Raw genomic sequence first — 57,671 nt, 5'->3', positions numbered from 1 at the left:
TTCATTGCCTTTGCGCCCAAAGACGACCCACAGATTGCCATGGCGGTGTATGTAGAAAATGCCGGCTGGGGCGGAAGGGCCGCAGCGAGTACGGCCAGTTTGATGATTGAAAAGTACCTCAGAGGGCACATCACCAGGCCCGCCTTGGAACAGTACGTGCTGGAAGGAAACTTTATTTACTGAATTGAGAGAAAACGAGCAGTTATTACGGAAACTTGATTGGCCCACTATGGGGCTATTTGGCCTGTTGGTTATGCTTGGCTGGATAAATATCTATGCGGCCGTCTACGACGAGCAGCAGGTGAAGAGTATTTTTGACTTTTCCATCAATTCCGGCAAGCAATTGGTATGGATCGGAACCGCCGTTTTGCTTATTACCCTGATCCTAGTGGCAGATTATCGATTATTTGAGAACCTGAGCCTGATTCTCTACGGCGTCTTTGTGGTTATTCTGTTTTTGACGCCTTTTATAGGAAAGGAAATCAATGGACAGCGGGCTTGGTTCGAAATAGGCTCCTTTCGGCTACAGCCTGCGGAGTTTGCGAAATTTGCCACTGCCCTCGCATTGGCCAAGTTTATGGAGTCCCCCAATTTTGACCTGACACAGGTGAAGTACCAACTTCGAGCGTTGGCGATTATCGGTTTGCCGGTAGCCCTGATTATGCTTCAGCCGGACACCGGTACTGCAATGGTTTACAGCTCGTTTTTGATCATGCTTTATCGGGAGGGAATGCCTCAGCGGTATTATGTATTGGCCATCAGTTTGGTAGTGGTCACACTGGCAGCCATCGCGGTAGAAAACAACCTCTACCTAGTCGCAGGGATCGTAGGGATGTTTGTGATGTTTTTTTTGTTGGGAAAAAGAAATTGGCAGCGGCTGGTTTCTTTTTTGTTTTTGTCCGTAGCCTTTGTAGCATATACCTATAGCATTGATTACGTGGTAGGTAAATTGCCGGAACACCAGCAGAATCGGATCATGGTGCTATTCGACCCGGATATTGACCCTTTGGGGGTAGGGTGGAACGTGACACAGTCAAAAATAGCCATCGGTTCCGGAGGATTTCTCGGTAAGGGCTACTTGGAAGGCACCCAGACTAAATTTGACTTTGTGCCAGAGCAGCATACCGATTTTATTTTTTGTACGCTGGGCGAAGAGTTTGGATGGATGGGCAGTTTGATGGTAATTGGCTTATTTGTTGCGTTGCTGATACGGCTAGTGATTTTGGCAGAGCGGCAAAAGACGCGCTTTTCGCGGGTATATGGGTATTGTGTAGTGTCCATTTTATTCTTTCATTTTGCGATCAATATTGCCATGACAGTGGGGTTGTTTCCTGTGGTAGGTATTCCTTTGCCCTTCTTTAGTTATGGAGGTTCCTCGCTTTGGTCATTTACGATCTTGCTATTTATTTTTCTAAAGCTCGATTCTCATCGTATACAGATTCTGGGTAGACTTTCTTAAAGTTTCTAAAATTGAATAAAGTTTGGTAACTTTTCTGTGCAAAGGGAGTATAACCTAGCATTTAAGAAACTGAAATTTCATACGATATGATAAAAAGGATTTTTGGATTAGGTGTTCTGATGATGTTTTTCGCAGCCGCCTGTCAACAGAAAGCTATCACCGTGCAACAGAAGCTTCCCGTCGGAGACACCAGTAGAAATGCCCTGGATTGGAACGGAACCTATTCGGGCGTGGTGCCCTGTGCGGATTGTGAGGGTATTCTGACGGTTTTGGAGTTGAAAAAAGATGAAACTTATGTGCTGAAATCGACTTATGTTGGCAAAAGCAGTGAAGGCTTCCTGTCAGAAGGTACCTTCACGTGGAACGAACTTGGAAACGTCATCACCTTGGAGGGTATGGCGCAGGGGCCAAACCAGTATTTGGTGGGGGAAAATCAACTATTCCAGTTGGATATGCAGGGCAATCGCATAACAGGGGATTTGGCAGCCAAGTATATTCTTAGAAAGCAAGATGTTTTTTCAGTAGATCCGTTGCTCGGAAAGAAATGGGTATTGAAGCAGGTGATGGGCAAGGACTTGCCGGAAAATCAAACGATTTATATTCAGTTTGACCCGGAAAATAGCCGCGTGAATGGTTTTGGAGGGTGTAATCAGTTTTTTGGCAGCTACGAGTTAAAAGAGGGGTGGCGAATTCAGTTGTCCCGTATCGGACGTACCCAAAAACTTTGTCAGGAAGTTCAGGAGATAGAAGACCTCTTTTTTGAAGCATTGGAAACTGCAGATAATTATTCGCTCAATGAAGAAGGCGACGAGCTTTCCTTGAATAAGGCCAGAATGGCTCCGTTGCTACGGTTTGAAATAGGCAACTAAGCAGGTCTTTGATCTATGTGGTACATGGGTAGAAGGTATTTCCAATCGAGGGGTCGATTGCCTGTACGGTATAAGGACAATCTTAAGATTGCGAATAATTGGTGGCCTGCTTGCGGGCTTTTAGGGTTAAACAAAGTTAAATTTTTCATTTTTTAACCTGTATTGGTTTTTATATTCGGTAAAAATTCCTAAATTTTTAGTCTCAATAAATCGTATACCTTATGAAACATGTAGTTTTTCTGTTAACCTTAGTTGTTTTTATTGGATGTGGAGGTAAGCAGGGAGTTGGAGACGAGGAGCTCCGATTTGAGGTCGAGATCGATACGGTAATGATAAATCCGGGACAGGAGATTTTGTTTTTAAATTCAGGGCTGTACGGAGCAGTCCTAAGCAACGACAAGCATTACCTTTACAATTTTAACCACACTGAGTTTTCCATCGAAAAAATTGACTTAGAAAGCCTAGCCTTTGTGCGGAAAATCGAGGTTTCCAAGGAGGGGCCAAATGGCGTAGGACAGTATTTTATGGGTATACTCCCCCTTGATGAAGAAAAACTCCTCTTTAGGTGCTACCGGCAGGACAACCTATTGGACTGGGAAGCAAAGAAGCTTCGGCAATTTGATTTCACTAAGATAGGGGACGATAAAAACAAGGTTACTGAAGAAGAGAACTTTTATTCTCTGGTCTGCATGGATGATGGTCTGGAATCCTTTTTGGGATTAGCCCACCAGTATAGGGAAAAAATTACCACTGCGGTTCAGGTTAATTTGACTTCTAATTCAGCCAAGCGCTATGAAATACCCCTGTTTGAAAAGGCAAAGAAGTTTCAAATAGAGATTGGTGACGGGGGGATATTCGGAGTGCAGTCATATTTGGTTATGGAAGGTGGCAAAGCTATCGTATGTTCGGAAATAGCTAGCGACATGTATGTCTACAGTCCAGAATCAGATTCTTTTAAAGCCCATACCTACCTCAGCGAGCTTACGGCGGAGGAAAAGACGGGGACCAATCCGACTACGGTTGGGGACATAGAAGACTTTGCTCCCATATATAGAAGGATGCAGGAGGAGATTGCGTTTATGCCGCCCCGTTGGGATGAGGCTAATGAGGTTTATTATCGGTTTTCCTTCCTATCCATCTTTGATGATTCGGTTGAGCAGCCCGAGAATAGTCCTATTCCCCGAGCTAGCGGCGCCAAGGTTTACCTTACTGTATATGATAAAGATTTGAACATGATTGCGGAGTCTTTTTTGCCGATGTTAAATGCCCGACCAGCGTTTCATTTTGTAAAGGAGGGCAAACTTTGGGTGTTTGAAAACATAGAGGATGAAATGGGTTTTGTGCGGTTGGCGATTTCGGGCATATAACCCTGGATCTATGTCCTCTAATTTCAAAACCATAGATTAGAATGAGATTCATGAAGGGGTTTATAGTCATTTGTTTTTGTGGATTGCTAATAGGCTGTTCAGAAACAGAAAAAGGAAGCAGCCAGCTTCCAACCAGTCTATCCTACACGCTGGATACCGTAACGATCGATCCGGGGAATGAATTCCTGCACTTAAATGCAGCACTTCGGATGGCTGCGCTGGATTCGGAAAGGGACTACCTCTACAATTTCAATCCTTCCGATCATACCATTGAGAAAATCAACCTGAACAGTAGGAAGCTGGAAGCTAAACTGGCTTTCGAAAAGGAGGGACCCGACGGGGTGGGCGATATGGTCTTTAGAATGGACCTGCTTCCTGACGAATCAGTGGCATTTATGGGATACATAAAAGCCGCTGTTTTCAACCTTAAAGGGAAAAAGTTGGTCGAATTTCCCATCGCGGAGGTGAACTTTGAAGGGGATCCGTTAGGTGATGGAGAGCGTTTTGAGTTTTTGAACACCTACCTGTTTGATTCGTCGAAGATGGTGGGCCTGATCAGAAATTCGAGAGAGGGAAGTTTTTCTATGGGTATGCTAAGCTCCAATTTTCGGCACTTAAAGAAAGTTCCAGTTCCCCTGGACGCATTGGAGAATTTTCGGTTTGTGCTAAGTAGTCCTTCCATGGTCAAAATGTCTTTTCCATCGGCGAGTATTTCCGAGCACAAAGGCAATTACCTTATTTCCAATGAGGTGTTCAATACCATCCTGCTTTACGATACCGATCTAGATTCTTTAAAAGAGATCAACTATCAACCAATGCTTACCGAGGATAGGAAAAAAGGCAGATACACTCAAGTAACAGAAACCGAGGAGGAATTTAACCAAGAAACGCTAAACGTACGAAAAGAAATCAGTTTCATGGCTCCGGTTTGGGATGAAAACAATCGTCGATTCTACCGGTTTTCCCATAAACCTGCCTACATTGGAAGCAACTTATCTAAAGAAGAAGAGTTTAAATCATCCGTATACCTAACCATATTTGATGCTGATTTTAACGTGATCGCAGAATCTCTGGTGGAAGATATAACCAGCCCACCCGGCTTCCACTTTGTCAAGGACGGGAAAATCTGGATGTATGTGAATGTGGAGGATGAGATGGGTTTTGTCCGGCTATCGGTTTTAGATTTATGATCCTTGGAGTTTTCCTACAGCTAAGACCATATAAACCATACTGAAGTGAAAAACAACATCTTTTACACGGCTTGCTTGGCGCTGCTAATTTGTGCATGTGAAACCGCAAGTACAGACAAGAAGGGTTTGACGTCCGATACCGTATTGTCCATGGACACGGTATTGATCGATCCAGGCAGCCAACTTGTCTTCCCGTACATTATACCGGAAAGGAGTTTTTTTACGGAAGACACCCGTTATCTCTTTAACTTTAATGATTTCGACCACACCCTTGAGAAAATTGACCTGGATAAGCTTGAATTGACGGAAAAATACCCTTTTGAAAAGGAAGGTCCACACGGGACGGGCAATTACGTTGATTACTTGGTGCCTCTCGATTCAGATAGATTGCTGATACAAACCAGTAGTCAGGCAGGGATCTTTGATTGGGCGGGGAGTAAACTCGGAGAATTTGACCCATTGCTAGCCGGAGCGTCCATGATGAGTTTTGACCGGAAGATTTTTGTTCCTGTAAAGTCATCTGGTGATCGTATATATGGTCTCGTAAATGACAATGCGACAAATACCAGTGAAGTGGGATACTTCAGCCCCACTATGGATGAAGTATTAGCCGTTCCCCTAGCGGAGGAATTTCGACATGCCGACTTTACCTTAGCGCAAACCGAGGGGAATTCACGTCGGCGATCAGCGCCAGGGTTTACCATACAGACGTATTACAAGGGAAACAACGTGGTGGTAGGGAGTACAGTTTCCAGTAGCTTGTTTGTTTTCGATCCCGAAACAAATCAATTGTCGAAAAGGGAATACAACCTTAGGCTCACTAAAAATGAGAAAAAGGGTGTCTACACGTTGGAAACGGAGGATGAGGCTTTGTTTCAAAAAGCTTTTGTGTCACTACACGAGGAAGTCACGTTCGGTCCATTACTTTGGGATGCTGGTAGTGAGCGGTATTTCCGATTTTACTACGAGTTGACTTTCCCCAAGGAGCATGCTTCGGGTACTTTCCCGAAAGCAAATGCAACGTACATGTACCTGATGGTAATGGATAGGGAACTTAATTTGCTGGCAGAAATGCCAATCCCTCAATTGGATTATACCCCTTATTTCTCGTTTGTTAGAGACAGCACCATCTGGATTGCCACCAATCTGGAGGATGAGTTGGGGTTTGTTAGATTGTCGATTATGGGTTTGTGATTTCAAAAAAATGGTTGGTAGATCGATTGGTTTATAGCCTTCGGTACACATGGATAAAATAATTTTTGGATTTAATTATGTGCCTAGGGAGTGAAGTCAGTAGGATTTCAAGTCCTGGTTTTTTAAATGAGTTTTTGACAAGTCATCAGGATAATACAATTATTCTCGATGAAATTCGGTTAATGCCAGAGTTTTGTCTTATGTCTTACGTCTTACATCTCGAAAATATGCCCTACTCAAGACCTAGCCGGATAAAGGCCAGTTCGTCCTCGATGTTTTCGAAGATCCAGATCTTGTTGTCTTTTAGGAAGTGCTTTTTCGGCGTAGCCTTCAGTTCGGGGATAAGGACCTCTGCGAGGAGGTTCAGGCTTTCGTCAAATACACTTAAGTATACATCTGCCCTTGTTGGTTCATGTCTTCCGTATTGGTCTTTTTCCTCCGCAAAGTGCTCGCTGGAGGCGAAACGATAGAAGCGACGCCGCGATAAATCCCAAAAAAAGTTTTCGAAAACGATGTCTTCTTTGATTTTTCGGATGATATCTTCTATCTGACCGGAGGAGTTTTCGACCTCCTTAGGGGGAAGGTAGCTTTTGCCCTTGCCAAAAAAGTCGCTGTCCCAAGCCTTGGTAAAGGTACTATCGGCCTCCAAGTCGTATACAAGCACCTCGTTCAGTGAATTGTTGGTGATAAACAGGTGCTTTCCGGTAGTTAGTGCCCGGACTGCGACGCCGTAGGCGCCTGCGAAGTTGCCGTCATGTAGAATGTTTACCGAAAACTTCTGGAGTTGGTTCAGTTCCGGAAGCTCCTTTTTCGTAAAGGTTTGGGTCGCTAGGTCAAAGTCCAGGATGAAATAGCTTCTTTCTGCCCATTTTATAAACACCCCGATCAAACGATCTTTATTTTTTTGATCTTCAAAAAGTCCGATTGGATAGCAGTCGGAACCAGACAGGAACTAAGCAGCAATCTTTTCCAGGTCCAAATCCCTTACCAGTTGGGTGTTTTGATCGAACACCTTATAGAACCGGTAGTTCCACACCAGCAGCTGCTCATCGGGCGTGATGTTGAAGCCTCCGAAGTAGACGGGAAGGGCATTTGGCCCATCTTTCTCAAAGTGCATTTTTCTTTCCAGTGAGAGATTATCCAGGTTGATGCGTTCGGCCACTAGGTTCGCCCGGTCAAAATTGATCAGGTATTTTCTGTCTGGGGATAGGTCGGATAGAAAGAGCTTGTCCTGTAGAAAGATGATCTCCCCGCCAGGATCTACCCATACGGTATCCACGGTAATGGTCAGGTTGGTGGAGGACCCTGTAGTACTTCGGTTGCTGTCTTTGCCGCAAGAAAACAATATAGAAATTGCTAACGCAAGAAAAAAAGAAAGGCGCATCGTGTAGTTTTTTAGGATGTGGTATAAAAATAATAAAAATTTTTGATTTGGAAAGTTAGTCATACATTCTAAGCTTGACGTATAAATTCGTCCATGTTAGAAAGGAAAAATAATAGAGGGATTATGATTGATGGTTTAACCAGTTGGGATCACGGCAGTAGGGTTGCAAACCCTATTTATCTGGGTGCGGCATGGGAAATGCAGAACAGCTAATTAGAAATTTACCATGAAAAACGAAAATATTATTTTCGTTTTTCATGGTAAATTATTTTTGAAAGTTTGATTTTTAGTTTATTTTTACATGGAATCCAAGTCAATCCATGGTTAAGAAAAGGTATATACAGTCGCTGATTGAAGAATATATGGAGATATTTCCTGCTGTTGGCATTCTTGGACCCCGGCAGGTTGGCAAAACTACCTTGGTCAAGAATCTTTCATGGGGAAAAAATAAAGTATACTTGGACCTTGAAAAGGCCAGCAGCAGGGCCAAACTGAGTGACGTAGAACTGTTTTTAACAAACCATCGGAATAGCAGGGTTATTCTGGACGAAATTCAATTGATGCCTGAGCTCTTTGCGGAACTTCGCAGTTCCATTGATGAAGATAGAAGACCGGGAAGGTTTATACTCTTGGGCTCGGCATCACCTGACCTTATACGCAGTAGTGCGGATTCTTTGGCAGGTAGGATAGGATATATCGAGCTTACACCCTTTACGCTAGAAGAAGTAGTGGAGGATGAAACGGAGCAGCTATGGATGCGGGGAGGTTTTCCGCTCTCATTCTTGGCATCTACGGAGCGAGTCAGCAATTTGTGGCGGGAGAATTTCATCAAAACGTATATTGAAAGGGACCTTGGGTTATTGGGGCTAAATTCAGATCCAAAGCTGGTAGAGCGGTTTTGGATTATGCTGGCCCATGCGCAGGGGAGTTTATGGAATGGGGAAAATTTCGCACGGGCATTGGGGATTACCCGACCTACGGTGACCCGTTATCTTGAATTTCTGGAAGGGTCATTTATGGTCCGAATCCTTCAGCCCTATCACCGAAATGTCAAAAAGCGCTTGGTCAAATCGCCCAAGGTATATATTCGGGACACAGGCCTGCTGCATGCGTTGGTAGGTGTAAAGTCCTACGATGAATTAATCAATCAGTTGCTGATAGGCGCTTCCTGGGAGACCTTTGTCATCGAGCAGATAATCAATCTGCTTGGTTCGGATTACCAGTATTATTTCTATAGGACCCATCAGGGTGCGGAGTGTGATTTGCTGGTGGTAAGGTCCGGGATAGTGGAATGGGCCATCGAAATGAAAAACACCCTTTCGCCAAAAATCAGTAAGGGATTTCTGATAAGCATGGAGGATACGAAAGCAGCTAGGGGAGCAGTTATTTCCCGGGTTAAAGAAGGTTATCCGCTAAAAGACGGAGTGAAGAATTATTCTTTGACGGAATTTTGTGAGGCCATTAGAAAAGAGAAACGCTAAAGCGTTTTATTTCGGATCCGATCGATTTGGGCTTTTTCTTCGGATCTTTGCTTTCGGTGAAGGGGATCGGTGGGAGTAAATAGTTGCCGAAGTGGTCGAATAATCCAGATTAGTCGATACGCCCAAAGGGATTTGGGTCTAAAAATGCGGTAATCATCTACGTTGGGTTGAAAGAAATGGGCAAGGTTTTGAATGTAGAACTGCATTTTCCGGCTTAATTCTGGGTAGAACTGTGCCCGCTTATGAATAAGGCCGGTATGATGGCGAAAGTAGGACGCAAAGTCGCTCCCCATTTTTCCGGGTTGTCGGGATTTTTCCAAAAGCGTAGTTTCTACCAAGCGGGCTGCGAGTTTTTGCTGACGCCTGTGTGCCGGTAAGGCCAGGTCGGTCCCAAACAACGAATTGGATGCTTCTACTGCCGCAGCCAGCGAAAAAGTGCCCGTGAGTTCTCGGAGTATCGGGTGCTGGGTATAATCCTCGGCAGTGGGGTTCAGTTTTTTCAACCCCATGGCAATATCGAGGGCGGTTTTAAGGTATCCGTGCCCATCGTGCATGCTGTGGTGTACGTACAGGTACTTGAATTGCTCGAACTTATTCTGTAGTGGGAGGCGTTGCTGGTACACGGTGAGCAGCTCATCCGTTTCGTAAGAAAACGCATTGTTAAACTTTCCCACGCCAAAATAATTGTAGGTCACCCGCCAGTGGAGTTCCAAGTGGACGGGAAGGCCCGTTCGGTCTAGTTTTTTCAGGTTGTATCCGCGGCGGGTTTTGGTAAACTTGTCCCAGCCGAGGAACCGGACGAAGTCTTCCTCTTCTGGCAGGTAACCGTCTTCCTTTAGGAGGTCGTTGACCAAGGGAAGCTCTTCCGGTTTAATGATTAAGTCGATGTCTCCGGATTCCCGCATTCCTATGTCTCCATAAAAGAGCAACGAAAAGGCAAGGCCTTTATAGGGGAACACCGATAGACCAGCCGAACGAAGTAGCGAAATCAGTCTAGCGGTTTCCTTTCCTTTGTCCATGCTGTTAATTAACCTGCGCTTTAGCTCGTTTCTGAGCGTTTTATCCCAAGGTGCGGGAGGGTTCGATTCCAGCAAGATCCTATAGGCTACCGGGGTGATTCGGTGTGCCAGGCACAGTCTCCGCACCTCTTTCCAATCTACGGGGGCCAGATCGAGGAAATTACGGAGACTATCCTGCGTGTCAGTACCTAGGTACACCCGGCAGGCACGGAGGACGATGGCCGTGGAGCGTCCAAAGGTAGTTTCTACGTCGGTTGGTTCTATGATTGTGCCGGTATTTTGGTGGTTACTAAACAAGGGGATAGGCGTTGGAAGGCATCGCCTGTCATTCGGCTTTGACGGCAGCCTTACACGGGCTTTCGATAATCCTTAGAATTGACCGATTTTTTTCAAAATCAGGTATTTTGCAAAAGAATAGGCTGTGATCAATCCGATGATTACTACCAAAAAGGGAACAAGGAGATTACCATCACCTGAGGAAGCAACATATAGGGTTAGGAGGTTTAAAAGTATCTGTAGACCGAAATAGAGAAAGGAAACGGGAAGGTGCTTCCACCCCATTTCATTGGCCAGGTATTGGTAGAGGTGGGTACGGTGGGGCTGAAAGATGTTTTCCAGTTTGATAAGCCGGTGGAGAATGGTCAGAACCCCGTCCAGGCCGTAGATTCCGAAGATCAGCAAGTAGAAAAATTCCTCGGTTCGTACCAAGAGGTTCACCATTATGTAGCCCAGTATCAGGGCCATGCTGATAGAGCCCACATCCCCTGCGAAGGTTTTTGCCCTGCGTCGGACATTGAAAAACCCGAAAACCAACAGCGACAGGCCGGTCACTTCCATCAAACCACGTAAGTCATGCAGTTCGGGGATAAAATAAAATCCAACTAGCACTGCTAGGGCATATAGGGAGGTAATGCCGTTGATGCCATCCATAAAATTGAAGATATTCACCCACCCAAGAAAAACAAAAAGGGCTAATGGAATCCACCAGAATGCCAATTCCATGACGCCGGCTTCATAGAGTACTAGGAGGGATGCCAGTACGTGTACAGTAAAACGTGGTAGCTGACTTAATGGACGGATATCGTCCACCATGCTGACTGATGCCACCATGAGTACGGCAAGGGCGAGTTCCCAAGTGGCCAATTCCATAAAGAAGGCCATAACCGCGGCTACCGCAAACACAATGCCCCCTCCCCGGATGGTGATACGGGTGTGCGAAGACCGCTCATTGGGTTTGTCGATGATATTAAACCGGTCGGCGATCCGAAAATACAGCAAGATACTGGCGATTAGAATTAGGGTCGCTAGGAGGTACATGGGGGATGAGGGTTGGTTTTTTTGTTTTGGTGAGGGGTTGGGTGGAGGTGTTATTTTTGGTCGAATTGTTTGACCGTCGAATCGATGGCATTCCATGGCGAAACTAGGTAGTGGCGCCATACGCTGGTACAACCGTGCGATGAGACATCAATCGAAATCGAGGCAAAAATTAATTTCATATCCATATTTTCCGATCAAAGAGTTCGATAGTTTGACTATTCGGCAGAAGAATTCCTAAGATTCGGGAAAAAAGTCTCTCAAAATTTGCGGGTTGTTATTTAGGCAATAGCCTTACCTTTTAGACAAATCTTAGGTTAATTTCAGTTTGCGGAGCAAGTATTCATCAATCCAACCCGGCACCTCATCTTTGTGTATAATAATATCATTTTGCTGTTTCTCCATTATTACCTCATTCGTTTTATGGGAGCTGTCGATAATAAATGCCCGGTCAACAACCAGGAAAGCCTTACAGAGAAGATCTAAAGACCGGAAATACCTTGAAGTGATTTTATTTTCTTCCACATGGTGTCCGCCCTCAAGCACTCTGTTTTTGACTCGTTGAATATTGATCTTTGGGTCGCGGGTACAAATAAAATAGAGGTATGTTGTAAAACCGAGATCTTTTGCTTTTTCTAAAAACATAACTTTCGACTCATGTGACATTACGGTTTCAAACGAAAACGTCATGTCGCTATGAATCAGTTTTTCTCTAAAAAACTCCGCAATGACTGATGCTTGGTAGCTGTCAATGACGTGGGTAGCGGTGAAAAAATTTTCACGTATTTGTAGTCCCATGAAAGACTTTTCTGTTATCCTTTTATCAGAAGATTTTTCCAATAAAAAATCACGCCATTCTTCGGGAGAGATTGGTTGGGGGAATAATAGAGAACAATCGAAGTGCTTCTTTGTGTTGAGTTCGGATTCGATCCGATCGGCATTGATAAAATAGCCTATATTAAATTTTTTGCTGATTTCTTCGATCAAAGTGGATTTTCCGGAGCCATTCGGGCCGGCAAACATTCTAAATTTCTTTTTGCTCATTCAGCTTGAATCGCTTGTGCCCAATTTTTTTTATTCCAAACCGTGCTTTCCCCAACAGGGACACTTCTCCGGTGGAATCCACCTGCACAAGATTAGAATCCTGAACTTCTATATAAGACAACCCCAGCGCCTTATTTCTTCTAATAGCTTTTTCCGCAGCGTCTTTTTGAGCGTTTTCAATGTCTTTTCGTGTGATTTCCATATTCGCTGGTTTCGTTGTTTCTAATTAACACGTCAAGGTAAGAAATTGGTTGCTTATTGCGTAAAAGTCCAAGGGCAAATTCAGGGTAGAATTGTTTTCGAATCGTGTGATCGTCGAATCGAATGCATTTGATGGCGATCCTAGGTAGTGGATCCATTCGCTAGTACTATCGTACTATGAAGTTTAAATCAAATCAAAAATCAATAGCAAATCCATATTCCCGATCAAACGGTTCGACGGTTTGACAACCAAACGACACTCTCTAGGCATGCCCGCCCAGGCCTTTTCGGGTTTTGGCGATAATGGGTGGGCACGATTGATTCCAACGCTGGCCAAAACGGGGAGGATTTTTGATCTCTTTTCCCCGGGTTTGCACCCGGGGTTATTGATTTTCGACCGCCTTCGGGGTCTTTTTTGGAGATTATGAGAAATTAGAAATGAGATAGTAGACATTGTCATTCCCTAAATAGGGATGGCCATACAGCATCGAACCGATTGCCGCAACCCCGAAGGGGTGCCATGTTTATAGCTATGGTCGATTATAGATAATTTTTGTTTTGGCCGCATCAAATGCCCGATGTACCATCCCCGCCCCGCCAAAACCCGGTGATGCCTGAATTGGCCATAATCCCCTACCCAAACCCGACCGATCAAACGATTCGACAAAAGACTAGCTGCAAGAATGCCCGCCCTTGCCTTTTCGGGTTTTGGCGATAATGGGTGGGCACGATTGACTCCAACGCTGCCAAAACGGGGAGGATTTGGTATCTCTATTTCCCCGGGTTGGCACCCGGGGTTATTGATGTTCGACCGCCTTCGGGGTCGTTTTTGGAGGTTAAGGGAAATTAGACGTGAGATAGTAGACATTGTCATTTCCTAAATAGGGATGGCAATACAACATCGAACCGATTGCCACAACCCCGAAGGGGTGCCATGTTTATAGCTAAGGTCGATTATGGATAATTTTTGTTTTGGCCGCATCAAATGCCCGATGTGCCATCCCCGTTCCGCCAAAACCCGGGAATGGTTGAATGGGCGATAACTCCGTACCGAATATCTTCCATATCGAATCGTTTGACCATCGATTCGATGGCATTCCATGGCGAAACTAGGTAGTGGCTCCATTCGCTAATACTATCGTACTATGATGTTTAAATCGAAATAAAAATTATTAGCGAATCCCTATTTCCCGATTCAACAGTTCGACAATCAAACGACAGTCCGTAGGCATGTTCCCTCTGGTTTTTTCGGGTTTTGGTGATGTCTGCGGGGCTGTGCCAAATCCGGGAAGACTTTCACTGATTCATTACCGTCCCACTATCTGGCCGATTGGAGACGGTTGCCGATCCAGGTACTGTGATCGGGCACATCCTGATGAACAATGGACCCGGCACCGATGGTACACCATGCACCGATCTTTATTCCCGGTAATATAATGGCATTGGCACCGATCAGGGAATCTACCCCCAACTCTATACCTCCGCACAGCGTAGCCTGAGGTGCCACGTGCACATAGTCCCCGATATGGCAATCGTGGTCTATCGAGGCACCGGTGTTGACGATAACCTGCTCGCCCAGCATACACCCCACCTTCACGATCGCCCCTTCCATCACCACAGTCCCGGGCTCTAAATGGGCCCTCTTGGAAAGAATCGCCGATTCATGGAGGATTGTGGCGAAGGTCGCGCGGGTATGCAAGCGCTCACGGATCCCCTTACGTACCCGATTATCGCCGATGGCAATAAAGAGTTCGCTGCTGAACTCAAAATCGGGAGGTACGGGACCGAGCACGGGGTAACCCAATACCTCCTTTTTCGCAGGGTCATCGTCAAAAACGCCGTCGATTTGGGCGTAGGAATCGATCATGTCAATAATAACCCGTCCATGTCCGGACGCTCCGTATACATACATGATGAATGGCTAGTGAGTTTTGAAGACAATAAGCGTTATAATACGAATAAAATAGGGGAAATTCAAAAAAAAGCAGGTTAACTATTGCCTTTTCGATAGAATAGTGTCAGTTTTCATTGTGACGTTCCCTTAAGGGGAAGTCATTTTTTGGGTACTCAACAGCGGATTTTTTTTTCGAAGGGAGGATAAAGGGAGGCTAATGTACTTTTTTCCGGATCCGATTGATTAGGGCTATTTCTTCGGATCTTTTTTTTGTTGGAGGGGATCGGTGGGTTGAATTAGGTGGCGGAATGGCCGGATGGCACGAAACAACCAGAGTAATCGGTACCCTCCAAGCGATTTAGGCTTAAAAAGTCTGAAATCCTCTACGGTGGGCTGGAAAAAATGAATAAAGTTGTGAAAATAGGATTGTATCTTTCTATGGGGCTCCGGGTAAAATAGCGCCCGTTTGCGGATTAGCCCTGTGTAATAACGCATGTAATAGACAAAGTTAGAACCCATTTGCTTGGGTACTAACCTCTTTTCTTTGAGTGTAGTGTCTACCAAAAGCAACGAGAGTTTTTCCTGGCGCTTATGTGCCGGAAGGGCGAATTGGGTACCAAATAGCCGATTGGATGCTTCCACCACTGCGGCCAAGGAAAACACTTCGGTGAGTTCCCGTAGCAGGGGGTGCAGGGGATAGTCCTCTGCGGAAGGGTTCAGCTTTTTCAGCCCCATTGCTATATCCAGGGCGGTTTTAAGGTATCCATATCCATCGTGCACACTGTGATGGAGATACAGGTACTTGAATTGCTCGAAAGGATCCTGTACCGGAAGCATCTGATCATAGACTTGGATATTTTCATTGTTTACATATGAAAAATTGTTGTTGAAATTTCCAACCGCTAAGTAGTCATAGATTATTCTCCAATGGAGTTCCAGGTGGATGGGCAGGCCGCGGCGATCCAGTTTTTTTAAATTATAGCCCCGTCGGGTTCGGGTAAACCGTTCCCAGCCTAAGAAACGGACGAAATCCTCCTCATCAGGCAGGTAGCCGTCTGCTTTTAGGATGTCATTGACCAGGGGAAGCTCGGTGGGATCTACGATTAGGTCGATGTCGCCTGATTCCCGTAGTCCTATGTCCCCATAAAAAAGCAGTGAAAACGCCACCCCTTTATACGGAAACGCCACAAGTCCATGCGAACGCAGCAGAGACACCAGCCGGGTAGTCTCTTTGGCCTTTTCCATGCTATGGATGGCCATGCGCTTCAACTCATTTTTCAGGATATCTGCCCAAGGGGAAGGGGGCTCGCACTTTAACAGCACCCGATAGGCAACAGGGCTGATGCGGTGGGCTTTGCAGAGGCGGTGCACCTCCTTCCAATCCACGGGGGCTTGGTGGAGGTAGGAGATCAGGGAATCCATGCGCTCTGTCCCAAGGTAAACCCGGCAGGCGAACAGGATGATGGCGGTGGGCCTCCCGTAGTTTGCTTCCAGTTGGGAAAAGTCCAAAAGTGGAGGGCTGGTATTTGGCAAGTGGTCGGAATGGTTTTTCGGTATCGGGGCAATGGCCGGCTCTGTGGCCGTTTCCCTTAATAGATGCTCTTTTCCCGCCAATAGTCGGGTGAGAACTTGTAGCTGTCGTTCAGTGATTCTTCCAGGCTTTTATCCGAGCATACCAACACGGAGCCGTTTTCGGAAAGGCAGCGCATCCCGCATAGGTAGCCGCCAGGGACAAACAGCGTATCGCCATTGCCGGATAGTAGGTATTCAGAGACGGGGAGATCGGAAGAAGGGTTCTCCCAATCGTCGGGCTTGATGAGAAGGATTTTCACCAGACCGTTTACCACGGTGAACAGCTTGGATTCGCGACGGTGTCCGTGCCAGCCCCGCATCCCCCTGGGCTCGATGATGATGTAACGCTTGATGTCAAAGCCCAGTTTTGGGAGTTCGTTGTTATAAAGGAGATTGCCCCGTTCATCTGCGTGAATTCCTCCCTTTAGCAACAACGGCTCTTTTCTGTCTCCTTCCATTTTCCTTACACCAGTTTAATTTTTTTCAAAATTAGGTATTTAGCTAGTATGTACCCAACGATCAATACAATTATTATCATAAAAAATGGAAAAAGAAGGGTTATTTCTCCATCGGTTGCGAGCTGTATCACGGTCAGATTGAGCAGTGCCTGAGCGGCAAAATAGCCGAAAGCCACCGGAAGGTGACCCCAGCCCATCTCATTGGCAAGGTATTGGTAAAGGTGGCTGCGGTGTGGTTGGAAGATGTTTTCACGTTTGATGAGTCTGTGAAGGATGGTAAGGACGCCGTCCAGGCCATATAATGAAAAGAGCAATAAGTAAAAAATCTCCCCGGTAGCCACGAGCAGATGCACCATCAGGTAGCCCAGTACCAGGGCCATACTGATGGATCCTACGTCCCCGGCAAAGGTTTTGGCCTTTCGCCGGATATTAAAAAAGCCAAAGACCAGCACCGACAGGGCCACCAGTTCGATCAGGCCACGGAAATCGGCCAGTTCGGGCAGGAAATAGAAGCCCCCTAAAACGGCGAGGGAATACAAGGCCGTGATGCCGTTGATCCCATCCATAAAGTTAAAGATATTCACCCAGCCCAGAAAAACAAAGAGGGCCAAGGGAATCCACCACAGGGCCAATTCCATAACACCTGCTTCGTAGAGAACCAGCAGGGAGGCTACTAGATGCACACTGAAGCGGGGCAGCTGACTCAAGGGTCGCATGTCGTCCACAAAGCTGACCGATGCCACCATCAATACAGCAAGCGTGAGTTCCCAAGTAGCTATGCCCAGGAAAAAGGCGAGCAGCACGGCAACGGCAAACACCACGCCTCCGCCCCGGATGGTGATGCGGGTATGGGAGGAGCGCTCGTTGGGTTTGTCGATGATATTGTATCGGTCTGCGATCCGGAAGTACAGCAAGATACTGGCGATAAGAACTAGGGCCGCTAGGAGGTACATGGGGAATGAGGGTTGGTTTTTTTAGTTGTTGTTTTATTATTGTCGAATCGTTTGACCGACGAATCGTCGAATCGATGGCTTATCGAGTCTAGGCTGAATTCGGCAAAAGACTAGCCGCAAGAATGCCCGCCCTGACCTTGTCGGGTTTTGGCGATAATGGGTGGGCACGATTGGCTCCAACGCTGGCCAAAACGGCGGGATTATTTTTGATCTATATTCCCCGGGTTTGCACCCGGGGCTACAAACATGTGACCGCCTTCGGGGTCGATTTTTTTTGAATAGCTTTTATTATTGGCCTCCCCCGCACTGGAAAAGTATCGGTTTTTCGGGATTCCAACTTCGAAGCGTGAACTTTCCCCAACCCCGAAGGGGTGTAATTATAATAACCCCGGGTGTAAACCCGGGGGAAAACGACGTTATGATAGATCTGGTTTTGGCCGCCGTAAAAGCCCGATGTGCCATCCCCGTTCCGCCAAAACCCGGAAATGGTTGAAGGGGCGATAACTCCGTACCCAACCCAACGACCGTCGAATCATGGGATTGTCGAATCGTTTGACCGACGAATCGTCGAGTCGATGGATTTTCAAAGTCAGACAGTCCCACGATTCAACAGTTCGATAAAAAAAATCAATCGGTTTTCCTTTCAACCACTTTTTTACTTAGCAAGGTGTATTGGAAATCTTTTTCTGAAATCAGCTAGTGTCAAAATTGATAGACCTAAGACTGAAACAGCTAATAACCGCTTGTCACCTGTCACCAGCAAGGAGGATTCCGATTGCAAAGCTAGGTCGAAAAGGAAATTGTCCTGGGGATCGGGAGCTCCTGTAAACGTGGATTGAATGTCGAAGTCAGTGGTCAATTTTTGAACCAAGCGTAGGTAATCGCTGACTGGATAAGTTAGTAATTTTTTGATTTTTTGTCTGTTCAGAACATCTTCCAATTCGGCATAAAGGTCTTTGCACGCAAAGACCTGAAGGCGGTAAGTCAGTTTTTGAGCTGTGAGTTCTCTTAGGTTTCCGGAAATGATATAGCTAATCCAGATATTCGTGTCAAGAACTACGCTTATTTGCGTTCTCATACCGGGATTTTCTGACTGACCTACATAGGTCAACAATTTCTTCCGTTGGAATAGCCTGGGGATTGTCTATTTTGCTCAAGCGTTCGGCTTCTTCCATAAGCAGCCATTCGGTATCTGCTACCCGCAAATCTAGACCGAGTTTTTTCGCAGTGTCAATCAGCAGCTTTATGTCCTCTTCTGCATTGCTATTTAAAATCAATGTAGCCATCGTTTGGGGAATAATTGCATTATCGTTAGTTAATGTAACGATTTTTCTTTTGCAAAGGGTTCTTTTGGCTGGAATATTTATTGGAAAAGCTTGATGGCGCGTCGAACCGTTTGATCTTCGAATCGGCGGCTTTTCGGAGCGAAGCTGCGCTTGCTTTCGATTTAATATCGCCTTCGCCGGACAAGTTTCGTGCAAATTGTCCACTGAACTGAAATCTATACCCTACCGATTTAACAGTTCGACTAATCCACAGTTCGACAACATTGGTCGAATTGTTTAGCCCGTCGATACGTCTAATTAATTTTTGTTTGAGTCTAATTCTATTTCAGAAAGTTACAGTAACATCAAGATTACCAACAACCAAGATAAGCGCAGGACGTTTTTTTGTGCAAGTTAAATCTGTAAAAGGAAAGGGAACCAAAACAATGTCGCCTTTGACCATCAGTATTTTTCTTTCAGGTCAGCCTCGTCGTATAATTTTTCTTCGTCATGGAGGAAAGCTAGGGCAATTGAATTGCTAGCCAATTTTTCTATCCCTTTTTGCATTAATTGCTCTTCGTATTTGCGCAACACAAAATCGGCAAAGTCAGCCACTTGGCGAATTTCGCTCTCGGGAAGTTTTTCCAAAAGATCTATTGTTCTACGTATTAATGTTTGCTTTGCCATTTGGATCCTAACTTAGGTGAAGGTTCGGGAAGTTTTCGGATTCTTTGATTACCAAGTCAACAATTTTTCATTTATATAGCGGTTTCTTTGATTGCCTTTTTTATTGGGATAGAGTCGGTGCATGGCATTGGCTAATCGTTGGACCTTTTTTTCGTCGAATCGATTGGTCGTAGAATCGAACTACCAAATACGAACGATACAAAGCTGGCGCACTTTCGCTATTCCAACCTAATTTTTGGAGATATAAGACGTTAGAAATAAGATCGAATTTCTCCCGAATCAAAGGTTCGACAATTCGACAGTTCAACAAAAAACTAGCCGCAAGAATGCCCGCCCTGACCTTGTCGGGTTTTGGCGATAATGGGTGGGCACGATTGGCTCCAACGCTGGCCAAAACGGCGGGATTATTTTTGATCTATATTCCCCGGGTTTGCACCCGGGGCTACAAACATGTGACCGCCTTCGGGGTCGATTTTTTTTGAATAGCCTTTATTATTGGCCTCCCCTGCACTGGAAAAGTATCGGTTTTTCGGGATTCCAACTTCGAAGCGTGAATTTTCCCCAACCCCGAAGGGGTGTAATTATAATAACCCCGGGTGTCAACCCGGGGGAAAACGACGTTATGATAGATCTGGTTTTGGCCGCCGTAAATGCACGTGGTGCCATCCCCTCCAGCCAAAACCCGATGATGCCTGAATTGGCCATAATCCCCTACCCAAACCCTACCGATCAAACGGTTCGACAAAAGACTAGCCGCAAGAATGCCCTCCCTTGCCTTTTCGGGTTTTGGCGGGAGTGGGTGGGCACGATTGATTCCAACGCTGGCCAAAACGGGGGGATGATTTTTGATCTCTCTTCCCCGGGTTGGCACCCGGGGTTATTAATATTTGACCGCCTTCGGGGTCTTTATTTGGAGGTTAAGGGAAATTAGACGTGAGATAGTAGACAAATGTACTTCCCTAAATGGGGTTGGCGATACACCATCGAACCGATACCGTAACCTCGAAGGGGTGCCATGTCTATAGAAAAACAAATCAACCACACCCTCCCAGTTTTGGCCAGCGGAAATGCCCGTGGTGCCATCCATCTCCCGCCAAAACCCAGGAATGCCTGAGTTGCTAACCAATGAATCCAACCGGTTAGGAGACGTAAGATTTAAGACGTTAGACATAAGACAAGCCGAAGCAATCTTTTTTGTAGACGTAAGATTTAAGACGTAAGAAGGGATTTTTCCAATCGAATACGTTACGGTTCAACAGTTCGACGATTCAACAGCACTGAGGAGATATGAGAAGTTAGATTTGAGATATTAGATCCGATTTTCTCCCGATCCCACGGTTCGGCGATTCGGCAGTTCGACAATACAAACGAGATTGCTTCGTCGCCCGCTCCTCGCAATGACGACAACGCCTTTCTAGATTACTTCTGCTACACCATTACAAAACTAAAGATCCAAACAGATACTAATCTAATAACTACAACCCAATATATCCATTTATTTCGCGCAGCATATATCACGAAGTGTATATCGCGAAGCATATATCATTCAAATATCCCGAAGCATATATCGTTCAAAAATCACAAAGTTATCCCCCCTTAAACGATTCAAAGGTCCGCATCAATCCCTCTTCACCGGAAAGTGGCAAATCTACACCAAGGGCTGTTTTGATTTTTTGGTTACTGACCCGATAGCTTTCGGTAAGTTTTTGAAGGCGTTCGCTGTTTAATGGCAGGTGCAGTCGGTCGCCGATTTTAGCCGCGGTGGTGATCAATCCTGCTGGCACTTTCCATAACCTGGGAGATTTGCCTAAAGACAAGGCCATTATGCGGATAAGGTCATTGGTGGAGTAGGTTTCGTCGTCAGCCACTTGGTAGATGCCCGATGGAATAGGCTTTTCCATTAATTGGTTGATCACAAAACAAAGGTTTTCTACACTTAGAAAAGAGCGCTGATTGTCAAATGCGGCCAAGGGGTAGGGGAGTCCCTTGCTGGCAAAGCTGTAAAGTAGGTTTAGATTGCCTTTATTGCCCGGCCCGTGGATCATGCAGGGACGAAGAATATAGACCCGTTTGTTTTCCGGAAGATGGGAGAGGATGTATTGTTCGGCCAGCAATTTGGATTTGCCGTAGGGGGTTACCGGATTGCAGGCTACATCTTCGGTTAACACCCCTTCCACCACATCTTTCGCAGCCTTTACAGAACTGATAAATATAAAGGTTTGCGATGTAGGATCTTGGAGAAAGCGGTCATAGAGCTTTTTGGTCAGTTCGTAATTGACGTCAAAATAGGCCTGGTCGTCTGCCGTTTTTTTAAGGTCATGGGCTTTACCGGCCAGGTGGATGTAGTGTCGAGCAAAAGGAAGATCTAAAGGGAGTTCTTTTCTTATACTAATCGGGAGAATATCATTCGCGTTTTCCCGCTTTAAAAAAATTAAAAGGTTCTGCCCGACAAATCCCGAAGCTCCAGTTACAAGTATTTTCATCTTCAATCTCCGTTAAATATCCCTAAAAGCCTGTCTATTAATATTTCTCTTTCGAAATTTTCTTCGAAATATTTTCTGGCATTTTCACTCATCTGTCGTCGTTTCTCTTTCGGGAGCGCATATAATTCCAAAATGCTCTCAGCCAATTTCTGTGGATCCCCAGTAGGAGCGACCACACCGGCCCTCGCGTCTTTGATTACTTTTGCACCTTCACCGTCTAGTGCTGCAACGATGGGTTTTCCGCATGCCAGATACGATTGAACTTTTGAAGGGATTGTCAATGAAAAAATTCTACTGTTTTTAAGGGTGACTAGTAAGGCATCGCTACAGGCAAAGAAATCGGGCATTTTTTCAACAGGAAATGCACCTAGCAAGTGAAAATTACTGCTCAATCCATATTCTGCAACCTTTTGCTCAACAAAATCTTTTTTTCTGCCATTTCCCAAAATCACGAAGTGGATATCACGATTAGCCGTTTTCACTAGCCTAGCAGCTTCGATTATGTTTTCGAAATCCTGGGCCTCTCCTATGTTTCCCGCAAACATTAAGCAGAAGGGAACCTTGGGGACGAGCCCAACGATTTCTTCCTTGGGCTCCACAACATCGTATAAGGATTCAGTTGAATTTGGATAGTATACGATTTTCGCGTTCTCCACACCCTGATTCAAAATGTACTCTTTAAAGCCCTCTGACTGAATCAGAACTTTAGCGGAATTCTTATATATCCATTTGGTTAAGTTATCCAGTTGTTTTAATATGAGTTTATTGTTTAGTTGGCCTGCCGCTGTCACGCTTTCAGGCCACAGATCCTGCACCCAAAAATAAACGGGTATCTGCATCCTTTTTGCAATGAAGACAGCTGGTATTCCCACAGTAATCGGGGAAGGTTCATATACAAAAACCAAATCGTATCGGCCGTTTATAAAGAGGGATTTTAGAGATGCAAGAAAGGCAAATGATAGATAGTTGACCATCAGCCTCAATCCTGAACCACTACCGCGGGCAATCAGTGGGCTCCGAAAGACGGTAATCCCATGCCAGGTTTCCCTTGATTTATTGTAAAAATTATATCCCGGATAAAAACTCCCGTTCGGATAATTTGGCTTTCCAGTAAGCACATGAACCTCGTTTCCTCTCTCCTGCAAACCTAGCGCCAGGTCATTGATCCGAAAACTTTCAGGCCAAAAATATTGAGTTACGATTAGTATTTTCAATGGGATGCAGCTTTTCTAAAGATAGTTGTAATGCGGATAAAATGACGAGTGTTGTGCCATCCAACTCTTCATTTCATGAATCATTGTTTGATAGGAAGGAACGGTATACTTAAAATCTTCCCTTGAATTGAAAAGGCTTTTATCCACTTTATAATCAGATTTCGCTTCAATGTGAATATTTCCGCCCCGGAAAACCTGATTGAATATTCCAAGCAAATCGTACTTTGCGATTTTTTCGCCGTTTACCAGATGATATAATCCAGTGAGTTTTTGCTGTATTGCCTCATGAATGGCTTTTGCCAATTCAAGGGTGGTGACTCCAGTCCAATAAGCCTCCTTGTAGCCGCTGATCGGCCCGGTCTGATTCATAAACCAGTGAAAAAGCCCAATTCCATCCAATTTAAGTTCAGGCCCAATGATAGAAGTCCGGAACGTAAGGTCTTTATCGTTAATAACTTCGCCTAAAGCTTTGGACTGTGCATAGAACCCAATGCCATTCTTCAAGGAATTTTCAACGTAACCACCTTCCTTTCCTGAAAATACACAGTCTGTACTTATATGGATTAATTTGAACCCATTTTTACGTCCTAAGGCTGCCAAAAAATGAGGAAAATAACTGTTAAACCAAACAGCCTGCTCAGGATTATCCTCTGCCGTCTTGTTTAATAGACCAATGCAGTTAATTACCACATCAAATCTAATTTCAGATAAAGCTTCCTCTAACTTTTTGGTATCAGAAACATCCATATTGATAGAATGCTGGTGGGGATCAGCCGATCGTGCGATTCCCCACACTTCATAAATGCCTAGTTCTTCCAAATAGGTCTTGACGACGTGTCCGGCCATTCCCTTCGAACCGATTACTATTATCTTTTGCATGGTAGGCGATTATTTGGACCAGATTACTCTGTCCACAATGGATGTATAACTTTGAATCAATTTAACCACTCTTTCAGACGTGTTGGTCACATTATATTCCCAGGGCAAAGCAGTTTCCCTGTTGATAGCAAGTTTGGTGGTGAGCTCAATGCTGCCGAATATTTGGTCCTTGCTTATCCCCCCCAATACAACCGTACCTGCATCTATGGCTTCAGGTCGTTCGGTACTTGTCCTAATACTCACGGCCGGGAATCCCATCATCGCAGATTCTTCACTGATTGTGCCGCTATCAGAGAGTACCACAAACGCATTCTGCTGTAATTTCACATAATCAAAAAAGCCGAGCGGGGGAATGTTTTGGATCAGAGGATGGAAAACAATTTTGTTACCATCAATCCGCTTTCGGGTCCTCGGGTGAGTGGAGAAAATGATCGGAAACTGATACTTATCTGCCACTGCGTTTAGGCTTTCTACCAACTGTTCAAAATGATTCTTGAGATCGATATTCTCCTCCCTATGTGCGCTTACAACCATATATTTGCCCTTCTGAAGCTTTAACCGGTCAACAACATCGCTCCCCTCAATTTTCGATGCGTATTTTGTCAGTACCTCTCTTAGTGGCGAGCCTGTCACAAACACATGGTCTTTTCTGAACCCTTCGCTTAGCAAATACCTCCGGCTATGTTCGGTATAGGTGAGGTTAATATCACTAATATGGTCAGATATCTTCCGGTTGATTTCCTCCGGAACGTTTTGATCAAAGCACCGGTTTCCCGCCTCCATGTGAAAAATGGGGATCTTTAATCTTTTCGCCGCTATCGTGCAAAGCACGCTATTGGTGTCCCCAAGCACCAGCAAGGCATCGGGTTTTTCCGCCGTAAGGATTTCATAGGACTTAGATATGACATTTCCAATAGTTGCACCTAGGTGCTCACCGGCCACATTCAAAAAATGATCGGGCTTCCTAAGTTCCAGATCCTCAAAAAAAATCTCGTTCAGCGTGTAATCATAATTCTGTCCCGTATGTACCAAAATATGGTCAAAAAACTCATCACACTTCTTGATGCATTCTGCTAGCCTGATGATTTCAGGCCGTGTTCCAATTACTGTCACTACTTTTAATCTACCCATTTCTTTAAATGCTTTATTTTGGTAAATATGGTTACCAACGGTACCACAGATTCTTCTCAAATCGATAGTCATCCCTTACTGACTCTTCCACACTGGCATCGGAAAATACCATCAGCCTGGAATTCGGTGATGTTGCCTGAAATCCATTCACGTATCCACCTGGCACGGCAAGTATTTTTGGTTTTTCCTCATCAAGCAAATATTCGTAAGGTTGACCATCGGCAAGGGGGGTGTTCCAATCACCTATTTTAACCAGAACGAGTTTAAATGACCCTGAAGCTACGAAAAACCATTTGCGTTCCAATTTATGCCCCTGCCAGGCTCTCACCGTTTCTGTATTGGGATGGAGGATGCTATAGAAGCGCTTTACACCTTCGAAGACAAACGAGTTAACAAACGCGATGCTGCCTCTTTCGTCTGAATGAAAGCCGCCCTGTATAATTTGTGGCGCTGATTGTGTCATTTATCCCTCGTACGGTTCTAAATTGGTTTCACCCAACGCTTCCTTCCTGATTAGGGGTAGCTTTGATAGAAGCTTCTTCATCCCCTCCACATCCAATTGTTCGGTGTTGTGAGAGTGGTAGTCCTCTACCTTAGAGATATCCTTTTCACCTTCGAAGAAATACTGGTTGTAGTTTAGATCTCTGTTGTCGGCAGGAATTCGGTAAAACTCTCCCATATCCTGAGCCTTTAACATTTCTTCTCGGGTACAAAGTGTCTCATACAGCTTTTCGCCATGACGTGTACCTATGATTCTGATGTTGTTAGTTGCTTTATTGAGTTCTAAAAGGGCTTGTGCCAGATCGCCAATGGTTCCTGCAGGAGCCTTATTCACAAAAAGATCCCCCTGATTTCCATGCTCAAAAGCAAATAGCACCAAATCCACTGCATCTTCCAGCGACATTAAAAATCGGGTCATTTGGGGATCGGTGATGGTGAGATCTTCTCCGTTTTTGATCTGTTGCTGAAATAGGGGTATGACGGAACCTCTCGATGCCATTACATTTCCGTACCGGGTGAGGCAAACAGTCGTGGCATTCTCGGGAATATTCCGGGAAGCTGCTATCGCTACCTTTTCCATCAATGCCTTGGATATCCCCATCGCATTTATGGGATAGGCGGCCTTATCCGTGCTCAAGCAGATAATCTTGGTTACCTTGTTGGCTATAGCCGCGTCAATGGCATTTTGGGTGCCAAATACATTTGTTTTGGTAGCTTCTATCGGGAAAAACTCACATGATGGAACCTGCTTCAAAGCAGCAGCATGAAATACATAATCCACCCCTCGCATTGCCCTTTCGATGCTGTTATAATCCCGGACATCGCCGATGTAAAATTTGAGTTTGGGATGGTTTAGTCGGACACGCATATCGTGCTGCTTCTTCTCATCCCGCGAGAAAATCCTAATTTCGCTAAAATGCTCCGTATTTAGGAAACGGTTAAGAACCGCATTGCCAAAGGATCCTGTTCCGCCGGTGATTAACAAGGTTTTATTTTTAAACATAATAATTGCAATTTGAGGGTGCTAATCTTTTTTTAAATTCTATCTTGTCAACAAACATTTTCCTGCCATTGTCTTAATCATCTACCAGCGAAAACGAGATATATTCATCACCGGATAATTCAAAGTTGAGTAATTCAATCTTGTTCTAATGTTTCCATATCTTTTGCAGACGGTTCTTCCTCACCTGATAAATGAAACTATCCAAATTCGCTAAAGGCTATATACTCAAGATTGAGGTAGATAAAGCTTGTATAGTTTCAGCATCAAGTAAGGAGGAAAATATAAAAGTCTCGAAATTTGCTCGGAAAATTTAATACTAAGATTAAATCTATTTTCTAACAAAGATATCAGGCTATTACTCCAACTACACAGCCGATAAGCGAAAGATATTACTAGGGGCAAATTGATGAACTTTTCATTTCCCGCACGGACTTCCTCTTGTATGTAGTCCCATATCTGCGATTTCACCTTGAGATAAACCCTTGCTTTTAAAGCGGCATTCCCGCCACGCATCCGCACCATACTCAATGCAAGCGGTAATACACCCAGCTTCTCATGTTGCGCAAGACTTAACCACATAAACCCATCCTGACCATAGCGCATATGTTCAGCAAATCGAACTTGGGGATGTTCCATTAAAAACTCCCGCTTTACCATCACGCAAGGCGTGGCTATCGGTGAGGAAACCAAACAATTTATAAACACATCCCCATAAAAACGCCGAACTTCCACCTCCTTTATGATCTTGTTTGTGCTATCTTCAAATAAATTATAACCTGTGTGGGACCAAACTAGATCATTGGCGTCCATGTACTTAACTTGTTGTACTAGTTTCTCCGGTCCCCAAAGGTCATCTGAGTCTAAAAATGCAATATATTCACCGCAAGCCATTTTAATACCTTTGTTCCGCGCGGCGGCTGGTCCTCTATTTTCGGTTTTATAATACCGTACCTTATCACCGTAGCTACTTAAAAATCCACTATCATCTTCAATTGAACCGTCATTTACAACGATTATTTCGACGTTTTTATAAGTCTGTTGTAAGACAGATTTAACTGCTTCGGCCAACCACTGAATGTTTGAATAAAACGGAATGACTACACTGACTAAACTGCTCATATTCGATTCATAAAATTCCTTTGAACAATATCTTCATGAAGCAAGTTGTTTGTCTCCAAATAACTTTTTATTGTAGAGCTTGCATTACGCGCTATATCAAAGGTAATTCTATAATCTCTTAAGATTGGAAGCAAAACATCCACTATACTGTTTACATCCTGTTCCTTTATTCTATAACAATTGAACTTATCTTGCAGCAAGTAGGGAATAGAGCCAACAAAAGTGGTCACTATGGGAGTGTCAAAAATCATTGCCTCATACAATACTCTAGGAAAACCCTCGTGGTATGTCGGAAAGACAAATAAATCTGCATCCTCATAAAACCGTTTAATGTCTTTTCTATTGGTAATCACTCCATGCAGCGTTACTAGATGGTCTAACCTATTTTCCCTTATTTTTGAAGCTATCTCTCGATAATGCCTTCCATGACCAATGATATTTAAGCGGAAATTTGTAACGCCAATCCTATTTAACTCACTGACAGCGTCTAACAATTCAAAAACACCCTTTTCACGCTCCACCCTTCCAATAAAAAGCAAGGAGAGATTTTCTTTAGAAAATTCCTTTCTATTATCCCTTATATCCTCAATGCCAAAATCAATCATGGGTTTTATTGTAAATCCTCTACCTCCCGCTGAACCTACGATATCCGTAAACTTTGGTGAAACAGTAGCTACGAACTTTGCCTTCTTATACAGAAAGCGTGACATAGAAGATTGGATGTTTCTCTCTCCCCTTAAGTATAGGCCAAAAGGCTTACCAAGGAGAAAACTAGCACCTAAGAATATTGAAAAAGAATTTGGATAAAAAAGATAAACAAAATCTACATCTTTAACCAACCGACAGAACCATATTAGTGCTTTAAAATATGAAAAGAGCTTAAAGTAGCCACGAGGAACAGCCACGACATTCATACAGTTCTGCTCTAGACTAAAATTGGCTATAGAAGCTTCCTTTAAGGGTACGGCAAAATGAAATATTGAAACATCAAATCCACGTTGTGCCAAGCGGCTTAAAAATTCACCTGTACTTTTATGAATTAAAAAGCTACTATCGCGAGAATAAATCGCATCACTATTGATAATTAAAACTCGCATAATACATTCTAAATAGATTCTTTTAATCCCTCACGATATATAGTCTCACGTTGGGGAAATTCTTTCTTTGAAAAAATCGACGAATAAGGATAATATTTGTGAAACCTGTAAGAACCATAACTCAGATGAGACGTACTTTCGGAATAATATATAACTTTAGGTATTATCGCTACAACAAAAAGACCGATAACAATAAAACCACTCATAGCCATAAAATATCGACGCCTATACAGCGAAGTCAAAAAATCAGCAAAAAAAACTACCATAAAAGGTATAACATAATTTAGTATCCTGCTAAAACCTGAAATAGAAATAAAAAGAAGAACTAGGAAAAAATACACAACATATAGCTCATTAAACATTTCAGCCCTTTTCATTTTTCGATTTAACAGCAAAATACACAAGGGAAAAAGCGCATATAATATAAAATAGTAAATTTGACCGACAATATTGGATCGTCTATCGCTATATATTTCAAATCGCAAAGCCAATCTGTCGGTGAAAAAAAAATATTGGAGAATATCTGGATAATAATTTATAATCATATATAAGCCAAATATAGTGGTCGAAATAAAAACAAAACTGAGAAAGGTAAGCCTAAGATTGCGAAAAAATGGAAAAACAAATAACACGAAAGCAGACGAGTGAAACAGAAATGCTATAACAGACAAAATTAGATAGCCACCCCACTTTTGGCTTCTAAAATAGGGGTAAGCTAGGAGAAAAAAACAAATTGCTAAAGACTCACGCATAATTTCAGTATTAAAATAAATAAAAAAAAACAAAAAATAGATAAGTACTGCAGAAAATCTATATTGAGTATTTTTATTAATAAAGGAAAACATAACAACATTAATAAAAAAAGAATGAAGTAACTGAAAAAAGAAAAAATCATTTACGATAGACTTAGATAAAGATGAAATAACCAACCACAAAGGATCAAAATTGTTAAAAATGAAATCCTCAAATTTAAGATCATATATAAAGGGATAATCCTCAAAAAAATCCATATATGCATGAGTATCGCCACCCACCTTATACCGTAATCCAGAAACGGCAACAAAAATAACAAGTAAAATCCTATACCAAAGATTTGAATTCAGTCTATGTCCGCGAAAATCGACCACATAAGCTAAAGAAAGCAACAAGAAAAAGATGGCTAGATAGATCATTATCGCAGCTGGCTATTAGACATACCACCGTTGTGGCTAAACATTCTGTATGCACTAAATGATGAAAAACCGTAACAACAGATCAGAATCACTAAAACTACCAACCTTATTCTAATAGACGGAGACACAAACATAGAGCTAACCGCCAGAAGATATGCAGGAATAGCGAGTATGAGGAATTTAATAATACGAAAGGGAATGAAATGTAAATGATTAGAAACACTCCAACTCATTATTAATAAAAAAGTATTGGATATCAACATCGAGTATACAACACCATTTAAGCCATACCCTGGAATAAACAAGTATAGGGTTACAAGATTTACAGCCAGTGAGCAAAAAAAGGTGTATGAAAGGTATTTAGTTTTTTCAGTGTACTTAGGACCTATGTCTACGACTTCTTTAAAAATAAACAGTGAAAAATATAATGAAAGTCCACCTATATACTTGTAAGACTCAAAAAATTCTTCAGAGGCAATAAACAGAACGATCTCTTTTGAAAATAATGATACAAAGGATACAAGTAAAAAAACAGGCGCAGCAACAAGTGTTAGCACCTTTGGAAATAACTCCCTATGCCCTGGACTTTTGATTTGCTGAAACATGAAAGGCGCCCAAGCCATTATAAAGGCGGAATAAACCAGCTGCACAGAAGAAGCCAATTTTAATGATAAAGAATAGACACCAATTGCCGCTATGGTCAGATAACCAATCATAAAAAATCTGTTGGCATAGGACATTAATACACTTCCAATGCGAGCAGGAAATTGTGGAAGGGCATACTTAAAAGATTTTTTTAAATATGTTGATGAAATTGATAATTCAATAAAATGTCTTATAGATAAATACAAAAGAAAGGCTGATATGGAAGCGGCAATTAGTTGCGCATAGAAGACACCCACTATTCCCATATTTTGCCAAACTACAAACAATAGAATAAATAGGAGAGTCAGGATTACCTTCCCCAATAAAAGCAAAACAAACCGGACGTTTTCCTTCTCGTAACGTAGTAAGACAAATCCTAGCATAGAAAAATTAGTAAAAGGAAGTTGTAAGGATGCAATCTTTATTATGTAAGAGTATTCATCCGTTTCAAAAAATATTTGTGATATCGGTTGAGACAAAAAAGACAATGTTATGGCTACCGCTATCGACAAAGCGACAATAATAAAAAATATCGATGATATATACACCCTCTTCAATCTACCTTCATATTCGTAGTAATATCTTTGAAAAGCGGTTTCGAGTTGGAGAACTGCAAAAATAGAAGAAATACCTAAGGTGACTTGAATTAAATCAATTACACCAAATTCAACTTTTGAAAAGACCCTGGTATATAATGGTAAGAGTAAAAATGCGATGAGTTTTTCTACTGTTGTTGCAAATCCAAAAGAGAAAAAAGACTTTATAAACTCCCGCATCCTAACAAATTTTACTGTTAAAGAACCTGGTAAACCATTGTATCACGTCGTAAGACTGAGTAACTTCGTGAGGAACCGGGACGTAAGGAGACTGTATAAACTGAGCTAGCCGTTCTGTACAGTCTTTTCCCAAGATAAAAATATTCTCTGAATTGTAAAAATCATAATTGGCAATAGAAGTATCGCTAGTAATTAGCTTTTTGTTTAGAAAAATAGATTCCATTACTCTCAAAGTAAGGCCACTTTGTCCTTCCTGAACATAATCCAAAATACAACGACTACGAGAGACAATCTCCAAATAAGCGCTATACTGAATAGGTTTATTGTAGTTAACCTTTTGAATTTTCTGCAGAAGGTTTTTCTTATTCCAGTCCGAATCAACTATATAAGTATAGGTTTTTAATTGTTGTGAGGCTAACATTTCAAAAAAATCTTCAACTGTCTTTCTTCTTCCCTTATCAACCCCTATAAAGCAAACATCATATAAAATATCTTGCTGAGGAAGCTGAATACAATCAAAATAAAATGTAGAGTTAAACCGGAGTTTATATCGATGTCTGTCTTCCGGATCAAAAGTCCAAATCTCAAAAGGCTTGTCTAGAAGATGTTTTGGTTTCACTTTTAAAGGAAATACAGGATTCCAATAGTAGTATATAATTCGGATTTTTGGATTTATTTCGGTTATATAGGTTAGTGCCTCATATGAATTACCTGCAAAAAAAATTACGGTATTAATTTGATCTAGCTGAGATTTCCAGCGGTCAAACCAGTAGTGTTTAGGTAGCCCTAATTTCATCGCAAAATGCTTGACTACTTTTAAAACTAATGGCAATGGTCTGTAGGTACCAAAAACATTAAATCCTTTTTGTTCAAAATATTGGATAAAATAAGGAACCGAATTGTAAATAATGATAGTCTTATCGGCTATTGGCTTGTTCATACAAAAAAATTAGATGGAAATCTGGTTATTGCAGATAAGTCCTTTATGGTTTGTTAGAAAATGCCGAAGAGAATCATTCCAATGAGATATCTCTACACGAAAATGCTTACAAAGTTTTCGCTTATTTAGTACAACATAGTTAGGCCTTTTTACCTTCGATGGGTATTCGTCAGACAGTACTGGAACTACACGGCAGTCATGTTGCAAAATTTGCACAATCTGATAAGCGAAGTCATACCAAGAGCATACGCCTTGATTCGCATAGTGGTAAATGCCTTGAAACTTCAAGTAATTACCATCTTCAATGATTTTTAGCAGGAATCTGGAAAAATCAATGGAAGAAGTAGGTGTTCCCACTTGATCGTATACCACTTTTAATTCCTTTTTAGACGCAGACAAATTAGCTATTGTTTTAACAAAGTTGTCCCCAAATTGGGAGTACAACCAAGAAATCCGAAATATTAAATGATCGCATCCGGAAACGATGATAAACTGCTCCCCTTCAAGCTTGGTTCTTCCATAAACACCCAGGGGATTCGGAGTGACGTCCTCATTAATCGGATAACCGGTGCTGCCGTCAAAAACATAATCCGTGGAGATATGAATTAAAAATATCTTGTTTAAAAAGCATAGTTCGGCTAAGTTTTTAACCCCTATGGCGTTTACTAACCTTGCCTCCTCTTCAGAAGCTTCAGCTCCTTCCACATTGGTATATGCCGCACAATTGATTACTACATCATAGCGATTTGACGAAAAATAATTAACCATCTGAGCCGAATCGGTTAAATCTAATTCAGCTGACGATGTGAATGTGAAGTTTAAATCGAGAAAACTTTGTGCCTGATGACCGATCTCCGATCCAAGCTGACCATTCTTTCCAATTACTAGTACCTTCTTCTTTGTTACCATTAAACTACGAGTTTCTTTAAGTAATTGTAATACTCCCCTTTTAGATCTTGGATATCTTGGGCAAGTGTTTCTTTTTGGATCCAGTTGTATCTTAAGCCAATTTCTTCCAGACAAGCGATTTTAAGGCCGGTTCTTTTTTCCACCGCTTTGACAAATTCGGTAGCCTCGGTCAGGGCTTCGTGAGTACCGGTATCCAGCCAAGCATAGCCACGACTCATTACCTGTACCTTCAATTGGTTATTTGTAAGATAGAATTGGTTGACTGAAGTGATCTCCAGTTCTCCCCTTTCGGATGGAATAACTGCTTTGGCCGTTTGGACGACGGAATTGGGATAAAAATAGAGTCCGACCACTGCATAATTGGACTTGGGATTGGCAGGTTTTTCTTCTATGCTGAGAACATTGCCTTCCTGGTCAAATTCCGCCACGCCGTATCGCTCCGGATCATCTACATAATAGCCGAACACCACCGCATTCTTTTCCTCCTCCACAGTTTTGATGGAGTCTGTCAATAGGTTGTAGAGGCCTGCTCCATAAAAGATGTTATCCCCCAACACCAGACAAACATCATCCTCTCCTATAAACTCCTCTCCAATGATAAAGGCCTGCGCTAATCCATCTGGGCTGGGTTGCTCTTCATATTGCAGCTGAATGCCCAACTGGCTACCGTCGCAAAATAGCTTTTTAAAATTAGGCAAATCATGAGGGGTGGAAATGATAAGTATCTCTCTAATCCCAGCCAGCATCAATACAGACAAAGGATAGTAGATCATGGGCTTGTCATAGACCGGCAAAAGTTGTTTGGAAACCACTTGTGTAAGTGGGTGCAAACGGGTTCCTGACCCACCAGCGAGAATAATTCCTTTCATTCTTAAAAGTTATTGGTTATATGTCATTAGGTTATTGGAAATATATAGTTTAGATGTACAATATCCAAAGTTGGAAGCAAGAGTAGGTCAACCCCGTGTTCTAAATAACAGACTCTGATGTTAATCCACTTGATAATATCCAGTGTACCAATTATTAAAACGGGCAGTCCCTTCTTCAATTCCGATTGAAGACTTGTAGCCGAAAACATCTTCCAATCCCTTCGTGTCCGCCCAGGTCCTTGCCACATCTCCTGGCTGCATGGGTAGCATTTCTTTAATGGCTTCCTTGCCTAGGCAAGTTTCTATGGCTTCTATAAAGTCCAATAACTTTACGGGATTGCCGTTGCCGATATTGAAAAGGGAATAGGTTTGGGGTGCGTCTTTCTCTAAGGTGGCTACTACCCCATTGACGATATCGTCGATATAGGTAAAATCCCTAGAAAGATTACCGTTATTAAATACCTTGATTGGACGGTCATTCAATATGGCGTCGGTAAAGAGAAACACAGCCATATCCGGCCGGCCCCAAGGGCCATAGACGGTAAAGAAGCGCAAGCCTATGGTCTGTATGCCATAAAGGTGGCTGTAGGTATGGGCCATGAGTTCGTTGCTCTTTTTGGTAGCCGCATAGAGGCTTATGGGATGGTCCACCATGTCCTCGGTCGAGAATGGTACCTTGTCATTCAAGCCATATACACTTGAGCTACTGGCATAGACGAGCTTCTTGATCCCAGTATGGCGGATGCATTCCAGCAAGTTGGCAAAGCCGGTGATATTGCTTTCGATATAGGCCATGGGATTTTCCAGGCTATACCTTACTCCGGCTTGGGCGGCTAGGTTGCAGACCTTGTCAATCTTATAACTATTAAAAAGCTCCGGTAGCTTCTCCCGGTCTTCCAGGTTAAGCTTGATAAATTGAAAGCGATCATCGTACTTTTCCCCGGTAACGATCTGGTTGTGAGGCAGGTGGTCGTCAGCAATGATGCCTAATTCGGCAAGACGGCCGTATTTCAGGTTGACATCGTAGTAGTCATTGATATTGTCCAGGCCCAGCACTTCGTAGCCCAACGCAAGCAGCTGCCTGCAAAGGTGGAAGCCGATAAATCCAGCGGCGCCGGTGACGAGTATTTTGGTCATGTCTTTTGTGATTTGTCGAACTGTCGAATCGTCTTGTTGTCGAACTGTCGAATCGTCGAACTGTGGAATCGTCTTGTTGTCGAACTGTTTGATCGATGGGGTTTTCTAAAGATGCTGTAAATAATTTGATCAAAAACTTCTAACTAAAAGCTACCTGTGTTACAATCCGCAAGTAACTTTCGCTTCGAAACGCCACCGATTCGACGATTCGACGGTCAAACGATTTGCCACTAAAACAGATCGACAATTAAAAGATCCGAAAGATTCCCTAATCTCTTCTTGTTCTCAAATCGCCGTCCCTATTTACCTGGTACTTGTAATAAGCGTTGAGCTTGTTTATTAATTTGTCGAGTTTTAGTCGGAATGTTGTGTAATCGGATTGTTCGATAAATCCAAGGTCGAAAGCAGCGATTAGATGATCTAATACTTCCAGCGCACTGCTATACGCATTGTTAGTAAACCGTGCCCTGTCCTTATCAGAGGCTCTTCCCGAGCCTTCTACTAAATTTGCAGTGACAGAACCTATTGCTCTTCTAAGCTGGCTTGTTAGGTTGTATTGTTCCTCTCTAGGGAAACTTTGAGTTAGTTTGTAGATGTCAACCCTCAGTTCCTTTGCCAAAATCCAGACTTCAAGTTTTTCAAATGAATACGTGTGGAAGGGTGGGAGCATGGTTTGTTTTGTCGAACTGTCGAATCGTCTTGTTGTCGAACTGTTGAATCGTCTTGTTGTCGAACTGTGGAATCGTCGAACTGTTTGATCGATGGGGTTTTCTAAAGATGCTGTAAATAGTTTGATCAGAGACTTCTATCTAAAAGCTACCTGTGTTACAATCCGCAAGTAACTTTCGCTTCGAAACGCCACCGATTCGACGATTCGACGGTCAAACGATTCGACAATAACGACGATTCGACGATCAGACCGATAAGGTCTCCCAGTACCACGCACAGGCTTCTTCTAGTCCGGTGCGCAGGGAATATTGGGGCGCGTAGCCAAGGACAATTCGGCCTTTGTCGATGGATGCCAGGGAGTGGGGAACATCTCCTGCCCGGCCAGGCCCGTATTGGAACTCGACATGTTTGATTTTAGGATCGTACACCGAAAGTCCTTTTTTTAAAGCCTCAGCCAGTTCGTTTAGGGATGCCCTTTCTCCATAGGCCACATTAAAGACCTCGGCCAGGCCGCTACCTTCTTTGCCTTCAGGTACGCCGGGAGTTTCTTTTCGATAGTCTTTCAAACGTGCTTTTATTTCTTCTGTTGGTACTGCGGCGGCCAGTTCATTGGCCTGTATCACATTCTCTATGTAGGTAAAATCACGAGAGTACGATCCGTCCCCGTTGATTTGGGGGCTTTCGTGCCGGATCAGGGAGGAAACAAACTTTGGGATGACCGCGGCATAGGCGCCGTTGGGGTCCTGCCTTCTGCCAAAGACATTGAAGTAGCGCAATCCGATGGTTTCTATGCCGTAAATATCGGAAAAGTTCTTCGCAAAGAGTTCATCCACGTATTTGGTGATGGCATAGGGGGAGAGGGAATTGCCAATGACGTGCTCTACCTTCGGCAGGGCAGGATGGTCTCCGTAGGTGGAGGAGCTTGCTGCGTACACAAAGCGCTTTACGCCGGCCTCTTTGGCGGCAAAGAGCATTTTCACAAATCCACCGATATTGACGTCCACGCTGGTAGCGGGGTCCTGAATGGATCGGGGTACGGAGCCCAGGGCCGCTTGATGGAGTACGTAGTCGCAGCCGGCTACGGCCTTGGCGCAGTCTTTTTCATTGCGAATATCTCCCTCTATTAGAGTAAAGCGTTTGTTTTTTAATGCCTCTGCCAGGTTTTCCTGCTTGCCTGTAGCAAAATTGTCCAGGCATACGACCTCGTTGTCCTGTTCCAGTAGCCGATCTACCAGGTTGGATCCGATAAAGCCGGCGCCGCCGGTGACTAGTATTTTTGAGTTTTCAAGTTTCATTGGTAAAAAAAGATACACACGCTACCTTCTCGGTAGACAGGTGCGTGAAATAGAGTAGAAATAAGGTTGAATATGGTTGATATAACCCGCGAAATTTTGGCTTGGTGAACCGTCGGATGGGGTTTATTTTCAATCGTTGTCGTCATTGCGAGCGACGCATGAGCGAAGCAATCTCATTCGTGCTGTCGAATCGTCGAAACGTTGGATCGGGAGAAAATCTGGTCTAAGATCTAAGATCTCATATCTCATATCTAACATCTCAAATCTTACGTCTCCTCAGGGGGATTGCCGCGGCTTGATGTCGGTTATCGATTCTAAATACTGCTTTTGGTTTATCGTCTACTTACTTTTCAGATTAAGCTTATTCGCAAGCCTCGCAATGACGGCGCGAGAAGATTTTCCTCCAGACCGCACCCTATTAGAGACTATGGCGTATAATGTCCGCGTAGAGAAAATACATATAGGGTATTATTTCTGATCTCATAGATGTATCGATGTTCTCTGTCTATTCGTCTCGACCATTTTCCCGTGTATTGGTATTTGAGAGGTTCAGGCTTGCCGATCCCAGAAAACGGATCCGTTAGAATTGCTTCAGTAAGTTCTCTAATTTTCTTTAGGGCTTTTGAATTGCCACTTTTTTTCCACTCCTCAAGGTCTTTGTATGCCTGTTGAGTGAATTCTATTTCCATATATCGTCCAGTGTTACCTTCACAGTACGGCCGCTCTGAATGTCTTTTTCACCTTCCTTTATTTTCTCTTCAAAAGCTGGATTATAGGCGCCTTTGCCTTCTTCAAAGGCTACGTCCAATGCTTTGAGCACCGCTTTTATAGCATTGAGTTTGGCTTCATTATCGGGGTGAACGATTAAGTAGTTCATAAGCAAGATCAGGATTTATTGGAGGGTTTGTAGTTAGTCAAACGAATTTGACTCCAATTGAGTTTATCAAGCGTTCAATCAGTTGTCGTCATTGCGAGGAATGCGCGACGAAGCCATCTCATTCATACTTTCAAATCGTCGAACTGTTGGATCGTGAGAAAATCGGTCTAAGATCTCATATCTCAAATCTAGCATCTCAAATCTCACCTCTTACGTCTACCTACCTCACTTCTTCCTCCTCAGTGCCCTTTTCCACCAAGGTAGTACCACTTCTTCGTGGTATCCATACGTGTTGCCGTAGCCGTAACCGTAGCCGTAACCGTACCCATAGCCGTATCCCAGATCCTTGTGCACGTCGTTGAAGAGGGCGTAGATCTTGGTAACACCGCCTTTTTCCACCAGGTTGTTGAGGATCTGTACGTTTTCGCGGTGGGAGTAGTCCTGCCGGAATACGTAGAAGCTTACATCTGCAAAGGGAAAAAGCTGCTTGGTCTCCGATACCAGGCCTACCGGCGGGCAGTCCATCACGACCACGTCGTACGACTCCTTCAGCTCGGCCATCGTTAGGGCAAACTTTTCCTGAAGCAATAGCTCGGAAGGGTTTGGCGGGATGGGTCCGGAGAGGATAATATCCAAGTTTTCGTAGCCGGAAGGTTTCACGACCTCCTTCCATACCGCTTGAGAGCTTAGCACGGTACTTACGCCCCGGTCATTGCTCAGGCCAAATTCCTCGGCGATTTTGGGTTTGCGCAAATCCAACCCGATAAGCAGGGTACGCTTGCCCATGAGTGCATAAGCCGCGGCCAAGTTGATGGAGGCGAAGGTTTTGCCCTCGCCGGAAATGCTTGAGGTAAAGAGGCAGGTGATTTTTTCCTGATTGGGGACGAGGTAGGTAATGTCGGCCCGTAAGCCCCTAAAGGATTCGGTTACGGTAGAACGTGGACTGGTAAACACGGGCACATTTTGACCGGTGGTGTTACGACCTATGGTGCCGATCAGGGGTACACGGCCTTCCTTTTCGATGTATTTGGGATCTTCCAGCTTGATATTCAGCAGGTCCCGTAAGCTGATAAAGCCAATCGGGATCACCAATCCCAAAATGATTCCAATCAGCATATTCAGTGCCTTCCGTGGGGCGATGGGAAACTGACTGGATTTTGCTTGATCCAGGATTTTGTTTTTGGGCATGTTGGAGGCCTTGGTGATTTCGGCCTCCGCCCTTTTTTGAAGCAGGTATACGTAGATGTTTTCGTTGATGCTAAACTGTCGCTGAATGCCAAGCAGTTGGCGTTCGGTTACGGGCAAGGTGTTGATTTCCCGTTCGATCAGGCGGATGCGGCTATCCAGTTCGGTGATCAGGGTTTGGTTGTTCCGTATGGCGTTGTTGATGTTTTCCTGCAGGGCATTCTTGACGTTAAGTATTTTGCTGTTGATTTCCCTTACCGCAGGTGTCTGCTCGGATAGATTGGCCGAAAGGGTGATTTTTTGTGCCTGCAGTTCGGAAAGGTTTAGCACGAGGGAGTTTAGTAGGGGGTCTGCTACGCCCATGACGGATGGTGCTACAATATTGTTTAGGTCGTCCCGCTGTAGGTAGGTTTGTAAGGTTTGATAGTAGCTCATTTGAAGTTCCGCTGTTCCTTTTTCTTTTTCTACTTCCTGCAGTCGGGAGAATATCTGATTGCCTTCTTGGGAGAGGTTGAAGATGCGGTTTTCCGAGCGGTATTGCTCCAGCCGGCTTTCAAAGTAGTTTAGGGAGTCGGTAATGCCCTGCAGCTGATTTTCTATAAAGAGGACGGTGTTTTCAGAAGCTTTGTTTTTTTCACGTAGTTCCCGTTCCAGGTAAGAGTCCATCAGTTTATTGAGGTATTCTTCTCCCATTCGTCGTATGGGTGTTTCCAAACTTAACGTTAGTATGGAGGCCATTTTGTTAATCGCATTTACCTGAAGGTTGGATTGGTAGGCAAAGGCGAGGGAGGGGGTATCCTGTAGGTCAAAGAAGACGATTTCCCCGGGAAGTGCGCTCGTGTTTTCGATGGAAAAGTGGTAAGTGTTGCCCGATATGGGTTCTCCGAAGGCATATTCCCCCTCTATTGCCGGCAGATTTTCTATCCGGCTTTTGTACCGGGGATCCTGCGGGTTGTAGAGAGAAAAATTTTCCGTTTCATAAAACAGCGAAAAGCGGCCGCTGTCTTTGATCTCTACCCGAAACCTGCCTCCGATCATTTGTGGTTTGGACCAGTCCACGTCCACAAAGATGGGATTGTTGCCGTAAATTTGGGACGTTTTTAATAGTCCCTTTAGGTAGTAGCGTACGTTGAGGTCCATTTTTTTGACCGTTTCCTCGGCAATGGAGTAGGATTTGAGGATACCGATCTCATTATCGACGTTCGCGCGGGGTTTAAACAGGGCCGCCGCACTAAATAAGTCCTGCCCGGTTCCGCTAGGGTCGTCGGTGACAAGTACGGAACTTTCTACCCGATAGATTGGCGTCGCCCAGCGATTTGCCAAAAAGGCTACTGCCAATCCGAAACAAACCGAAAGGGTAATGATGGGCCAATGGCTCAGGTATTTAAACAGGGTTGCCCTTAAGTCTATCTGATCCTCTTCGGATGCAGTACTTTGGGAGTATGTACTAGATGGTTTCATTAGCGGGTAATAATATTTAAGACAAGCGCAATAGCGGTTACGGACGAAATCAGCAAGGCTAACGTCTGTGAGGCGTTTTCACCCGAGCCTACTTCCCGTACCTTCATGGGTTCGGCATATAGCTGATCATTGGGTTGGATAAAGTAAAAGGGGGAGTGTACGATATGCCTATCGTTTAGATTGACCCGGTGCAGCCTGGTGCCGTCTGGGTATTGCCGAATGATAAGCAACTCATCCCGCTTTGCGACGGTCGTTAGGTCACCGGAGTGGGCAATAGCTTCGAAGATGGTCATCCTATCTTGTAGGACTACGTGCTTACCCGGGCGACGAAATTCTCCCAATGTAGAAAAGCGAACCCCTCCCAACTTCACTGTAACGAATAGTTCCGATTTCACATATTCCCTTAGCTTGGATTCGATTTCCAGTCGGGCTTCCTCCAAGGTCATTTGCATTACGGAAACATCTCCCAACAATGGAAGGCGAACATTACCGTTTCGATCGATCGTAAACCCAGTCATGTAATAGATGTCCCCACCCGTTTGAGCAATTTGACCGATCATTGCCCGGTTTCCACTTCCGGCAGTCTGATCCTGAAAACCAAAACCCTCCTTGATCATATCCTCGGCGGTTTTGACATTGATATCGAGGATGTCGTTAAACTGCAGGCGGTACTCGGGAAGTTCGTAGGTGATCAGTTCCCCGTCCGCAATCGGTACGTTGCCTTCCAGGTTTTGTAAGTAAATAATCCGCTTGTTGGACACGCAGGACGCACCCAAGGCCAGCGTAAGGGCCATTACGAATAGCTGTTTATACCATGCCATGAAGATTGTTGGATTTTAGCGAGCGCATTGCCTCGACCATGCGCGCCCAAGATACAAGAAATTTTATTGTTATTTTCCTCAAAAAACCAAATCAACGCAAGCCTGTGAAGGAAGTACGAAAAGTCGAATTAACAAACGTCAAAAAACAACTTTTGAAATGCATTTTTGATGTGTTGTAACGTATTATTAATTTGGGTGTTTATTTATTTAGTTGATTAATTGTCAGTTAGTTATATGGGGTTTTTGTTGGTGTTTGGATTGGAATGAACACAGTTTCACCACGTGAGTCCCAAACCGGACTTGGGCACGAAGCTATTAAAAAATCCTCAAAAGCGTCAATACATTTCTTGATTTTATAACCTACATAAACCAAATTTAATTTTCCGGTTGGTCATAGGATGTAAGGCTTGCCGGATTTGTACACCTTCCCCATAAGGGTTTCTTTGTATGGGGATTGGGGGGGAGGGAGAAAACCTAGCAGATCTGATCGGATGGTATTATTCTTTCCCGCAAGGTCTGCCAGAGCGGTGTGTCCCCAGGGTATTGATTACGCGCCTTTGGCGCTTGCGGTGGTATATTCCCATGTTTCCTTGGGCGTTGCCCAAGGCTAATGATTTAGCACCGTTGGTGCTGACATACATATGCACCAACGGAGTGACTGGGACTGGCATAGCTTCGCTGGGCGGGGACTTCCCAAAATCGGCGGGTGCGAGCGGTGTCCGATGCGAATGGTTTTGCACGGTTGGTGCGGATATACAAAAGCACCAACGGTGCGATAAGCATTAGCATACCCTGCCAGGGGTATGGAATCATTCGACCACCTCCCCGGAAGCACCATCGGTGCGACGATCAACCCCACAAATATCGCTCATCCTATTCAATCTTATATTTTTCTCCACTTGGAGGAATGAGATTTCACTTCATCAATGAATGGATACCTATCCTTTGCCGGGCTACGTTTCAAGCGGAAGGATGTTCAGTTCGATAAACGCCCCTGTGGCATTGGGTGCGGTGACCAATTGGGGGATTCCCTGTATCATGTCTACGGTCTGTCGGTGTACGTGCCCTGCGAATACTCCCAGCAGGTTGGGTGCCCCGAAGACCTCCCGGTGAAAATCCATGGTTTCCCGGGTGTGGCCGGACTTGGGCCAGCGCACTCGGCCTTCCAGTTCGTGGTTTCGGTCCACTTCCCAGCCCCAATCGGGATGCCCGCAGCCGTAGCCCACGGAGCGACCCGGTGCGTAGAGGGGGATATGTACCAGCAGAATTAGGGGGTTGCCGGTCTGCACCTGCGATCGAAAGAAGGCCAGTTGTTCTGCCGTGATTTCGTAGGTGGAATTATCCAGGGAGAGCACGGTTATGCCTTTGATTTCCCGGACGGCCATCAGTGGGTCGTTGCCCTGAAACAGTCTCTTGAGGCGTTTTTCGGACCATTCTGCTCGAAGTGCGTGGATACTGCCTTCCATGCCCTCGTAGTGCCAGTCGTGGTTGCCGGTGGTGTAGAGGTAGTCCAGGCCGCTGCTTTGCAGCCGCTCCATGACCCAGTCCACTGCCGCCTCTGAGGGAAAGCTGAATATATCGCCAGATAGCCCCACCAGATCGGCGTTCCATTCCTTGGCATGGGCCAGGGTTTCGACAAAGGCCGCTTCGGGATGGGTAGCTTCACCGCTTTGCCAATGGGTGGTTTGATTGTAGGCCTTGGCCATACGGGCACTGTAGCGGGTATATGGCAGGCCGCGCTCGTCGTCGCGAAACAGGTGGGTGTCGGTGACGTGCAGGATTTTCACTTCTTCCCTGAGCCCTTCCACGTAGATGGTCACCTGATGACCGGTGATGCTGACGGTGCGTTTTATCGGTTTGGCTTCCCTGAAGGACCTCGGGCCGTGTGGGGCAAGGGCATAGGCAGCTCTGGTTCCCAGACCTAAACCTAAGGCACCTCCGGCAATGCGTGTAATAAAACCTCGTCGTTGCATGGCTTGGTTATTTATGTTTGGTGGGGTTAATTTCCCAAGTTGATGACTACCTTTCCGAGGGATACCACCACCTTCAGCAGGCGGTCGTGGATGTTTTTGCGGGCATCGGGAAAGGAGTTGCGGTTATAGCAGTCGATGAAATCACTCAGGTGAAGGAATAGCTTGTTGCCCGAATCTGCCAATTCTACGCTGATTTTAAGGCCGGAGCTAAACTCCAATTGGACCAGTTCAGCGGGGCCTAGTTCGGTCTGTCCCTTTCGACCGGTCAGTTTGTTTTGGAACACGTCCTTTTTAAAGTCCGAAATCGATACCAACTCTTCATTGATACTGTCAGATGGGGGCTTGGTACGAAAGCGGTCAAAGATTTTTTTATTTTGACCCTCGGAGGAGATGTTGAAGGTTTTTTCACCAAACAACTTGTAAGTAAGCTGCAGGTCCACGTGGTGCAGGTAGATGCCGGACTCCCGCCGAATGAGGCGCTCTACCATTTCCCCTACCAAGTGGATGATTTTGGCGGCATTTTCGATTGGGTCGGTGTGTAGCAATAGGTGGTTTCGATCGTCGCAGGCAAGTATAGGAAGGCCCTCGGCTTGTTCTTTTTCAAATGCCTGACGCAGTGCGTCGTACCCCACATGGCTTTCCCGGTATACGCCTTCGTTTCGGGTGATGATTTTGTCGATTTGCTGGGATAGGATGGTGCCCTTGATTACCATGCGGGCCGCATCCTTTTCAGCGGAGTTGCGTGTCAGAAAGTGATCTACCAACAAGGCCGCTTGCTGATGGGCATTGAGCACCAGGAATTTGCCTTTATGGTTTAAGTAGCCGATTATCACCCGCTTCAGTGTTTTGTCAAATCCCAATACAAAATCAATCTCCTTTTCGCGGGCCTCGTTGGCAAGAGGAAGGAGAAATTTGAAGTTTAGGTTTTCGTCGTCTACTTTTTCGATGTCGTAATACACCGTTTCGCATACCATTTCCTCCACCATGCGTTCCAAGTGGTGGAGTTTGGCGGTGGCGGGGAGGTATAAAATGCCTTTGATTTTTCGGGCTTCCGAAGAAGCTTCTGTATTTTCCATTACCTAAAGTTGTGTTATTTGAAGAGCAGATCTGAATCTGCGTGGATTTGATGCGCCGGTACCTAGATGCTGCCTAACGAAGCTTAAAATTATACGCTTATGTGGTAGAAAGCAAATGCATGGAGCCGACGATTCTGGGGGCGGCAGCCAAAACTTTGCGTTGCAACGTGGTAGTTAGGAAAGTATCTGGTAGAATCCGTCCGTTTTAATAGCCTGAATACGCAATTATTCGTATCATTCCTGACTGATTAACAAAAAACCGCTTGTCTTATGCTTACAAAACGACTTGGAGTTCTTGGCGCTTTCCTCTTCCTGCTGTCCGTTCCGTTGTTGGCCCAGACCTATGCCGAACGATTGGGATATCCGGCAGGGGCTAAGGTGATTATTTTTCACGTAGACGATACGGGGATGTCTCATGAAGCCAATGAAGGAACCATCTTGTCCATGGAGCAAGGGCTTTCTACCTCCTGCTCCATAATGATGCCCTGTTCCTGGGTACCGGATTACTTCGCTTACCTCAAGGAGAACCCGCAGGTGGACGCCGGTGTGCATTTGACGCTGACCTCCGAATGGAAAGGGTACCGCTGGGGCCCGGTGGCGGGCAAGCCTACCACGCCTACGCTGGTAGATCCGCAGGGATACCTTTGGCCTTCCGTTCGGGAGGTGGTGCGGCACGGCGATCCCGAGGAACTCTATACCGAGATCAAGGCGCAGGTAGATAAGTTTATCGGGATGGGCTTTCAGCCCACCCACCTGGATTCCCACATGGGGACATTGTTTGCCACTGAGGCTTTTTTAAAAAAATATTTGCAACTAGGTATGGAGTACCAGATTCCGGTGATGTTTCCGGGGGGTCATGCCACGTGGATACAGCAGGAAAACAGTGCTTCCAATCTCAGCTTGGAGCAGTTGCAGGCCATTGGCAAAATGTTGTGGGATGCGGGTTTGCCCGTGTTGGACGATCTGCACACGGACAGTTACAGTTGGAAGATCGATCCCGCCATCGAGGGGGACGACCGCAAAATTCAGGCATATAAAACGGAGAAGTTTATCGAGGCTATCAACGCGCTAAAGCCAGGAGTAACGCAGATTATCACCCATGCGACGAACTCGACGCCGCATTTTGAGCGAATTTCTCCCAGTGGGTCCCTCCGTAAGGGAGACATGCTGGCCATGATGGATCCGAAGTTGAGGGCGTTTATCGAATCGGAGGGGGTGATCCTGACCACCTGGAGGGAGTTGATGGAAAGAAGGAAAGGGCGCTGATTTGAAGGGCGATTGGATGGACTTTTGACCGTTTGCAAGCTCAAAGTCGGCATATGCCTGATGGGGCGCTTTTTCTATACCCTATTTCTACAACATTCAGCTAGACTTTTAAGTGGGCTGTCATTTTTCGAAGTTGGTTTTCTGATATTATTTTGCTATGTTGAGCCTGTATAGCTACTCGTAATATACACGAAATGGCTGGCACCCAGATAGCCTAATCAGAAAAGGAAAGACGGCAAAAACCGATTTTGTTTTGGTATGTTGTGTTCGTTTTGCATTTTCTGCTTTTTGATGACCATTACCAACCAAATATTGACCCTATGAAGTTTAACTACGCGTATCCTCCGGGTTTTTATGATGAGATGTACTACCCGGATGGAAGGCCTCGGCCGCAGGGAGCTGATTTTCACGAGCTGCTGGAAGGGACTCCTCAAAAAAAGCTTTCCCGACTACAGTTTTCGGCAGACAAGGCGCAGATGGCCATGGGTATGACATTCAATGTATACCACGACAAACAAGGAGTGGAGAAAATTCTTCACTTGGATATCATCCCCCGGATCATATCAGCGAGTGAATGGACCCACTTGGATCTCGGTCTAAAGCAGCGGATAGAAGCCCTCAATCTGTTTCTACAAGATATCTATAATGAGGGCAAGATCATCAAAGACAAGGCGGTGCCGGAAGACCTGATCTATGGGAGTAAAGATTTTCTGCCAGCCTGTAAAGGGCTTACCCCTCCAAAGGGGATATGGTGTCATATCACAGGTACTGACTTGGTACGGGATCACTCCGGCGATTACTTTATCTTGGAAGATAATCTACGCTGTCCTTCCGGTGTTTCGTATATGTTGGAAAGCCGTGAAATCATCAAGCGGGCGTTTCCAGGTCTTTTTAACAAGTTAGGGGTGCGCCCGGTTTCGGATTATTCGGCCAAATTACTATCGATGCTGCAAAACCTTTCGGATAAGCCCAAGCCTGTGATTGGTTTGCTTACTCCGGGAATTTACAATTCTGCCTATTTTGAGCATTCCTATCTGGCTCAGCAGATGGGGGTGGAATTGGTGTCGGGTATGGATCTGGTCGTAAAGGACAAAAAAGTATATATGCGTACCACCAAAGGACTGGAGCAGATCGATGTTATTTACCGACGGATCGACGACGTGTTTATGGATCCGTTGGTTTTTAATCCCGATTCGCTTTTGGGTGTACCGGGAATGTTTGAGGCATATAAGGCGGGAAATATCGCACTGGCCAATGCGCCCGGTACCGGCGTGGCCGATGATAAGGCCGTGTATGCTTACGTGCCGCGCATTATCAAGTACTACCTGGGAGAGGAACCCATTCTACACAATGTGCCCACTTACCTTTGTCGGGAAGAAGCGGATAGAAATTATGTATTGGAGCACATCGCTGAGCTGGTGGTGAAGGAGACCAATGCCGCCGGTGGATATGGCATGCTAATCGGACCCAAGGCCTCCCGCGAGGAACATGATAAATTCCGGCATTTAATCAAGGCCAATCCAAAAAATTACATTGCACAACCCACGCTTTCGCTTTCCACGGTACCTACCATCATCGACAACAAGACCATTGAGCCTCGCCACGTGGATTTGCGACCGTATATTTTATACGGCAAGGAGATTCAGGTAATTCCCGGTGCGCTTACCCGAGTGGCCTTGAAAAAGGGATCCTTGGTAGTCAATAGCTCCCAAGGTGGAGGTAGCAAAGATACTTGGGTATTGTTTAACGACTAAACCACGACAACATGTTAAGTAGAGTAGCGGATTCAATTTATTGGCTAGGAAGGTATCTGGAAAGAGCCGAGAACTATGCCCGATTTATAGATGTAAACTTCAACCTGATGCTGGACTTACCGGGAGACCTACAGGAGCAGTGGGAGCCACTGGTGATGGCCACCGGCGATGATGCCCTGTACCGGTCAAAGCATGCCGCATTTAATAAAAAGGAAGTGATTCATTTTCTTGCGTTTGACAAGGATAATCCCAATTCCCTCATTTCATCGGTCACCTACGCACGCGAGAATGCCCGGATCATCCGGGAGAATCTTACCAAGGAAACGTGGGAAAAGCTCAATGAAACCTACCACTTCGTGCAAAAGGGAGCGGATAGAAAGGAATGGACAAAGGAGGATCCCCGCAGTTTTTTTGAAAATGTCAAGTGCCAGATTCTTCTTTTATACGGATTGGCGGACAATACCGTAGCCAGGACGGAAGGCTGGTATTTTCGCCAACTGGGCCAGTTTCTGGAGCGTGCCGATAAAACTGCCCGGATCTTGGATGTGAAATACCATATCCTGCTTCCGTCTACCGATGAGGTGGGAACCCCCCTGGATTTTCTTCACTGGATGGCCCTTTTGAAGTCGGTTACCGCTTTCAATACTTACCGTCGGCTTTATGGAAATATAGACCCTGCCGGTGTGGTAGAGTTTTTACTGCTCAACAAGTATTTTCCGCGGTCGGTGTTTTATTGTCTGAAAGAAGCCGAGTCCTGTCTCAAGAAAATTACCGGATCCAACGGTTCAGGCTACACCAATAGTTCGGAAAAGGCGATTGGAGAGCTACGTTCCAAGCTGGAATATGATGACGTTACCGAAATTATTCAGCGGGGTCTCCACGAGTACTTGGAGCATCTGCTGATCAAAACTAATTTTATTTCAGATCGGATCAATGAGAATTTTTTTCAAATAAAGGATACCTTTGCCAATCAAATGAGTACGCAAGGATGACATTTTGCATTGGAATCAAAACCCGGTATGGAATCGTAGGGTTGGCAGATACGCGAATAACTTCGGGAAGTGATACCACCACCTCGAAAAAATTGTACACGGTAAACCGGAGGAAGCATTCCTTTTTTATCATGACCTCTGGTCTTCGTTCAGTGAGGGACAAGGCCATTACCTACTTTGCCGAACTGATAGAAAAGGAAGATGCCTCCTTCGACAAGATGTATAAGGCTGTCAATGGCTTTGCCGATCAGGTCAAGCGTGTTGCCAAAGAGGATAAAGCTTCTTTGGCAGAGTCGGGTTTGGCTTTTAACCTGTTCTCTATCATCGGCGGGCAGTTGGAAGAGGACAAGGAACCTAAGCTGTTTATGCTATATCCCGAGGGAAACTGGATCGAGATCCGGCAGGGGACACCGTTTGTGATTATCGGCAACACAGGATTTGGCAATCCCGTACTTAGGCGTTCCCTGCGATTTGATGAGCCCTTGGATTTCGCCCTGAAAAGTGCGTTCCTGGCTTTTGATGCTACCCGGATTTCAGCCAATGACGTAGACTATCCAATTGATACGGTAATCTTGGAAAACGACAGCTACAATATCATCGAGAACCGGTTTGAGCAACACGAATTGAATCACATCTCCGAATTTTGGAACAACTGCCTGAAAGAAGCAATCAATCGATTGCCGTCGGACGGGTTAAATAAGGCTTTTTCCCACGCAGAAATTGAAGACGGCGAATAGCCGCTTTACTACCCGATGGACATCAGGATATACCACGAGACGATTTACACTTACCCTTCACCGGTGTTCCTGAATCCGCATCAAGTATACCTAAAACCCCTGCAACGAGACTACCTTACCCTACGTGACTACAGGGTCGACGTCTTTCCAGAGCCCTTGGGAATCAGCGAGCGGTTTAGCTTGGAGGGAAATCCCTATTTTCTTATCTGGTTCGGTTCCCCCTCTGAGGAGCTTCGGATCATCCTCCATGCACAAGTGGAATGCCGGCCCTTTAACCCCTATGCCTTTGTTTTGGACTCCCGGTTTTTGGAATCGGTAGACATGGGTAGAGATGTGCCTTTTCGTTATGAGTCGGAAGAGAGTCTGCTGCTAGCCCCCTATCTTACCCAAAGCGGTGTCCCCGAACTGACTGCTTTTGCAAACGGCCACCTGACGTCTGCGGATCCATTACAGTTTATCGGCTCGCTCAATGCCGCGCTTTACTCCGATTGGGAACATCTGATACGACTCGAAGAAAATGTGTGGCCCCCGGAGCACACATTCCATCAAAAGAAAGGTTCCTGCCGGGATTTGGCCTGGATGATGATGGCCATGCTCCGGAACCTTGGTATCGCTTCCCGTTTTGTCAGTGGCTACGCCTTTAACCCCGACCTTGAGGAAGGCCATGAACTGCATGCTTGGGTGGAAGCTTACCTGCCAGGTGCAGGGTGGGTCGGCTTGGATCCCAATTTGGGATTGCTGACCGATCATCATTATATTCCGTTGGCTACCGGTTATCACCCTTCCCGTACATTACCGGTACACGGATCTGTCGGAGGGGATCGGCTGGTGGAATCAATCCTCAGCAGTCGGGTGGAACTGGTGCAAACAGGTCTTAAATAGGCGTAGTCTAAACTTTTTTCGGATATTTTCGATTATTAAACAGCAAAGCGGTTAAACCATGAATAATTTAGGCCCGATCATTTTTATTACTACGGTATTCCTATTTAGCTGTTTTTTAAATTGGTACACCTTTCAGGGTTTCAAGGCCCTGTTCCAATTTTGGGATCATACGCGGGGCAAACTGCTGTTGTTTGGATTCTATTGGCTGCTGATGGTTGCGGTGACGTTGTGGTTTTTATATACATTCATTCGCATCTCACGGGAGGGAGAAATCAGCAGGGAATCCCAGCAAGTACTTAATGTCTTTTTAACGGTGACTGTTACGCAACTCACGGTGATTTTATTTCTGTTTGGGGAGGACATTTACCGGGTACTAGCGAGCGGGTGGAATTATTTTTGGGGCGAGGCCAAGGGAACCGGTGGTTACCTACCTGATAGGCGGCAATTCATCAGTCAAATTGCCTTTGCAGTGGCAACGATACCCTTTGCAGGATTTGTATACGGGATCACCCGTGGCAAATATAATTTCCGGGTAATCCGTCAGACGATCTATTTTAAAGATCTTCCAGTGGCCTTTGATGGATTTACCATTACCCAGCTTTCAGATATACATGCCGGCAGCTTCACGGATTACGAGGCTGTGCAACGAGGGATTGATCTGGCAGTGGATCAACAATCGGATCTCTTTGTGTTTACCGGAGATTTGGTGAATCACAAAGCAGATGAGATCATACCGATGGCATCGGGCTTTGCGAAAATCAAAGCGCCTTACGGTCAGTTTTCCATTCTAGGAAATCACGACTACGGCGATTACGTTCCTTGGCCCACAAAGGAGGAGAAAGTAAGGAATTTTGAGCGGTTAAAGGAAATGCACCGGGATATGGGCTATCGGCTGTTACTGGACGAAAGTGTGGTATTGGAAAAGGGGGGGCAGAAGATTCGCTTGCTTGGCGTGGAAAACTGGGGTGTTGGATTTCATGCCAAGGGAGACTTGGAAAAGGCATTGAACGACTGCAATCCGGAAGAGTTTAAGATTCTCCTTTCCCATGATCCTTCTCATTGGGATATGGAGGTCAAAAATCATCCGAAGCAGGTACATTTGACGCTAAGTGGACATACCCATGGCATGCAGTTTGGGATAGAAACTCCCTTGGTAAGGTGGAGTCCTGCGCAGTTCCGGTATCCGAACTGGGCGGGCTTGGCGGAGCATAGTGGAAAGTACCTCTATGTAAATCGAGGGTTTGGGTTTCACGCATTCTCAGGCAGGGTCGGCATCTGGCCCGAAATTACGGTGTTGGAGCTTCGGAAGGGATAGCCCATCTAATAGCGGCTTGTCTAACCTCTCATGTATTCACTTATTGAAACACAAGCTACCCCGGGTTTTGGCGGGAGGGAGATGGCGCGATGAACAGGTTAAACGGCCCAAACGGGGTTGGTATGGTGATCGTTTTTCTATAAACATGCCACCCCTCCGGGGTTTGGACTTCGGTTAGTCCTGTCATTGCGAGTGACGCAGGAGGGAAGCAATCTCCAAACCAGGGCTTAAGGGGATTGTTACCTAATGTAGGCTCGAACGTTTTGCGAGTCTAACGTCTTAAGTCTAACGTCTTAAGTCTTCTAAAAATCTCATGTCTCATATCTAACTGTCTCCTCAAGGGGATTGCTTCGGCTTGAGACTACTTGTCGTTCTATTGAAAGAATCCGATTGTATCCTATCCCGAATCTCAATTACAGCATATTTTCAAGCCTCGCAATGACGTGGGCAGGGGGCGTTTCGCTACGGGTTTTTGGTGCTGGACCGAATGTAGGGTCGAACGATTTGCAAATCTTAAATCTTACGTCTTAAATTTTACGTCTTCTAAAAATCTCACATCTCATATCTAACCGTCCTGCCTTTAATATCTCACTTCTCCCTACTCATATCTAAAAAAGTCCGTTGACTGAAATATTTTTTCACCAGTACGGGAGTAAACTTGTGATGTTGATTATTCGGGGGCGCATGGAATGACCTCCTTTCTCATATTTTGGATTGCGACTTTACTTTGATAGGGAAGTTAAGAATGAAAGCCCGGTGGATATATCTTGTTTTTTATTATTGGAAAATGTTCTATGAGGTAAAATGGAACGTTCCTGCATTAAATGTTTCAATCAGTAGGTTGTGGCTGTTTATGCCAGTAGCGTGCTGGGTTTCATGGGCTAGTGTCAATCAACAACACCTGTTGGAAAAGGTATTTGCGTTTTCTTTTTTGCTGCTAATTCTGGAGGTTTATCGCATTGGCAACCGTTTTGGCATAGATCCTGTTCATCTGTTTTACCTGAATGTCCGATTTTTCCCAAAATACGTACTACTAGCACTGATAGAGGTATTTGGCCCTGCCTTCTTTGTTTTGTTGGCTTTTCTCGTATTGCATATAGATATCGAAAACCAGTTTCTCTTACTTTTAGGTTGGTTGTATGTGATGTTTGCTTTACTAAAGCTCACGTTTGGTGTACTATCTAATCGGTTTTTGCAGTTTACGGTGGTTTATCTCTGGGTATTGATTGTTCTTGGAGCAGTATCGGGGGGTATGTCGGGATTGCTTCATTTTGAGACGTATAAGATTACGAAGATTTTAGATCGTCTCTTGTGGCAAAATTTCGATCAGGTAGTAAATTTTATTCAATTGAGCTGTATCGTTTTTCTATTTTTCGGATTTGCTCTTGCGCGCAGAAGTTATAAGCGCTACCCATTTGTCGATCCACACTCCCTCCCGAAAAAACTGCTGTGATGGTTTATTTTATGTTGAAAATCCTTTGGCATGAAGGGGTATTGGGGAAAGTGCTGCTGGGCAGTCTGTTTGTCTTGCCTTTTCATATCTTCGACTGGCACTATTATGCGGTGTACTTTTTAATGTTGCTATTGGGAAGAGAGTTTGTTTCGGCATTTTTGCCACGGCAGGATTTGGTGCGGCTGGTAAAAGTATTCAGATACCGAATCCCTTATTTGCTTGCCAGTAATTGCATGTTGATGGTAATACTGCATGCTGTAAACCTTCTAAGCTTAGTCACTACATCGAGTGAGTTCAGGGACGGGACGGAAACCCATCAACCCCTAATCTTTGGTGTTCTTGTTTTTTTGGCAATGGTCGCAGGTAATTTATATTTTTATTATGCGATCATGAATCAGCGAATTGGGTTGGCCCTAAAGCCTGTCTTGGTGTTTTTATATTTCGTTACCGTATCCATAGCGTTTTTTATGTTATGGATTTTTGCTTCGACTAACCTGATTGTGTTGCTTTTAGTGAATGGATCGGTTGGATTTGTTTGGTTTTATACATTGTATTTGTTGTCCTATGGGGAGAGTAAGCCTAAGAGATGTCTTTAAGAGCTACGGCAAAAAATCCGTGTTGAAAGGAGTTACCCTTGATATTCATCAAGGAGAAATCCATGTGCTTTTGGGCATTAACGGTAGCGGGAAATCCACCCTGATAAACATCATTTCGGGCCTAGTTAGTGCGGATACCGGAAGTCTGGTACATTGCGGGAAAGGTAGTCAATCCGGTGAGGTAAAGGATGCCAAAATCGGCTACGTTTTCGAACAGCCAATTTATCTTCCCTATTTATCTGCTTACGACAATCTGGTGTTTGTCGCAAGGATGCAGGGATTGGTAAAAGCTGATTATGAGCCCAGGATTGTGCGTTTGATGGAAGATTTTGGACTCCCTGTGGGTAGCGAAATTGTCCGGAACCTTTCGAAGGGCATGAAGAGCAGAGTGTATATAGCCATGGCCCTGGTGGGTCAACCCAATTTTTTGATTTTGGATGAACCTGCAGATGGTTTAGATTTCGTTGCCGCCAACCAATTGGTGAGAGACTTACTGATGCTAAAAGACGAGGGAGTGGGTATATTTATCACCTCACATCAGTTTGATTTTATCTGGGAAACGGCGACCGTCTTCTCGATCTTAAAAAATGGAGAAATTCCACTCACCATGAACAAGGATGAACTGGTCTTAAAGGCTCGGGAAGTGTTCCCCGAGCGATCTGAAAGCAGCAGCGTAAAATCATTTCTCGAAGCATCGATGTTGATAAGAGATTTTGGTATTGGCAAGGTCTAGCTTCTAATTTTTTGGTGTTTTTAATCTCTTTGGATCCAAAAGCAGTCGAAGCTAGGGGTCGAGAGGGATGAAAAACGTCGATATTGGTATTTTGCGGAATGGTTTTCTACAGGCTGCGAGTGTAATAGTTTTAAGGAAAATGTTGCACTACTAGTGATTTCTTTGGTTTTTTACGACTGGCATTCAGTACAGGGATGATATTGACGGACTAAGGGCATTTGCGGTGCTGTCCGTGTTTCTTTTTCACTTGGGTTTCCTTCCAAACGGCTACTTGGGGGTAGATGTTTTTTTGTGATCAGTGGTTATTTAATCAGTTCAATTGTTTAATTTAATAGTTGAATCTATGAGAGAATTATCAATCGACGAAATGGAAACTTTCAAAGGCGGGGGATGTGCGGAAGTTTCTAAAACTGCTTACATCCTAGGTGGTATAGGTTTGGCTGTTGGCATAGCTGCATTGTTCACGCTTGTAGGAATTATTTCCCTCGCTGTTGGTTCTCAAGGTGCGATGATTGGTGCAATGGGATTTGGCCTAGACACGTATCATCGGATTAATTGTTAAATGAGGAATGGGGGAATCCATTCTAGCAATGGCTTCCTCCTCTTTTTTTGAATAAGTAGGTTAGTTCATCAATTTGATAGTTATGATACTTAAAGGCGATTTTCTCTATCGGGGCGTTGCATTGGTTATAGCGATCGTGTTTTTGATCCTTCCTTTCGATACGATCAATGCGGGGGATTGGTATGGTTTCTTCCCTTCCGTGATGTTGGCCATTTTGCTGTTTCACGTTCCGTATTTTTATTTTGGGATTAGGCATATAGCCAAATGGGATAGTTGGCCACTCGTTTCCTTGGTTGCGATAAGTCTGTACTATTTTTTTCGAAATGGGTTGGAAATTGGTTTCTATTACATCTTTACGGTATTTTTCATTACTCTCTGGGTACGGCAATCCATAAGGTCACTACAGTTTGATTACGGGGAGGGGCATAGTCCATTTACGGTATATAGTGCGGTGCGAAGTGTTTCGCTAGATGTGGCAGTTTTTGGGTTTTCCGTGCTCAATTTCTTTTTGATGTGGTTTTTGCGTGAGCCGCCATTATTTAACCTAATTAAATGATGTGTGCTGCGCGATATTTTAAAGGGATATAAGCTTCGCGATATACACTTCGTGATATATGCCTTCGGCGATATATTGGGTTACGGTCCCGAAAGTAGGGTCGCTTCGGATTTTTGGTTTTGGAGACGTAGTAGGGTCGCAAATTTTGCGAATCTAACATCTCATATCTAACGTCTAACATCTCCGAAATATGCTTTTCCCCTTCATAATTGTGTTCTGTCGACGCCGTGTAGGGGATGACGCGGGACCCATCTCTCCGTGCTGGCAATATCGTCCGTGCCGCTGGCACTTTGACGATGGTTGAGGGGCTTTTCCACGGGTTTACAAATTGGCCTTTCCTACGGAGTTTGTGTTTGCGCCGGGAGCTGGATAGTGCGACTTGGGACTTTGTGGCAGGTGGGAGGTATGCAACTCCCAGTGTTTTTTGCAGGCATATGAAGCGGATTGGCTTTTTATGGGTGTGGATGCAGACAGCTGCCATCGTTCATTGGTTTTTTTTGCAAGCCAGTGCCGTAGGTACGATCAATCTATTAACAGTAGGTTTCAACCTACGGATGTAGATGGTACGACAGTGGTGAAAGTCCCGTAGGGACGGCCGATAGTTGATTGGCCGTAGGTAGTGATCTGTTTTTCTCAGGAATTCTGGAAGGCACATTCCGGGATTCTAGTTGAGAGTTAACCAATTTCAAGCGGAAAGGAAGTTTGGTAGACGGATGGTTGTTTGGCCTTCGGCTGAAATAATGTTGAAATATGGCCTGCGTCCGATATATTGTTGAAATATAGCCCTCGGCCGAAATAAGAAGCGTCATTGCGAGGCTTGGATATAGCTGGAATTGGGATATGGTATTGATTTTGGATCAGTACGTGCATTAAGGAACAGTTTGCGATATCATGCCGAAGCAATCCTATTGTAGTGGGTGTCGAGATTGATCCGTTCTTCTTGTAGCAGGGGAGAAGGAGCTTATTTATCCAATTGCAAACTGGCGGGATAAGTAGGTACAATTACAAACGACACCCAGATCGGAGCTATAAATATGCCACTCGTCGGCGTTGGGCGATTTGTTGCAAAAGTGCTTTCGCTTTGGGTCTAGAAAAGAAGTAGGAAAAATAAAATACTAACTGAAATTTTTTTTCAGTGGGAGAAATTAATTTTGAGTATCAATTACCTAAACTATAAAAACATTATGAAACAGCTAGATATTGAAACAATGGAGCGCCTGGAAGGCGGCTCGATGATGGATTGTGTTGGCGTGTGAGCATCTATAGTCGGAGTAGTTTTTCTTACCTATACTACCGGTCCGCTTTGGGCGGTTGCCGGTGGATGGAGCGTATGGGTAGCAACAACAGCCGCAGCCGTGTATGGATGCGGTAATACATTGGGTTCACGCTAAAGCTCAGATATGTTTCGGACTTTGTTATTTGTATATTTCTTTCTTTGTCTTGCAGCCAGTATGTACGCATTCTTGGCGCCGGGTACCGATGCATCCATGCTAACGCGTATATCGTTGGTGATGTTTACGGCACTAGCGGGGTGGTTACTGTATTGGAATGGTCGGAAATCTCGGTCAAAGAAATAGATTATCCGATATCCGGGATTTATACAAAGTGATATATGCTTTGCGATATAGGTGGATACCTGCCGGCCGGCAGGCGGGTATGCCTGCTGCTAGATATTGGGCTACGTTTGTAAGGTTAGGCTCGCTCCGGATTCGTAGTGTTGGAAAGGATGTAGGATCTTAATTTTCGCGAATCTCATATCTAATGTCTAAGGTCTTATGTCTAAGGTCTTATACCTCACCTCAACCATCCTTGGGTTTTGGCGGGAGGGGGATAGCAGGATGAACAGGGTAAGCGGCCAAAACGGGGACAATGGGGCTTTTTTTGTCCCCGGGTTGCCACCCGGGGCTATAATCATGCCACCCCGTTGGGGTTGGACCGAATGTAAAGTCGAATGATTTGCGAGTCTTACGTCTTAAATCTTAGGTCTCAGCAATCAACCCCTCCTCTTTTAGGATCCTCTTCACCTCGACGACATCCACTTCCATGACTTCAGCGATCAGGTCTAACGGCATGTTTTTTCTGTAAAGGTTGATGATGCCTGACCGTAGCTTTTTCTGCTCACCGATTTCCTGCCCTTTCTCCAGCCCTTTCTGCTCACTTGCGTCGAGTGCGTTTTTCAGGTCGCGGTAGCGCTTCAGGCTCTGCTCGTAGGCTCTGCGGTCCTTTTTTTCCAGATTTGTCA

General features: G+C 44.7%; 52 protein-coding genes and 2 pseudogenes (1 of these 54 running past the window's edge). 19 read left to right on the top strand and 35 right to left on the bottom strand.

Features of this window, described 5'->3' with window-relative positions:
• From mrdA to IAQ59_RS04045, 6 genes are all read left to right on the top strand, one after another.
• Positions 1-183, top strand: partial view of a penicillin-binding protein 2 gene (mrdA, locus tag IAQ59_RS04070; protein WP_209329517.1) — the end only. It extends 1,620 nt beyond the left edge of the window; the window shows 183 of its 1,803 coding nt (coding positions 1,621-1,803); its start codon lies beyond the left edge, outside the window; the stop codon is at positions 181-183.
• Positions 184-229: 46 nt separating this feature from the next.
• Positions 230-1,459 carry a rod shape-determining protein RodA gene (rodA, locus tag IAQ59_RS04065; RefSeq protein ID WP_425342597.1) on the top strand — a complete coding sequence of 410 codons (1,230 nt, stop codon included), beginning with the start codon at positions 230-232 and terminating at the stop codon, positions 1,457-1,459.
• An 86-nt stretch (positions 1,460-1,545) separates the two neighbouring features.
• Positions 1,546-2,328, top strand: coding sequence for a copper resistance protein NlpE N-terminal domain-containing protein (locus IAQ59_RS04060; RefSeq protein ID WP_209329515.1), 783 nt, complete (start codon positions 1,546-1,548; stop codon positions 2,326-2,328).
• A gap of 221 nt (positions 2,329-2,549) precedes the next feature.
• Complete coding sequence (locus tag IAQ59_RS04055) at positions 2,550-3,695, top strand: DUF4221 family protein (RefSeq protein WP_209329514.1); 1,146 nt, start codon at positions 2,550-2,552, stop codon at positions 3,693-3,695.
• Between the two features lie 41 nt (positions 3,696-3,736).
• The gene (locus IAQ59_RS04050) at positions 3,737-4,885 is read left to right on the top strand and encodes a DUF4221 family protein (protein ID WP_245189424.1); all 1,149 of its coding nucleotides are present in this window, start codon (positions 3,737-3,739) and stop codon (positions 4,883-4,885) included.
• Between the two features lie 45 nt (positions 4,886-4,930).
• Entirely contained in the window at positions 4,931-6,079 is a 1,149-nt protein-coding gene (locus IAQ59_RS04045; protein WP_209329513.1) for a DUF4221 family protein, read from the top strand.
• Positions 6,080-6,311: 232 nt separating this feature from the next.
• Here IAQ59_RS04045 and IAQ59_RS04040 read toward each other — a convergent pair.
• A pseudogene (locus tag IAQ59_RS04040) lies at positions 6,312-7,463 on the bottom strand (DUF4221 family protein).
• A gap of 320 nt (positions 7,464-7,783) precedes the next feature.
• Between IAQ59_RS04040 and IAQ59_RS04035 the strand changes: the two are divergent.
• The gene (locus IAQ59_RS04035; protein WP_209329512.1) at positions 7,784-8,944 is read left to right on the top strand and encodes an ATP-binding protein; all 1,161 of its coding nucleotides are present in this window, start codon (positions 7,784-7,786) and stop codon (positions 8,942-8,944) included.
• Here the strand turns inward: IAQ59_RS04035 and IAQ59_RS04030 are convergent.
• The 11 genes from IAQ59_RS04030 to IAQ59_RS03980 all read right to left on the bottom strand — a co-directional run bounded on the left by IAQ59_RS04030 (position 8,941) and on the right by IAQ59_RS03980 (position 19,351).
• Positions 8,941-10,260 (bottom strand): nucleotidyltransferase family protein, encoded by a 1,320-nt coding sequence (locus IAQ59_RS04030; RefSeq protein ID WP_209329511.1) that lies wholly within the window; start codon positions 10,258-10,260, stop codon positions 8,941-8,943. The genes IAQ59_RS04035 and IAQ59_RS04030 overlap by 4 nt on opposite strands.
• Positions 10,261-10,332: 72 nt before the next feature.
• Entirely contained in the window at positions 10,333-11,280 is a 948-nt protein-coding gene (locus IAQ59_RS04025; RefSeq protein ID WP_209329510.1) for an MraY family glycosyltransferase, read from the bottom strand.
• Between the two features lie 309 nt (positions 11,281-11,589).
• Positions 11,590-12,321 carry an ATPase gene (locus IAQ59_RS04020; RefSeq protein WP_209329509.1) on the bottom strand — a complete coding sequence of 244 codons (732 nt, stop codon included), beginning with the start codon at positions 12,319-12,321 and terminating at the stop codon, positions 11,590-11,592.
• Positions 12,302-12,523, bottom strand: a complete 222-nt coding sequence (locus IAQ59_RS04015; RefSeq protein WP_209329508.1) for a hypothetical protein — start codon at positions 12,521-12,523, stop codon at positions 12,302-12,304. The genes IAQ59_RS04020 and IAQ59_RS04015 overlap by 20 nt, the downstream gene beginning before the upstream one ends.
• Before the next feature lie 1,317 nt (positions 12,524-13,840).
• Positions 13,841-14,434, bottom strand: a complete 594-nt coding sequence (locus tag IAQ59_RS04010; RefSeq protein WP_209329507.1) for an acetyltransferase — start codon at positions 14,432-14,434, stop codon at positions 13,841-13,843.
• 231 nt (positions 14,435-14,665) lie between these two features.
• On the bottom strand, positions 14,666-15,949 hold the full coding sequence (locus tag IAQ59_RS04005; protein WP_209329506.1) for a nucleotidyltransferase family protein: 1,284 nt from the start codon (positions 15,947-15,949) through the stop codon (positions 14,666-14,668).
• A gap of 56 nt (positions 15,950-16,005) precedes the next feature.
• On the bottom strand, positions 16,006-16,446 hold the full coding sequence (locus IAQ59_RS04000) for a WxcM-like domain-containing protein (protein WP_209329505.1): 441 nt from the start codon (positions 16,444-16,446) through the stop codon (positions 16,006-16,008).
• Between the two features lie 5 nt (positions 16,447-16,451).
• Positions 16,452-17,399, bottom strand: coding sequence for an MraY family glycosyltransferase (locus IAQ59_RS03995; RefSeq protein ID WP_209329504.1), 948 nt, complete (start codon positions 17,397-17,399; stop codon positions 16,452-16,454).
• Positions 17,400-18,054: 655 nt separating this feature from the next.
• The gene (locus IAQ59_RS03990) at positions 18,055-18,477 is read right to left on the bottom strand and encodes a putative toxin-antitoxin system toxin component, PIN family (RefSeq protein ID WP_209329503.1); all 423 of its coding nucleotides are present in this window, start codon (positions 18,475-18,477) and stop codon (positions 18,055-18,057) included.
• Positions 18,449-18,685 (bottom strand): hypothetical protein, encoded by a 237-nt coding sequence (locus IAQ59_RS03985; RefSeq protein ID WP_209329502.1) that lies wholly within the window; start codon positions 18,683-18,685, stop codon positions 18,449-18,451. The genes IAQ59_RS03990 and IAQ59_RS03985 overlap by 29 nt, the downstream gene beginning before the upstream one ends.
• A 441-nt stretch (positions 18,686-19,126) precedes the next feature.
• Entirely contained in the window at positions 19,127-19,351 is a 225-nt protein-coding gene (locus IAQ59_RS03980) for a hypothetical protein (RefSeq protein ID WP_209329501.1), read from the bottom strand.
• Between the two features lie 622 nt (positions 19,352-19,973).
• On the opposite strand from IAQ59_RS03980, the gene IAQ59_RS03975 reads away from it, so the two are divergent.
• Positions 19,974-20,282, top strand: coding sequence for a hypothetical protein (locus IAQ59_RS03975; RefSeq protein ID WP_209329500.1), 309 nt, complete (start codon positions 19,974-19,976; stop codon positions 20,280-20,282).
• A 655-nt stretch (positions 20,283-20,937) separates the two neighbouring features.
• Here IAQ59_RS03975 and IAQ59_RS03970 read toward each other — a convergent pair.
• The 22 genes from IAQ59_RS03970 to IAQ59_RS03865 all read right to left on the bottom strand — a co-directional run bounded on the left by IAQ59_RS03970 (position 20,938) and on the right by IAQ59_RS03865 (position 44,583).
• Positions 20,938-21,834, bottom strand: a complete 897-nt coding sequence (locus tag IAQ59_RS03970) for an NAD-dependent epimerase/dehydratase family protein (protein WP_209329499.1) — start codon at positions 21,832-21,834, stop codon at positions 20,938-20,940.
• Between the two features lie 2 nt (positions 21,835-21,836).
• A complete protein-coding gene (locus tag IAQ59_RS03965) occupies positions 21,837-23,048 on the bottom strand; it encodes a glycosyltransferase family 4 protein (RefSeq protein WP_209329498.1) in 1,212 nt (403 codons plus the stop codon).
• A gap of 15 nt (positions 23,049-23,063) precedes the next feature.
• Positions 23,064-23,927, bottom strand: coding sequence for a dTDP-4-dehydrorhamnose reductase family protein (locus IAQ59_RS03960; RefSeq protein WP_209329497.1), 864 nt, complete (start codon positions 23,925-23,927; stop codon positions 23,064-23,066).
• A gap of 9 nt (positions 23,928-23,936) precedes the next feature.
• On the bottom strand, positions 23,937-25,058 hold the full coding sequence (wecB, locus tag IAQ59_RS03955; RefSeq protein ID WP_209329496.1) for a non-hydrolyzing UDP-N-acetylglucosamine 2-epimerase: 1,122 nt from the start codon (positions 25,056-25,058) through the stop codon (positions 23,937-23,939).
• Positions 25,059-25,089: 31 nt separating this feature from the next.
• Complete coding sequence (locus IAQ59_RS03950; protein ID WP_209329495.1) at positions 25,090-25,521, bottom strand: WxcM-like domain-containing protein; 432 nt, start codon at positions 25,519-25,521, stop codon at positions 25,090-25,092.
• Positions 25,522-26,562 carry a polysaccharide biosynthesis protein gene (locus IAQ59_RS03945; RefSeq protein WP_209329494.1) on the bottom strand — a complete coding sequence of 347 codons (1,041 nt, stop codon included), beginning with the start codon at positions 26,560-26,562 and terminating at the stop codon, positions 25,522-25,524.
• A gap of 225 nt (positions 26,563-26,787) precedes the next feature.
• Positions 26,788-27,681: a glycosyltransferase family 2 protein gene (locus tag IAQ59_RS03940; RefSeq protein WP_209329493.1), complete on the bottom strand. Its 894-nt coding sequence runs from the start codon at positions 27,679-27,681 to the stop codon at positions 26,788-26,790.
• Complete coding sequence (locus IAQ59_RS03935; RefSeq protein WP_209329492.1) at positions 27,678-28,778, bottom strand: glycosyltransferase family 4 protein; 1,101 nt, start codon at positions 28,776-28,778, stop codon at positions 27,678-27,680. The genes IAQ59_RS03940 and IAQ59_RS03935 overlap by 4 nt, the downstream gene beginning before the upstream one ends.
• 8 nt (positions 28,779-28,786) lie before the next feature.
• Positions 28,787-29,950 (bottom strand): EpsG family protein, encoded by a 1,164-nt coding sequence (locus tag IAQ59_RS22715; RefSeq protein WP_209329491.1) that lies wholly within the window; start codon positions 29,948-29,950, stop codon positions 28,787-28,789.
• Complete coding sequence (locus tag IAQ59_RS03925; protein WP_209329490.1) at positions 29,950-31,371, bottom strand: lipopolysaccharide biosynthesis protein; 1,422 nt, start codon at positions 31,369-31,371, stop codon at positions 29,950-29,952. Before IAQ59_RS03925 ends, IAQ59_RS22715 begins: the two co-directional genes overlap by 1 nt.
• Position 31,372: 1 nt before the next feature.
• Complete coding sequence (locus IAQ59_RS03920) at positions 31,373-32,311, bottom strand: WaaS/CpsH family glycosyltransferase (protein WP_209329489.1); 939 nt, start codon at positions 32,309-32,311, stop codon at positions 31,373-31,375.
• A 9-nt stretch (positions 32,312-32,320) separates the two neighbouring features.
• Positions 32,321-33,220: a dTDP-4-dehydrorhamnose reductase gene (gene rfbD, locus IAQ59_RS03915; RefSeq protein ID WP_209329488.1), complete on the bottom strand. Its 900-nt coding sequence runs from the start codon at positions 33,218-33,220 to the stop codon at positions 32,321-32,323.
• Entirely contained in the window at positions 33,220-34,089 is an 870-nt protein-coding gene (rfbA, locus tag IAQ59_RS03910) for a glucose-1-phosphate thymidylyltransferase RfbA (protein WP_209329487.1), read from the bottom strand. The genes rfbD and rfbA overlap by 1 nt, the downstream gene beginning before the upstream one ends.
• A 120-nt stretch (positions 34,090-34,209) precedes the next feature.
• A complete protein-coding gene (locus IAQ59_RS03905) occupies positions 34,210-35,226 on the bottom strand; it encodes an NAD-dependent epimerase (RefSeq protein WP_209329486.1) in 1,017 nt (338 codons plus the stop codon).
• A gap of 268 nt (positions 35,227-35,494) precedes the next feature.
• Positions 35,495-35,896: a four helix bundle protein gene (locus IAQ59_RS03900; protein WP_209329485.1), complete on the bottom strand. Its 402-nt coding sequence runs from the start codon at positions 35,894-35,896 to the stop codon at positions 35,495-35,497.
• Between the two features lie 244 nt (positions 35,897-36,140).
• The gene (locus IAQ59_RS03895) at positions 36,141-37,190 is read right to left on the bottom strand and encodes an SDR family oxidoreductase (protein ID WP_209329484.1); all 1,050 of its coding nucleotides are present in this window, start codon (positions 37,188-37,190) and stop codon (positions 36,141-36,143) included.
• A gap of 425 nt (positions 37,191-37,615) precedes the next feature.
• Entirely contained in the window at positions 37,616-37,879 is a 264-nt protein-coding gene (locus tag IAQ59_RS03890) for a Txe/YoeB family addiction module toxin (protein WP_209329483.1), read from the bottom strand.
• Positions 37,870-38,067 carry a DUF2683 family protein gene (locus tag IAQ59_RS03885; RefSeq protein ID WP_209329482.1) on the bottom strand — a complete coding sequence of 66 codons (198 nt, stop codon included), beginning with the start codon at positions 38,065-38,067 and terminating at the stop codon, positions 37,870-37,872. The genes IAQ59_RS03890 and IAQ59_RS03885 overlap by 10 nt, the downstream gene beginning before the upstream one ends.
• Positions 38,068-38,292: 225 nt before the next feature.
• Positions 38,293-40,713 carry a GumC family protein gene (locus IAQ59_RS03880; protein WP_209329481.1) on the bottom strand — a complete coding sequence of 807 codons (2,421 nt, stop codon included), beginning with the start codon at positions 40,711-40,713 and terminating at the stop codon, positions 38,293-38,295.
• Positions 40,713-41,534, bottom strand: a complete 822-nt coding sequence (locus IAQ59_RS03875; RefSeq protein WP_245189422.1) for a polysaccharide biosynthesis/export family protein — start codon at positions 41,532-41,534, stop codon at positions 40,713-40,715. Before IAQ59_RS03875 ends, IAQ59_RS03880 begins: the two co-directional genes overlap by 1 nt.
• A 953-nt stretch (positions 41,535-42,487) precedes the next feature.
• Positions 42,488-43,507, bottom strand: coding sequence for a metallophosphoesterase family protein (locus IAQ59_RS03870; RefSeq protein WP_209329480.1), 1,020 nt, complete (start codon positions 43,505-43,507; stop codon positions 42,488-42,490).
• Positions 43,508-43,533: 26 nt separating this feature from the next.
• On the bottom strand, positions 43,534-44,583 hold the full coding sequence (locus tag IAQ59_RS03865; RefSeq protein WP_209329479.1) for a hypothetical protein: 1,050 nt from the start codon (positions 44,581-44,583) through the stop codon (positions 43,534-43,536).
• A gap of 270 nt (positions 44,584-44,853) precedes the next feature.
• Here IAQ59_RS03865 and IAQ59_RS03860 point away from each other — a divergent pair, with 270 nt between their 5' ends.
• The 11 genes from IAQ59_RS03860 to IAQ59_RS03810 all read left to right on the top strand — a co-directional run bounded on the left by IAQ59_RS03860 (position 44,854) and on the right by IAQ59_RS03810 (position 55,429).
• Positions 44,854-45,849, top strand: a complete 996-nt coding sequence (locus IAQ59_RS03860) for a polysaccharide deacetylase family protein (protein WP_209329478.1) — start codon at positions 44,854-44,856, stop codon at positions 45,847-45,849.
• 320 nt (positions 45,850-46,169) lie between these two features.
• Positions 46,170-47,603 (top strand): circularly permuted type 2 ATP-grasp protein, encoded by a 1,434-nt coding sequence (locus IAQ59_RS03855; RefSeq protein WP_209329477.1) that lies wholly within the window; start codon positions 46,170-46,172, stop codon positions 47,601-47,603.
• 11 nt (positions 47,604-47,614) lie between these two features.
• The gene (locus IAQ59_RS03850) at positions 47,615-48,595 is read left to right on the top strand and encodes an alpha-E domain-containing protein (protein ID WP_209329476.1); all 981 of its coding nucleotides are present in this window, start codon (positions 47,615-47,617) and stop codon (positions 48,593-48,595) included.
• Positions 48,592-49,332 carry a proteasome-type protease gene (locus IAQ59_RS03845; RefSeq protein WP_209329475.1) on the top strand — a complete coding sequence of 247 codons (741 nt, stop codon included), beginning with the start codon at positions 48,592-48,594 and terminating at the stop codon, positions 49,330-49,332. The genes IAQ59_RS03850 and IAQ59_RS03845 overlap by 4 nt, the downstream gene beginning before the upstream one ends.
• Before the next feature lie 15 nt (positions 49,333-49,347).
• The gene (locus IAQ59_RS03840) at positions 49,348-50,214 is read left to right on the top strand and encodes a transglutaminase family protein (protein ID WP_209329474.1); all 867 of its coding nucleotides are present in this window, start codon (positions 49,348-49,350) and stop codon (positions 50,212-50,214) included.
• Between the two features lie 58 nt (positions 50,215-50,272).
• Positions 50,273-51,529 carry a metallophosphoesterase gene (locus tag IAQ59_RS03835; RefSeq protein WP_209329473.1) on the top strand — a complete coding sequence of 419 codons (1,257 nt, stop codon included), beginning with the start codon at positions 50,273-50,275 and terminating at the stop codon, positions 51,527-51,529.
• Positions 51,530-52,433: 904 nt separating this feature from the next.
• Positions 52,434-52,982 (top strand): hypothetical protein, encoded by a 549-nt coding sequence (locus IAQ59_RS03830; protein ID WP_209329472.1) that lies wholly within the window; start codon positions 52,434-52,436, stop codon positions 52,980-52,982.
• Positions 52,982-53,578, top strand: coding sequence for a hypothetical protein (locus IAQ59_RS03825; protein ID WP_209329471.1), 597 nt, complete (start codon positions 52,982-52,984; stop codon positions 53,576-53,578). Before IAQ59_RS03830 ends, IAQ59_RS03825 begins: the two co-directional genes overlap by 1 nt.
• Positions 53,547-54,311, top strand: coding sequence for an ABC transporter ATP-binding protein (locus tag IAQ59_RS03820; RefSeq protein WP_209329470.1), 765 nt, complete (start codon positions 53,547-53,549; stop codon positions 54,309-54,311). The genes IAQ59_RS03825 and IAQ59_RS03820 overlap by 32 nt, the downstream gene beginning before the upstream one ends.
• A gap of 343 nt (positions 54,312-54,654) precedes the next feature.
• The gene (locus tag IAQ59_RS03815) at positions 54,655-54,873 is read left to right on the top strand and encodes a hypothetical protein (protein ID WP_209329469.1); all 219 of its coding nucleotides are present in this window, start codon (positions 54,655-54,657) and stop codon (positions 54,871-54,873) included.
• Between the two features lie 82 nt (positions 54,874-54,955).
• Entirely contained in the window at positions 54,956-55,429 is a 474-nt protein-coding gene (locus tag IAQ59_RS03810; protein ID WP_209329468.1) for a hypothetical protein, read from the top strand.
• Positions 55,430-57,408: 1,979 nt separating this feature from the next.
• Here the strand turns inward: IAQ59_RS03810 and IAQ59_RS03805 are convergent.
• Positions 57,409-57,671, bottom strand: a pseudogene (locus IAQ59_RS03805) (hypothetical protein); the annotation flags it as partial.

It is taken from the genome of Lunatimonas salinarum (assembly GCF_017811155.1).
Taxonomy (GTDB): Bacteria; Bacteroidota; Bacteroidia; order Cytophagales; family Cyclobacteriaceae; genus Lunatimonas; species Lunatimonas salinarum.
This window is presented reverse-complemented; position numbering and strand designations above follow the sequence as displayed.

Coding starts and splice junctions, on each gene's coding strand:
- rodA (WP_425342597.1), top strand. CDS start 230: ATGGGGCTATTTGGCCTGTTGGTTATGCTTGGCTGGATAAATATCTAT.
- IAQ59_RS04060 (WP_209329515.1), top strand. CDS start 1,546: ATGATAAAAAGGATTTTTGGATTAGGTGTTCTGATGATGTTTTTCGCA.
- IAQ59_RS04055 (WP_209329514.1), top strand. CDS start 2,550: ATGAAACATGTAGTTTTTCTGTTAACCTTAGTTGTTTTTATTGGATGT.
- IAQ59_RS04050 (WP_245189424.1), top strand. CDS start 3,737: ATGAGATTCATGAAGGGGTTTATAGTCATTTGTTTTTGTGGATTGCTA.
- IAQ59_RS04035 (WP_209329512.1), top strand. CDS start 7,784: ATGGTTAAGAAAAGGTATATACAGTCGCTGATTGAAGAATATATGGAG.
- IAQ59_RS04025 (WP_209329510.1), bottom strand. CDS start 11,280: ATGTACCTCCTAGCGACCCTAATTCTAATCGCCAGTATCTTGCTGTAT.
- IAQ59_RS04020 (WP_209329509.1), bottom strand. CDS start 12,321: ATGAGCAAAAAGAAATTTAGAATGTTTGCCGGCCCGAATGGCTCCGGA.
- IAQ59_RS04015 (WP_209329508.1), bottom strand. CDS start 12,523: ATGGAAATCACACGAAAAGACATTGAAAACGCTCAAAAAGACGCTGCG.
- IAQ59_RS04010 (WP_209329507.1), bottom strand. CDS start 14,434: ATGTATGTATACGGAGCGTCCGGACATGGACGGGTTATTATTGACATG.
- IAQ59_RS04000 (WP_209329505.1), bottom strand. CDS start 16,446: ATGGAAGGAGACAGAAAAGAGCCGTTGTTGCTAAAGGGAGGAATTCAC.
- IAQ59_RS03995 (WP_209329504.1), bottom strand. CDS start 17,399: ATGTACCTCCTAGCGGCCCTAGTTCTTATCGCCAGTATCTTGCTGTAC.
- IAQ59_RS03990 (WP_209329503.1), bottom strand. CDS start 18,477: ATGAGAACGCAAATAAGCGTAGTTCTTGACACGAATATCTGGATTAGC.
- IAQ59_RS03985 (WP_209329502.1), bottom strand. CDS start 18,685: ATGGCTACATTGATTTTAAATAGCAATGCAGAAGAGGACATAAAGCTG.
- IAQ59_RS03980 (WP_209329501.1), bottom strand. CDS start 19,351: ATGGCAAAGCAAACATTAATACGTAGAACAATAGATCTTTTGGAAAAA.
- IAQ59_RS03975 (WP_209329500.1), top strand. CDS start 19,974: ATGATAGATCTGGTTTTGGCCGCCGTAAATGCACGTGGTGCCATCCCC.
- IAQ59_RS03970 (WP_209329499.1), bottom strand. CDS start 21,834: ATGAAAATACTTGTAACTGGAGCTTCGGGATTTGTCGGGCAGAACCTT.
- IAQ59_RS03960 (WP_209329497.1), bottom strand. CDS start 23,927: ATGCAAAAGATAATAGTAATCGGTTCGAAGGGAATGGCCGGACACGTC.
- wecB (WP_209329496.1), bottom strand. CDS start 25,058: ATGGGTAGATTAAAAGTAGTGACAGTAATTGGAACACGGCCTGAAATC.
- IAQ59_RS03950 (WP_209329495.1), bottom strand. CDS start 25,521: ATGACACAATCAGCGCCACAAATTATACAGGGCGGCTTTCATTCAGAC.
- IAQ59_RS03945 (WP_209329494.1), bottom strand. CDS start 26,562: ATGTTTAAAAATAAAACCTTGTTAATCACCGGCGGAACAGGATCCTTT.
- IAQ59_RS03940 (WP_209329493.1), bottom strand. CDS start 27,681: ATGAGCAGTTTAGTCAGTGTAGTCATTCCGTTTTATTCAAACATTCAG.
- IAQ59_RS03935 (WP_209329492.1), bottom strand. CDS start 28,778: ATGCGAGTTTTAATTATCAATAGTGATGCGATTTATTCTCGCGATAGT.
- IAQ59_RS22715 (WP_209329491.1), bottom strand. CDS start 29,950: ATGATCTATCTAGCCATCTTTTTCTTGTTGCTTTCTTTAGCTTATGTG.
- IAQ59_RS03925 (WP_209329490.1), bottom strand. CDS start 31,371: ATGCGGGAGTTTATAAAGTCTTTTTTCTCTTTTGGATTTGCAACAACA.
- IAQ59_RS03920 (WP_209329489.1), bottom strand. CDS start 32,311: ATGAACAAGCCAATAGCCGATAAGACTATCATTATTTACAATTCGGTT.
- rfbD (WP_209329488.1), bottom strand. CDS start 33,220: ATGGTAACAAAGAAGAAGGTACTAGTAATTGGAAAGAATGGTCAGCTT.
- rfbA (WP_209329487.1), bottom strand. CDS start 34,089: ATGAAAGGAATTATTCTCGCTGGTGGGTCAGGAACCCGTTTGCACCCA.
- IAQ59_RS03905 (WP_209329486.1), bottom strand. CDS start 35,226: ATGACCAAAATACTCGTCACCGGCGCCGCTGGATTTATCGGCTTCCAC.
- IAQ59_RS03900 (WP_209329485.1), bottom strand. CDS start 35,896: ATGCTCCCACCCTTCCACACGTATTCATTTGAAAAACTTGAAGTCTGG.
- IAQ59_RS03895 (WP_209329484.1), bottom strand. CDS start 37,190: ATGAAACTTGAAAACTCAAAAATACTAGTCACCGGCGGCGCCGGCTTT.
- IAQ59_RS03890 (WP_209329483.1), bottom strand. CDS start 37,879: ATGGAAATAGAATTCACTCAACAGGCATACAAAGACCTTGAGGAGTGG.
- IAQ59_RS03885 (WP_209329482.1), bottom strand. CDS start 38,067: ATGAACTACTTAATCGTTCACCCCGATAATGAAGCCAAACTCAATGCT.
- IAQ59_RS03880 (WP_209329481.1), bottom strand. CDS start 40,713: ATGAAACCATCTAGTACATACTCCCAAAGTACTGCATCCGAAGAGGAT.
- IAQ59_RS03875 (WP_245189422.1), bottom strand. CDS start 41,534: ATGGCATGGTATAAACAGCTATTCGTAATGGCCCTTACGCTGGCCTTG.
- IAQ59_RS03870 (WP_209329480.1), bottom strand. CDS start 43,507: ATGCAACGACGAGGTTTTATTACACGCATTGCCGGAGGTGCCTTAGGT.
- IAQ59_RS03865 (WP_209329479.1), bottom strand. CDS start 44,583: ATGGAAAATACAGAAGCTTCTTCGGAAGCCCGAAAAATCAAAGGCATT.
- IAQ59_RS03860 (WP_209329478.1), top strand. CDS start 44,854: ATGCTTACAAAACGACTTGGAGTTCTTGGCGCTTTCCTCTTCCTGCTG.
- IAQ59_RS03855 (WP_209329477.1), top strand. CDS start 46,170: ATGAAGTTTAACTACGCGTATCCTCCGGGTTTTTATGATGAGATGTAC.
- IAQ59_RS03850 (WP_209329476.1), top strand. CDS start 47,615: ATGTTAAGTAGAGTAGCGGATTCAATTTATTGGCTAGGAAGGTATCTG.
- IAQ59_RS03845 (WP_209329475.1), top strand. CDS start 48,592: ATGACATTTTGCATTGGAATCAAAACCCGGTATGGAATCGTAGGGTTG.
- IAQ59_RS03840 (WP_209329474.1), top strand. CDS start 49,348: ATGGACATCAGGATATACCACGAGACGATTTACACTTACCCTTCACCG.
- IAQ59_RS03835 (WP_209329473.1), top strand. CDS start 50,273: ATGAATAATTTAGGCCCGATCATTTTTATTACTACGGTATTCCTATTT.
- IAQ59_RS03825 (WP_209329471.1), top strand. CDS start 52,982: ATGGTTTATTTTATGTTGAAAATCCTTTGGCATGAAGGGGTATTGGGG.
- IAQ59_RS03820 (WP_209329470.1), top strand. CDS start 53,547: ATGGGGAGAGTAAGCCTAAGAGATGTCTTTAAGAGCTACGGCAAAAAA.
- IAQ59_RS03815 (WP_209329469.1), top strand. CDS start 54,655: ATGAGAGAATTATCAATCGACGAAATGGAAACTTTCAAAGGCGGGGGA.
- IAQ59_RS03810 (WP_209329468.1), top strand. CDS start 54,956: ATGATACTTAAAGGCGATTTTCTCTATCGGGGCGTTGCATTGGTTATA.